General features: G+C 60.7%; 47 protein-coding genes, 1 tRNA gene and 2 pseudogenes (1 of these 50 running past the window's edge). 17 read left to right on the forward strand and 33 right to left on the reverse strand.

Going from position 1 to position 57,671, the window contains the following annotated elements; all coding sequences use genetic code 11:
* Positions 1–298: 298 nt before the first annotated feature.
* The 5 genes from J4E08_RS21785 to J4E08_RS21805 all read right to left on the reverse strand — a co-directional run bounded on the left by J4E08_RS21785 (position 299) and on the right by J4E08_RS21805 (position 6,212).
* Positions 299–715 (reverse strand): DUF1284 domain-containing protein, encoded by a 417-nt coding sequence (locus J4E08_RS21785; RefSeq protein WP_349540286.1) that lies wholly within the window; start codon positions 713–715, stop codon positions 299–301.
* Positions 712–1,302: a biotin transporter BioY gene (locus tag J4E08_RS21790; RefSeq protein ID WP_349540287.1), complete on the reverse strand. Its 591-nt coding sequence runs from the start codon at positions 1,300–1,302 to the stop codon at positions 712–714. The genes J4E08_RS21785 and J4E08_RS21790 overlap by 4 nt, the downstream gene beginning before the upstream one ends.
* 138 nt (positions 1,303–1,440) lie before the next feature.
* Positions 1,441–2,088, reverse strand: coding sequence for a GntR family transcriptional regulator (locus J4E08_RS21795; protein WP_349540288.1), 648 nt, complete (start codon positions 2,086–2,088; stop codon positions 1,441–1,443).
* 801 nt (positions 2,089–2,889) lie between these two features.
* Complete coding sequence (locus tag J4E08_RS21800; protein ID WP_349540289.1) at positions 2,890–5,241, reverse strand: thiamine pyrophosphate-binding protein; 2,352 nt, start codon at positions 5,239–5,241, stop codon at positions 2,890–2,892.
* Complete coding sequence (locus J4E08_RS21805) at positions 5,238–6,212, reverse strand: threonine dehydratase (protein ID WP_349540290.1); 975 nt, start codon at positions 6,210–6,212, stop codon at positions 5,238–5,240. The genes J4E08_RS21800 and J4E08_RS21805 overlap by 4 nt, the downstream gene beginning before the upstream one ends.
* A 131-nt stretch (positions 6,213–6,343) precedes the next feature.
* On the opposite strand from J4E08_RS21805, the gene J4E08_RS21810 reads away from it, so the two are divergent.
* Complete coding sequence (locus tag J4E08_RS21810; protein WP_349540291.1) at positions 6,344–6,796, forward strand: Lrp/AsnC family transcriptional regulator; 453 nt, start codon at positions 6,344–6,346, stop codon at positions 6,794–6,796.
* Between the two features lie 313 nt (positions 6,797–7,109).
* On the opposite strand, the gene J4E08_RS21815 is transcribed toward J4E08_RS21810, so the two are convergent.
* Positions 7,110–8,096 (reverse strand): chemotaxis protein CheB, encoded by a 987-nt coding sequence (locus J4E08_RS21815; RefSeq protein ID WP_349540292.1) that lies wholly within the window; start codon positions 8,094–8,096, stop codon positions 7,110–7,112.
* A 128-nt stretch (positions 8,097–8,224) separates the two neighbouring features.
* Here J4E08_RS21815 and J4E08_RS21820 point away from each other — a divergent pair, with 128 nt between their 5' ends.
* Both J4E08_RS21820 and J4E08_RS21825 read left to right on the forward strand, forming a co-directional pair.
* The gene (locus J4E08_RS21820; protein ID WP_349540293.1) at positions 8,225–11,743 is read left to right on the forward strand and encodes a chemotaxis protein CheB; all 3,519 of its coding nucleotides are present in this window, start codon (positions 8,225–8,227) and stop codon (positions 11,741–11,743) included.
* The gene (locus tag J4E08_RS21825) at positions 11,740–12,105 is read left to right on the forward strand and encodes a response regulator (protein ID WP_349540294.1); all 366 of its coding nucleotides are present in this window, start codon (positions 11,740–11,742) and stop codon (positions 12,103–12,105) included. The genes J4E08_RS21820 and J4E08_RS21825 overlap by 4 nt, the downstream gene beginning before the upstream one ends.
* Positions 12,106–12,777: 672 nt before the next feature.
* Here J4E08_RS21825 and J4E08_RS21830 read toward each other — a convergent pair.
* Positions 12,778–13,077 (reverse strand): hypothetical protein, encoded by a 300-nt coding sequence (locus tag J4E08_RS21830; protein WP_349540295.1) that lies wholly within the window; start codon positions 13,075–13,077, stop codon positions 12,778–12,780.
* Positions 13,078–13,452: 375 nt separating this feature from the next.
* On the opposite strand from J4E08_RS21830, the gene J4E08_RS21835 reads away from it, so the two are divergent.
* Positions 13,453–14,241 carry a Crp/Fnr family transcriptional regulator gene (locus tag J4E08_RS21835; protein ID WP_349540296.1) on the forward strand — a complete coding sequence of 263 codons (789 nt, stop codon included), beginning with the start codon at positions 13,453–13,455 and terminating at the stop codon, positions 14,239–14,241.
* Here the strand turns inward: J4E08_RS21835 and J4E08_RS21840 are convergent.
* The 11 genes from J4E08_RS21840 to J4E08_RS21890 form a co-directional block, all read right to left on the reverse strand.
* Complete coding sequence (locus tag J4E08_RS21840; RefSeq protein ID WP_349540297.1) at positions 14,223–14,813, reverse strand: class I SAM-dependent DNA methyltransferase; 591 nt, start codon at positions 14,811–14,813, stop codon at positions 14,223–14,225. The genes J4E08_RS21835 and J4E08_RS21840 overlap by 19 nt on opposite strands.
* Positions 14,810–15,532, reverse strand: a complete 723-nt coding sequence (locus J4E08_RS21845) for a PIG-L deacetylase family protein (protein ID WP_349540298.1) — start codon at positions 15,530–15,532, stop codon at positions 14,810–14,812. Before J4E08_RS21845 ends, J4E08_RS21840 begins: the two co-directional genes overlap by 4 nt.
* Positions 15,529–16,596, reverse strand: a complete 1,068-nt coding sequence (locus J4E08_RS21850) for an acyl-CoA dehydrogenase family protein (protein WP_349540299.1) — start codon at positions 16,594–16,596, stop codon at positions 15,529–15,531. The genes J4E08_RS21845 and J4E08_RS21850 overlap by 4 nt, the downstream gene beginning before the upstream one ends.
* Positions 16,597–16,616: 20 nt before the next feature.
* Positions 16,617–17,654, reverse strand: coding sequence for a glycosyltransferase family 2 protein (locus tag J4E08_RS21855; protein WP_349540300.1), 1,038 nt, complete (start codon positions 17,652–17,654; stop codon positions 16,617–16,619).
* A complete protein-coding gene (locus J4E08_RS21860) occupies positions 17,651–19,702 on the reverse strand; it encodes a catalase (RefSeq protein ID WP_349540301.1) in 2,052 nt (683 codons plus the stop codon). Before J4E08_RS21860 ends, J4E08_RS21855 begins: the two co-directional genes overlap by 4 nt.
* 17 nt (positions 19,703–19,719) lie before the next feature.
* A complete protein-coding gene (locus J4E08_RS21865) occupies positions 19,720–20,760 on the reverse strand; it encodes a glycosyltransferase family 4 protein (RefSeq protein WP_349540302.1) in 1,041 nt (346 codons plus the stop codon).
* Positions 20,757–21,668 (reverse strand): glycosyltransferase family 2 protein, encoded by a 912-nt coding sequence (locus tag J4E08_RS21870; RefSeq protein ID WP_349540303.1) that lies wholly within the window; start codon positions 21,666–21,668, stop codon positions 20,757–20,759. The genes J4E08_RS21865 and J4E08_RS21870 overlap by 4 nt, the downstream gene beginning before the upstream one ends.
* Positions 21,665–23,131, reverse strand: a complete 1,467-nt coding sequence (locus J4E08_RS21875; RefSeq protein ID WP_349540304.1) for a glycosyltransferase family 2 protein — start codon at positions 23,129–23,131, stop codon at positions 21,665–21,667. The genes J4E08_RS21870 and J4E08_RS21875 overlap by 4 nt, the downstream gene beginning before the upstream one ends.
* 134 nt (positions 23,132–23,265) lie before the next feature.
* Positions 23,266–23,553, reverse strand: a complete 288-nt coding sequence (locus tag J4E08_RS21880) for a hypothetical protein (protein WP_349540305.1) — start codon at positions 23,551–23,553, stop codon at positions 23,266–23,268.
* Between the two features lie 632 nt (positions 23,554–24,185).
* On the reverse strand, positions 24,186–24,710 hold the full coding sequence (locus tag J4E08_RS21885; RefSeq protein WP_349540306.1) for a hypothetical protein: 525 nt from the start codon (positions 24,708–24,710) through the stop codon (positions 24,186–24,188).
* Between the two features lie 400 nt (positions 24,711–25,110).
* Complete coding sequence (locus tag J4E08_RS21890) at positions 25,111–25,647, reverse strand: TetR/AcrR family transcriptional regulator (protein WP_349540307.1); 537 nt, start codon at positions 25,645–25,647, stop codon at positions 25,111–25,113.
* Between the two features lie 85 nt (positions 25,648–25,732).
* Between J4E08_RS21890 and J4E08_RS21895 the strand changes: the two genes are divergently transcribed.
* Both J4E08_RS21895 and J4E08_RS21900 read left to right on the forward strand, forming a co-directional pair.
* The gene (locus J4E08_RS21895) at positions 25,733–26,584 is read left to right on the forward strand and encodes an MFS transporter (protein WP_349540308.1); all 852 of its coding nucleotides are present in this window, start codon (positions 25,733–25,735) and stop codon (positions 26,582–26,584) included.
* The gene (locus tag J4E08_RS21900; RefSeq protein ID WP_349540309.1) at positions 26,548–27,252 is read left to right on the forward strand and encodes an MFS transporter; all 705 of its coding nucleotides are present in this window, start codon (positions 26,548–26,550) and stop codon (positions 27,250–27,252) included. Before J4E08_RS21895 ends, J4E08_RS21900 begins: the two co-directional genes overlap by 37 nt.
* Before the next feature lie 275 nt (positions 27,253–27,527).
* On the opposite strand, the gene J4E08_RS21905 is transcribed toward J4E08_RS21900, so the two are convergent.
* Together J4E08_RS21905 and J4E08_RS21910 are read right to left on the reverse strand one after the other, a co-directional pair.
* Positions 27,528–28,748: an AGE family epimerase/isomerase gene (locus tag J4E08_RS21905; RefSeq protein WP_349540310.1), complete on the reverse strand. Its 1,221-nt coding sequence runs from the start codon at positions 28,746–28,748 to the stop codon at positions 27,528–27,530.
* Positions 28,741–29,556, reverse strand: a complete 816-nt coding sequence (locus J4E08_RS21910) for an SDR family oxidoreductase (protein WP_349540311.1) — start codon at positions 29,554–29,556, stop codon at positions 28,741–28,743. The genes J4E08_RS21905 and J4E08_RS21910 overlap by 8 nt, the downstream gene beginning before the upstream one ends.
* A 502-nt stretch (positions 29,557–30,058) precedes the next feature.
* On the opposite strand from J4E08_RS21910, the pseudogene J4E08_RS21915 reads away from it, so the two are divergent.
* A pseudogene (locus J4E08_RS21915) lies at positions 30,059–30,340 on the forward strand (IS30 family transposase); the annotation flags it as partial.
* A 283-nt stretch (positions 30,341–30,623) separates the two neighbouring features.
* Here the strand turns inward: J4E08_RS21915 and J4E08_RS21925 are convergent.
* From J4E08_RS21925 to J4E08_RS21945, 5 genes are read right to left on the reverse strand one after another with little or no spacing between them, the layout of a single operon-like run.
* Entirely contained in the window at positions 30,624–31,124 is a 501-nt protein-coding gene (locus tag J4E08_RS21925) for a GAF domain-containing protein (protein WP_183966987.1), read from the reverse strand.
* On the reverse strand, positions 31,121–31,912 hold the full coding sequence (locus J4E08_RS21930; protein WP_349540312.1) for an ABC transporter ATP-binding protein: 792 nt from the start codon (positions 31,910–31,912) through the stop codon (positions 31,121–31,123). The genes J4E08_RS21925 and J4E08_RS21930 overlap by 4 nt, the downstream gene beginning before the upstream one ends.
* On the reverse strand, positions 31,909–32,751 hold the full coding sequence (locus J4E08_RS21935) for an ABC transporter ATP-binding protein (protein ID WP_349540313.1): 843 nt from the start codon (positions 32,749–32,751) through the stop codon (positions 31,909–31,911). Before J4E08_RS21935 ends, J4E08_RS21930 begins: the two co-directional genes overlap by 4 nt.
* The gene (nikC, locus tag J4E08_RS21940) at positions 32,748–33,650 is read right to left on the reverse strand and encodes a nickel transporter permease (protein ID WP_349540314.1); all 903 of its coding nucleotides are present in this window, start codon (positions 33,648–33,650) and stop codon (positions 32,748–32,750) included. The genes J4E08_RS21935 and nikC overlap by 4 nt, the downstream gene beginning before the upstream one ends.
* Positions 33,650–34,675 (reverse strand): ABC transporter permease, encoded by a 1,026-nt coding sequence (locus J4E08_RS21945; protein ID WP_349540332.1) that lies wholly within the window; start codon positions 34,673–34,675, stop codon positions 33,650–33,652. The genes nikC and J4E08_RS21945 overlap by 1 nt, the downstream gene beginning before the upstream one ends.
* Positions 34,676–34,811: 136 nt before the next feature.
* Here J4E08_RS21945 and J4E08_RS21950 point away from each other — a divergent pair, with 136 nt between their 5' ends.
* From J4E08_RS21950 to J4E08_RS21970, 5 genes and pseudogenes are all read left to right on the forward strand, one after another.
* On the forward strand, positions 34,812–35,423 hold the full coding sequence (locus J4E08_RS21950) for a helix-turn-helix domain-containing protein (RefSeq protein ID WP_349540315.1): 612 nt from the start codon (positions 34,812–34,814) through the stop codon (positions 35,421–35,423).
* 43 nt (positions 35,424–35,466) lie between these two features.
* A complete protein-coding gene (locus J4E08_RS21955) occupies positions 35,467–37,056 on the forward strand; it encodes an ABC transporter substrate-binding protein (protein WP_349540316.1) in 1,590 nt (529 codons plus the stop codon).
* A 70-nt stretch (positions 37,057–37,126) separates the two neighbouring features.
* Entirely contained in the window at positions 37,127–38,221 is a 1,095-nt protein-coding gene (locus tag J4E08_RS21960) for a M24 family metallopeptidase (protein ID WP_349540317.1), read from the forward strand.
* A 351-nt stretch (positions 38,222–38,572) separates the two neighbouring features.
* A complete protein-coding gene (locus J4E08_RS21965) occupies positions 38,573–38,929 on the forward strand; it encodes a hypothetical protein (RefSeq protein WP_349540318.1) in 357 nt (118 codons plus the stop codon).
* Positions 38,930–39,099: 170 nt separating this feature from the next.
* Positions 39,100–39,918 (forward strand): annotated as a pseudogene (locus J4E08_RS21970) (IS5 family transposase); the annotation flags it as partial.
* Between the two features lie 165 nt (positions 39,919–40,083).
* On the opposite strand, the gene J4E08_RS21975 reads toward J4E08_RS21970, so the two are convergent.
* Positions 40,084–40,563 (reverse strand): very short patch repair endonuclease, encoded by a 480-nt coding sequence (locus J4E08_RS21975; RefSeq protein WP_349540319.1) that lies wholly within the window; start codon positions 40,561–40,563, stop codon positions 40,084–40,086.
* A gap of 86 nt (positions 40,564–40,649) precedes the next feature.
* On the opposite strand from J4E08_RS21975, the gene J4E08_RS21980 reads away from it, so the two are divergent.
* Positions 40,650–42,143 carry a DNA cytosine methyltransferase gene (locus tag J4E08_RS21980; protein ID WP_349540320.1) on the forward strand — a complete coding sequence of 498 codons (1,494 nt, stop codon included), beginning with the start codon at positions 40,650–40,652 and terminating at the stop codon, positions 42,141–42,143.
* 21 nt (positions 42,144–42,164) lie between these two features.
* On the opposite strand, the gene J4E08_RS21985 is transcribed toward J4E08_RS21980, so the two are convergent.
* From J4E08_RS21985 to J4E08_RS22000, 4 genes are read right to left on the reverse strand one after another with little or no spacing between them, the layout of a single operon-like run.
* Complete coding sequence (locus J4E08_RS21985; protein WP_349540321.1) at positions 42,165–44,255, reverse strand: AIPR family protein; 2,091 nt, start codon at positions 44,253–44,255, stop codon at positions 42,165–42,167.
* Positions 44,242–45,225, reverse strand: a complete 984-nt coding sequence (locus J4E08_RS21990; RefSeq protein ID WP_349540322.1) for a PD-(D/E)XK motif protein — start codon at positions 45,223–45,225, stop codon at positions 44,242–44,244. The genes J4E08_RS21985 and J4E08_RS21990 overlap by 14 nt, the downstream gene beginning before the upstream one ends.
* Positions 45,197–47,953, reverse strand: coding sequence for a Z1 domain-containing protein (locus J4E08_RS21995; RefSeq protein ID WP_349540323.1), 2,757 nt, complete (start codon positions 47,951–47,953; stop codon positions 45,197–45,199). The genes J4E08_RS21990 and J4E08_RS21995 overlap by 29 nt, the downstream gene beginning before the upstream one ends.
* On the reverse strand, positions 47,950–49,440 hold the full coding sequence (locus J4E08_RS22000; protein WP_349540324.1) for an ATP-binding protein: 1,491 nt from the start codon (positions 49,438–49,440) through the stop codon (positions 47,950–47,952). Before J4E08_RS22000 ends, J4E08_RS21995 begins: the two co-directional genes overlap by 4 nt.
* Positions 49,441–50,463: 1,023 nt before the next feature.
* Here J4E08_RS22000 and J4E08_RS22005 point away from each other — a divergent pair.
* The 3 genes from J4E08_RS22005 (at position 50,464) to J4E08_RS24620 (ending at position 55,125) form a co-directional block, all read left to right on the forward strand.
* A complete protein-coding gene (locus J4E08_RS22005) occupies positions 50,464–51,561 on the forward strand; it encodes an AAA family ATPase (RefSeq protein WP_349540325.1) in 1,098 nt (365 codons plus the stop codon).
* A gap of 310 nt (positions 51,562–51,871) precedes the next feature.
* A complete protein-coding gene (locus J4E08_RS22010; RefSeq protein ID WP_349540326.1) occupies positions 51,872–52,780 on the forward strand; it encodes a hypothetical protein in 909 nt (302 codons plus the stop codon).
* Positions 52,781–53,610: 830 nt separating this feature from the next.
* Complete coding sequence (locus J4E08_RS24620; RefSeq protein ID WP_502949308.1) at positions 53,611–55,125, forward strand: TnsB C-terminal domain-containing protein; 1,515 nt, start codon at positions 53,611–53,613, stop codon at positions 55,123–55,125.
* Positions 55,126–55,385: 260 nt separating this feature from the next.
* On the opposite strand, the gene J4E08_RS22020 is transcribed toward J4E08_RS24620, so the two are convergent.
* On the reverse strand, positions 55,386–56,366 hold the full coding sequence (locus J4E08_RS22020) for a complex I NDUFA9 subunit family protein (RefSeq protein ID WP_349540327.1): 981 nt from the start codon (positions 56,364–56,366) through the stop codon (positions 55,386–55,388).
* Positions 56,367–56,556: 190 nt separating this feature from the next.
* Between J4E08_RS22020 and J4E08_RS22025 the strand changes: the two genes are divergently transcribed.
* Positions 56,557–56,643 (forward strand) — tRNA-Leu (locus tag J4E08_RS22025).
* 113 nt (positions 56,644–56,756) lie between these two features.
* On the opposite strand, the gene J4E08_RS22030 is transcribed toward J4E08_RS22025, so the two are convergent.
* Together J4E08_RS22030 and J4E08_RS22035 are read right to left on the reverse strand one after the other, a co-directional pair.
* Positions 56,757–57,119 (reverse strand): hypothetical protein, encoded by a 363-nt coding sequence (locus J4E08_RS22030; protein ID WP_349540328.1) that lies wholly within the window; start codon positions 57,117–57,119, stop codon positions 56,757–56,759.
* 271 nt (positions 57,120–57,390) lie between these two features.
* Positions 57,391–57,671 carry the 3' portion of a hypothetical protein gene (locus tag J4E08_RS22035; RefSeq protein ID WP_349540329.1) on the reverse strand. The gene runs 88 nt beyond the window's last position, so 281 of the gene's 369 nt are visible here — the last part of the coding sequence; the start codon falls outside the window, past its right edge; its stop codon occupies positions 57,391–57,393.

Genomic DNA, 57,671 nt, shown 5'->3' on the forward strand with positions numbered 1-57,671 from the left:
CAGCGATGTGTTGTACGAAGGCCAGTTCCTGGTCTTGTACTTCGTAGGGGCCCAACTGCTCATGTCGCCCAGCTATCATGCCGGATTCACACAGTGAATCCCTGAAGCGATTTGTGCAACAAAGCCCGCCGCAGGGTCAAGCACCTGGTCGCCCCTCGCGCGTCGTCGCTCCCGGCCCAGACCTGCCGTTCGAAGCGACCGTCGATGCGGCAACGCACCGTCACCGAAGCAGCCATTCGTGCATCGCGCAGCATTTTTCGTGGGTGAAGGTCGGCAGAGCGGACAAAGCAGTCTTTGCTTAGAGGCATGTGTTGGCATATTGCGCAGCGGCGACGGCGCTGCATAGGGAGGTCCACTCGCAGCCCTCGCAGGCCGATCTTACACTCATGGTGTCAAACGCGCGCCGCAGGGATCGGATCGACGCATCGTCCAGCACCAGACACGCTCCCGGCGTGGCCGCGCGCCCTAGCAGTTTCCCGATATCGTTGGACGCAGCCCGGTCCCGCGCGATCACGCTGTTACGACGGCAATGTGCGTCTTCGTCATGGAGCAGGGGCGCGCAGATATCGTCGGGACCATCGACGATCTTGATCTCTTCCCCCGCGGATATGCGCTCGATGATCGCTGCCATGTTGGTCGTGAAGGCAGGGGAATATCCCCTACCAACATGGGTCAGAATGCATAGAAGATGGTGGGGCCGAAGCAGCACCGTCATGCGTCGGCACGCTTCATCCTGCCGTGGATCAACTTGAGCACCATCGCGCCGAGCGCAGACTTCAGAACGGCACCTAGGAGGAACGGGACGACACCGGCCATGATAGCCTGCTCGGGGCCGATGAGCACTGCCAGCCACGTTGCGCCCAAAGCAAGGCAAACCGCATTGCTGACGAGCATGCCGACGAAGGCCAGTCCGACGCGCTGCCCGGTCCAGCCACGCTCCGCCAGCCAACCCATGATCATACCCGCGACAGGGAACGCGAAAAGGTACCCGCCCGTCGGCCCGATGAAGTGCTGCGCACCCGAAGCGCCCCCGGCCAGAACAGGCAGACCCAGAGCCCCCTCGACAAGCCAGGCCGTGATCGTGATGCCGCCAAGCCGCCACCCGTAGAGCGCGCCGATCAGGGCAACTGAAAAGGTCTGCAACGTCACAGGGACGGGCACCATCGGAACCTCGACATAGGACGAGAGCGCCAAGAACACGGTTCCCAAGATCACCGCGCCGAACTTCCAGGCGAGTGAGCGATTGCGAATGTCTAACGGGGTGCGTGCGGCACCGGCGGGCATGGCGGCTGAGGTAGTCATGCGAGCATCCTTTTCAAAATTATAGATAGAATCCCTATCCGATATCTAACTTTTGCCGAGAACGCAGATGCATAGCAAGAGCGCCGGGAAAACCAGCGGTCTTGCGGTTGGCCAAAGGCATGGAAAGGGGGCTTACCGCTACCTGCTGCTAAGCGACCCGTTCGGGGGCGCCTTCGATCCCATCCACGTGACGTGCCGCGACAGAAGCGAGGCGGCCAAGTCGATATTACCAGCTCGAAGCGCTAGCAAAATCGCGCGATGGTCGCGGTCAGTCGGGGTTTCCCACTCTGCGCTCCACCCTGAGAACAGGAAACGCGCACTCGCCACGTGCAGATCGTCGATCGACTGCGACAGGCGGGGCATCCCGCAGGGCGTCAGTATGGTGCGATGGAATCTGCGGTTCTCCTCCTCCCAGCCATAGACATCGCCGGCGCGATCCCCCGCGCGGGAGGCTTCTTCGGCTTCATCCAAGATGGCAGCCGTGAGGTGCGGAGCGGCGTTGCGAAGCGCCAGCACCTCAAGTGATCCACGCATCTGTGCGACCTCTCGGATCTCGTCGAACCCGAAAGCCGCGACCCGAACGCCGCGGCGAGGTTCGCTCTCGACAAGCCCCTGTGACTCAAGCCTGCGGAACGCTTCTCTCACGGGCACGTGGCTAGTGCTGAACTCCTCTGCAATGTGGTCTTGCCGCAGGCGCTCTCCCGCCGCGATCTGTCCAGTCACGATACGGTGGGCAAGCTCACGGTTAATCCGCGCGGCGTGGGATTCAGCTTTAGCTATCGTCATGGATTATAGATATTCCTGGCCAGGATGAACGTCTAGGTAGGGCTCCAAGCCGACCTTCGCTGCGTTGTAGGGACAAGCGCGTAGCCGTTCCTAGTTCGGCGTCGCTCCCGGCCCTGAGCCGACCTTCAGTCTTGGATTCTAATGCTGCAGCGCAGTCCGTCAAAGCTGCCGTTCGCCGAACGTTCGAACCTTGGCGGGTTCGTAAGGTCTGCTGAGTGGACGTTTTCTGCCGTTGGCGTCACTCCAGCATTTGTCATGTTGCGGTAATCGGCGCGGTTAAAAATAATCAGAGATGAAAGAGTTTTGATGAACGACCACTCTGAAGTTCTATATGTCCTCCATATCGCATTGATCGAAATCAGGGCTACAGAAAACATTAGAAAGGCACGCATTTTTGCCGATGTCGTTCATAATGTGCCGACCATGATAAGAGCTGGCAGGCCATAAGATGAAATTGCCGCCAAGGTGATGCTCAACGCAAAGCGACAAGGTGTAGATGATTACTTTTCAAAGCTTTTTGAGAAGGCAAAGAACGAGTAGGTATGGGATCACTGCCGACCTTCGCTGCGCGACAGGGCCAAGCGCCTGGTCGCCCATCGAGCGGCACCGCTCACGGCCCAGACCTGCCGTTCGAAGCGACCGTCGATGCGGCAACGCACCGTCACCGAAGCAGCCATTCGTGCATCGCGCAGCATTTTTCGTGGGTGAAGGTCGGCAGAGCGGGACAAAGCGCCATTTCGCTGCATTTGTTCGAACGTCCGCTATGCATCTGCCTGAAATCACTGATGTAGCCAAATACGGTCAGACTTTGGCGCCGGGGGTCAATTGTTTCACGGACTTCGCTATGGAGTCCCTATCGATGCGGAAATGCCTGTACAAATCATGGATAGTGCCAGTCTGCCCGAAGTGTTCGACACCATGCGCTATTGTCTTGTGTCCTTCGACAGCGCCCAGCCATGAGAGCGTTGCCGGATGGCCGTCAATGACCGTCACGATGCTGCACGTGTTTGGCAGCGGGGCGAGCAATGCCTCTATATGGCTCCATGCGTCGGGATTGCCGCGAGCCCGTTCGCGCTGTGCAGCCGTCCATCCGGCATTCAGTCGGTCCGCCGATGTTACCGCCAGAACGCCGACATCGCGCCGATGCTCGCCGAGCATGCCGGCCGCTGCGATGGCTTCGGGTGCGACGGCGCCTTGATAAGCAATGACCAGGGAACAGTTCGGCCCCGGCTTGCGTAACCAATAGGCCCCATCGATGGCACCTTGGCGGAAGTCATCGTCAACCCGTTTGCCGGGCTGTTCGATGGGGTTGGTCGATAGACGCAGATAAACCGACCCGCCGGTTTCATCGCGCAGCCGCGTGCGTTCATCCGGATCGCCTTCGCCGTCCTTTTGCAGATAAACAAAGGCCCACCCCATGATGACTGCCAGTTCGTCCGCGAAAGCGGGTTCAAACGCGGCCAGACCGTCCTGAGACATGCCAATCAACGGTGAGGCAATAGACTGATGCGCACCACCTTCGGGGGCCAGCGTTACCCCGGATGGCGTGCCAACAATCATGAACCGCGCATCTTGATAGCAGGCGTAGTTCAAGGCATCGAGGCCGCGTGAAACGAATGGGTCGTAGACCGTCCCGACGGGGATCAAGCGTTTGCCAAAGATGGAATCGGACAGTCCAGCGGCGGCAAGCAGCAGAAACAGGTTCATCTCGGCGATGCCCAGTTCGATATGCTGGCCGTCCGGTGTGAACTCCCATTTCGCGGTCGAGGGGATATTCTCGGCCCGGAAGGTATCTTCCTGATGGTCGCGTGCAAACAGTTTGCGCCGATTCACCCACGGGCCAAGATTGGTCGTGCCAGTCACATCCGGTGATGTTGTGACGATCCGGTCGGCCAGCACAGAGTCGCCCTTGGAAAGATCATCGAGGATTTTTCCAAACGCCATCTGGGTCGCAATTACACGATCAGGCGACAGCGAGATTTCAGGGACGTCTATTTTGGTATCGCTATACCGTCGCTGCCCTTTGGCAAAGAACGTTGTGTTCTGCAGATCTGCTTCAAACGCTTCAGGGTCTTCGATCGTCGCGAATCTGTCCCATTCTTCGCCAACGGGGACGCCCATATGGGCTTGCCAGTCGGCCATCTGTGTTTTGGTCATCAAGCCGCCGTGGTTGTCTTTGTGACCCGCAATTGGCGTTCCCCAGCCTTTGATCGTGTAGGCTAGGAAGCAGACGGGGCGGTCGTGGTCGATGGCATCAAAAGATTTGGCCATCGTCTGGGCGCAGTTGCCGCCGAGGTTCTCCATCAGCGCGGCCAGTTCATCGTCGCTGCGCGCTTCGATCAGGGCCGTCACATCGCCCTGATCACCCAAGGCGTCCATCAGCCGTTCGCGCCAGACCGCCCCACCCATGAACGTCAGCGCGGAATAAAGCTGATTGGGGCAATCATCAATCCACTGGCGCAACTTGTCACCGCCCGGCTCCGCGAAGGCGGCATTCTGGAGCACCCCATATTTGACCCGCACGACATCCCAACCGAAGGCGTCGAAAATCTGTTCAATCCTCTGGAACAGCCCTTCGCGCACCACACCATCGAGTGATTGGCGATTGTAATCGATGATCCACCAACAATTGCGAAGGTCGTTCTTCCAGCCCTCCTGCAGGGCCTCGTAGATGTTACCCTCGTCCAGTTCCGCGTCACCGACAAGCGCGATCATACGCCCCATGTCCACATCACCGCCCCAGGATTTCGCGGTGATGTAATCCTGAACAATGGACGCGAACGACGTAATCGCGACGCCAAGCCCTACAGAGCCGGTCGAAAAATCCACATCATCGATATCCTTGGTGCGCGACGGATAGCTTTGGACGCCACCATAGTCGCGAAAGCTCTCCATCTTCTCGCGAGTCTGGTTGCCCATCAGATACTGTATGGCATGAAACACCGGCGAGGCGTGGGGTTTGACAGCCACGCGGTCCTGCGGTCGCAAGGTGTGGAAATAAAGCGCCGTCATGATCGACACCATCGAGGCGGACGACGCCTGATGCCCGCCCACTTTGATGCCGTCAGCTTTGAGCCGAATGTGATTGGCGTGGTGGATCATCCAGTGGGACAACCACAGCACGCGCTGTTCGATTGTCGCGAGGTCGATCATATTTGTGGCACTCCGCCCTTGAGGACAGTCACAAACTGATCGGTGTCAATATTACCGCCACAGTGGATCACGCCAACCCGTTTACCGCGCATCGCTGCGCGCTCCTGCATCAAAGCCGCGAGGGGTGCCGCGCCAGCCCCTTCGGCGACATTGTGCGTGCAGCGGTAATAGGCGCGAACCGCCTCAGCAACTTCCTGATCGGTTACCGCGACGATCCGGTCTGCCCCTTTCGAATAGATATCAAACGCGTCCTGCACCGGAATCCGCACGGCCATGCCATCCGCAAAAGTTTTTGCGGAGTTTGTCTCAATCAGCCGACCAGCCTCAAAAGAGAGTTTTGCCGCTTGAGCCTCTGTTGAAACAACACCGACAACTTTGGTGCTCAGTCCAAGCGCATCGCGGACAGTGATGACGGAACATATCCCCGAGCCGCAACCGATGGGTACATAGACCGTATCGAGATCGGGGGCAGCCGTAAAAAATTCCAGTGCGTAGGACGCCACACCGCGCACCAGTTCAGGATGAAAGGGCGGCACGGGGGCAAGGTTTTCCTCTTGGGCAACGCGCATCGCTTCTTGTCGCGCAACGTCAAAGTCAGCACCGTGAACAATGACGTCTCCACCAAAGGCGGCCATCGCGGCGTTCTTTTCGGTCGAGTTCCCTTCTGGCACATAGATCTTTGCGATCAAACCTGCCGCAGTCGCAGCGCGCGCTTGGCTTTGCCCGTGATTGCCGCGAGTTGCTGTGCAAATGCCCCTGACATCAGGCTGAGTCCGCTTGAGCCAGTCGGTATAGGTAATACCGCCGCGCACCTTGAACGCTCCGGTGGGTGTATGGTTTTCGTGTTTTACCCAAACCTCTGTGCCAACCGCTTCATTTAGCAAAGGCCACGTATACTGTGGCGTCGGCGACATATGCTTGTGAACGAGGGTCGCTGCCGTTTCCAGCGCCTCACGGTTGAAAAGTACCATGAACTGTTCCTTCTATTTTCACGAAACCTAAGGCTACTGTTGCGATAGTTGTGGCTAAACACACCTTGAATTATCCTAAAGTGCGCCGCTTTCGACTTTAAAATCCGAATTTGTTGGTCAATTATCGCGCAATGGACGAATTGGACAAGCGAATCCTGCGCCGACTGGCGACAGATGGGCGCACTAGCATGAGCGATCTGGGTGATGCTGTGGGGTTGAGCCCGACACCAACCGCGCGGCGTGTGCGCGCTTTGGAGGAAACTGGCGTCATCGCAGGCTACAGCGCGCGATTTGATGACGAAAAACTAGGATATCCAGTAACTGTCTTTGTATCTGTACAGCTGGACAAGCAGATCGATGAAGCTCTGGCCAATTTCGAACAGGCTATTAGCGCGTTTGAAGAGGTGGTCGATTGCTGGCTGATGACAGGCACGCGTGATTATCTAATGAGGGTCTCTACAGTTGATCTAAAAGAATTCGAACGCTTCCTTACCCACCGGCTGACAAAGGTGCGCGGCGTCGCATCAATCGAGTCCTCGATCCCGCTACGAAGGGTCAAAGCCAATGCGTCGCGTACGCCTTAGCTTGTTTTTCGACGTGTCACATAGCAAAGAGACCTCTCTATTGCCGCCATTCGTGCATCGCGCAGCATTGGTGAAGGTGGGCTCGTTCCCGACCTTCGCTGCGCGGGGCCAAGCGCTTGGTCGCCCCTCGCGCTGCAGACCATGGGTGCTCGGGCCGGCTGTCGCTCGCGGCCCAAACCTGCCATTGGGCAGGATCACCTTTGCCGCAGCGCGGCTTCCTTTTACCGGACCTTCACTGCACGGCGCGGCATTTTCGATTTGCGGATGACTGCTACGCGGACGAAGCGACGCTGAGTACGACACCGCATCGGGTCTATGGCTGGCCTGTATTTCTATTCTTGATGATCTGTTGCAACCGTTCCGTATCTTCTTCGTATCGCACCGCACGTTCCTCCAATCTCCGGCGGCTTTCCGTTCCCTCTGTCTTTCTGGCCATCTGGCGGATCAGGGCTGCGCGGCCCTTGTGGGCGCGTAGGGCGTTGAACAGACTTTCATCCAATGCCCTGTCCTGACTCGCGTTCAGACTTTCCATGGTATAGGCGTGTCCAGTGTGACAGCGGAAGCGGGTCATCGGCCCGTCCTCGATCTGCCACAGGACGCCGTTGCAGTGCGGGCAGTTGTACGGCGACAATTCGCCCAGCCGCTCTTCATTGGCCATTGTAGCTCCTTCCAACCCGGCAATTTTCAACTCAAGTCCCATTTCCCAAGGCACGCCACCCGGCGGCTTGCATGGCCTGTTGGTTAGCGCAGCTATTTCGGCAGCCAGTGTTTCCAGCGGAACCGGTTCCGCTTCGGGCACCGCCGCCAATGCTGCGCTTGGCATGTCAGGAAAATCGGCGCTGTCCGGTGACTGGACCAAAATATGCCCGCCTGTTCGGTGCAGCGCACGCGCGCCTGCTGCACCGTCGTCCATCATGCCCGACAAGATCACCCCGATCGCGCGCGGCCCCCGATAGACGGCGGCAGAGCGGAACAGCGGGTCGATGGCCGGGCGAAAGTTATTCTCATGCGCGCCGCGTCGCAGATGCAGGTGATCTTGACCAATCATCATGTGAACATCCGGTCGCGCAAATATGATCTGTCCCGCTTCGATCTCCATACCGTCTTCGGCCAGCGTTACCGGCATTTTTGAGTATCCACGCAGCAGATCGACCGCGTGCTTCTCTCCTAGAGACGAAAAATGCTGGCAGATCAAAACGGCGGCTGGCAGGTCTTCGGGAAGATCGGCAAGCAAGCGGCGCAGTGCCGTGAAGCACCCAGCGGAGCCTCCGATGACGACGGTATCTACATGATGCGACATGGGGTCATTCTCTCTGAGTTCGGCGGTCCACTTCGGTAGCCGAACCGAGGTGAATGCGGCTGGTCTATTACACTAATAGGTGTAGGATGAACTGAACTTAGTTCAACATTTTGATGAGAGGGCTTATTATGGCTACGAAACCTGTTATCCCAATCGTCGGAATAGGCGCTTCCGCTGGCGGGCTTGAGGCCCTCAAGACTATGATCGGCCGCACCTCCTCACATACGGGCGCTGCCTACGTTATCGTGCAACATCTCGCCCCCGATCAGAAGTCGATCCTGCACGAGCTATTGCAGGCGCAGACGGACATCCCGGTGGCGCAGATCTGCGATGGTGAACGGATCGAGGCAAACCATTTCTACGTGGTGCCGCCCGGACACGTAGCCAGCATCGAAGACGACCATCTGAAACTGACGGCTCGGGACACTGATGATGCGCAGCATCGACCCATCGACTCATTTTTCGCATCTCTGGCCATCGCACGGGGTCGTGACGCCTATTGCGTCGTGCTGTCAGGCACGGGAAGCGACGGTTCCGCTGGATTGAAGGAAATCAAGGCCGCCGGAGGTTTCGCGCTGGTGCAGGAGAGCAAGGGAGCACGCTTTCCCGGCATGCCCGACAGTGCAGTTGCAACAGGACTGGTCGATTTCATTTTGCCGGTGGGAAAGATCGCGGGCCGCCTGGACGAGATTATTCAGCACCGTTGGGAACTGAGTAAAGGCGACGAATTCGACACGCTCCAGCAGGAGATCAAAGCGGCCCTGCCGCGCTTCGCAGAGCGTCTTGCCGAAGTCGCCGGTAACGACTTCAGCGATTACAAGCCCGGGACGCTGGTGCGGCGGATAGAGAGACGCATGACCGTCCTGCGGCTGTCAGACGTGGAGGCTTTTCTTGCGATTCTTGACGACGAGAAAGAGGCCCAGCTTTTGGCCCAGGAGTTTCTGATCGGCGTGACACAGTTCTTCCGGGACCCTCAGGCCTTCGATGCACTGCGGGAATTGGTGGTAGGTCCCCTTTTGGATACAGCCGATGGCACCATCCGCATCTGGGTACCCGGTTGCTCAACAGGGGAAGAGGCCTATTCACTTGCCATGATGATGATCGAGGAGATGGAAGCTCGTAAGGATCAGCGTGTCGTTCAGGTTTTCGGCACAGACATCGACACACCAGCGCTGGTCGCCGCACGCTACGGACTGTTCTCCGCCAATGCTGTAGAGAAACTCAGTGACGAGCGCCGCGACAGGTTCTTCCATATCGAAAATGGCCAATACCGTGCCACTCCCAAGCTCCGAGAGATGTGCGTTTTCGCGCCGCACAATCTCTTGCAGGACCCGCCGTTTTCGCGGCTTGATCTGATTTCCTGTCGCAATCTGCTGATCTACCTTTCGGCCAGTCTGCAAAAACAGGTGATCCCGCGCTTCCATTTCTCATTGCGGGGCAAGGGCCATCTGTTTCTGGGGCCAACCGAGAGCCTTTCTGGTGAAGAGCGCTTGTTCGAGGTGGTGGACAAAACCCATCGAATTTTCGCCAAGGACCCGGACGCGCGGACCACCTACTCTGCCTTGCTGGACGCACCGCGACGCCCGCGCGCCTTGCCGAAGGAAAGATTGATAGAAGTGCCGCAAGCGGATGTCTCGCTCGACCTGTCGAGAGAAGCGTCGGTCCAGCGCGAATTTCTGCGAGGCTATGCTGCGCCTTTCGCGCTTTTGTCGCGCACCGGCGATGTGCTTTATCTTTCGGAGAAAATGACCGGCTTTGTCCGGCCGTCGCAAGGTGCGTCTTCGACAATGCTTGACGCATATCTTGTGGCGGAGTTGCGATTGCCCGTACGCACTGCGCTGGCCAAGGCCGAGGAAACCGGAGACGTACACAAGATCGAAAACGTGGTCGTCACAAGCGAACCACGGCCCCGTGTCTTTGATGTTGAGGTCGGCCCGAACGGGTCAGATTTTATTCTGGTTCTGACCGAAGCACGTGCTTTTGACGCATCTGATCTGGGCACCGCAGTGGGCGAGCGCGCGACGGCGGATCGTGACATTCTCGAAACCGAAAATGTACAGCTTCGCAAACAACTCACCACGACTTTGCAGGAATGCGAAACCTCCAGTCAGGAGCTGAAGAGCACCAACGAAGAACTGATGAGCATGAACGAGGAATTGCAATCCTCGAACGAAGAGCTCGAAACATCGCGCGAGGAATTGCAATCGATCAACGAGGAACTGGAGACGGTCAACGCCGAGCTTCAGGAGAACAACCGACTGCTGACCCGCGCCAATTCTGACCTGAAGAACCTGTTTGAATCGACCGACCTGGCGGTTCTGTTTCTCGACCGCGAATTCTGTGTCCGCAACTTTACGCCGTCGACCGCCACTCTGTTCGGTATCCGCCCGCGCGACATCGGAAGGCCGATTTCAGACCTGTCGTCGCGGATCGACTATCCCGATCTGGAAGAGGATGCGCACAAGGTTGACGAGACGCTCCAGTCTTTTGAGCGCGAAGTCGTAGTGAAGGCATCGGGCCAGACGTTCCTGCTGCGCATCAAACCCTACCGGACCACGGACAACAGACTCGATGGCTACGTGCTGTCCTTTGTCGATATTACACAGCGTAAGAAATACGAGGAAACGCTTAAACGAAATGAGCGAGACATGGCGCAGCAATACGCCGAGCTGGAAAATCTTTATGATACGACGCCGGTTGGTCTATCCTTGGTGGATCGCGACCTCCGCTATATCCGGATCAATGACAAACTTGCCAAAACCAACGGCTTTTCGCGAGAAGATCATATCGGTAAGACATTCAAAGAGCTGCTGCCGGACCTCGAAGATGATCTTCGCGAAACCTATGATCAGATCTTGGCGACTGGCGAGCCAGTGCTGAATGTAGATATTGAAGGTGAAACCCCCGCCTCACCGGGTGAGACACGGCATTGGATTGGCGATTTCTACCCTGTCCTTCAGGGTGATGAGGTTTTCGCCATTGGCACGTGCGTCCGCGAAGTGACCGATCAGACGCGGATGATGAACCGCATCCAATCGCAGAACGACCAGCAAAAGCTGTTGCTCGGAGAGTTGCAGCACCGCGTCAAAAACACCCTCGCCACAGTCGGCTCGATCTCCAAGATGCTTCTGAAGGGCGTAGATGATCCGGTGGTCTATCAATCCCGGCTGGAAGACAGGCTGGGCGCAATTTCCAGAACGCATGACGTGTTGACCGATAGCAACTGGACGACCGCGACCTTCTCCGAGATCGTCGAAAACGAAGCTGCCCCTTACCAGCGTGAAGACCTGGAACGCGTCCGGCAAACTGGGCCGGAGCTGAACCTAAGTGCGAAACAAGCATTGGCACTTGGCATGGCGGTTCACGAATTGATGACCAATGCGGCCAAATATGGGGCGCTGTCTGTTGAGGGGGGCCACGTTGTCATCGAAACCTCGCATGACGCTGTCGATGGTAGCGATCACGTTCGCATCGTCTGGAAGGAATACAACGGCCCCAAGATCGAGACCCCTCCCGCACGCACCGGTTTCGGGAGCCTGATTCTGGAACGTGTGCTCAAGAGTGATCTTTCGGGCGAAGTCATCATTGAATATTGTGAAGACGGCCTATGTTTTCAGGTAGATTTCAACTTGGGCGGGGCCAAATGAAACATTGCGATATTCTAATTCTGGAAGACGAAGCTATCATTGCCATGGACATTGAAACGACTCTGGAAGCAGCGGGTCATGACAATATAGCTGTTTGCAGCACAGTTGATGAAGCAATGGCACAAATTGAAAAGAGCACACCGAAACTGGCGCTGCTGGATTTCAATCTTGGAAATGGAGGGACGAGCGTTCCCGTTGCCGAGCGGCTCAGCAAATGCAGCGTCCCATTCATCTTTCTGAGTGGCTACACCGAGTCCACAGTGGCGATACCCGAAGACATTTCTGCCGCAGCACGCCTCGCCAAGCCATTTCAAAGTGCAGAACTGATAACGCGGGTCCAGAGTGTCTTGAACGGATCATGAGCTTTTTAAAGTGATTTCCATAGTTTCTTACCGGGTAACAGCCAGATGATTGAAATGCGTCGCTGAGGGGTTAGCAATTAACTTGAATTATCGGCTTCAAAGGATCAGTGAAGACATCTATGGGCCACGCCGCGTAGGTCAATAGGGCACAGCGCCGCCGTGCGCAACGCAGAAAAATTCTGATTCTTGCATTTATTTGAATGTCGGCTCCTGCGGATGGCGCATTCTGAGCTAGCACGCGCAGCGAAGGCCGGCTGTCCGCCCTTGCTGTAGAGGATCACACCACCTACGCGAACGGCCCGAACCCGACATTCGCGCCATGGCAGAGAGCTGCGGTGCAGCTTCACGAGACCAGCCATTCCTTCGTCGTGCAGCATTTTCGGAGGGTGAACGGGACACTGTTGATTCCGCGCTGACAGGACTGAATAGGAACTATTTTTGCGAAGACCTGAGGTCTTCAAGGTAGCCACCAAGTTCGTCGCCATAGCCCCAGCCAGTATCCGCAACGCGTTGATATTCTTTCTCCATCCGGTCCAGCTAAGTTGCTGTCAATTCCGAGTCGGCTTGCATGGATAATTTCTTCACGCTCGAGCCAAACATGGACCCCATGCTGTTGTAGAACGTCTCATCCATATCGCCGAACTCCAGCGTGACGTCATTGCCGCATTTGACTTAGTAGAACATCAGCTCCAGCGTTTCGCCGAGCTGTCCCCTAGCCTTGTTGTAATCGGATATGGCGCGTCTGGCTTCTCGGTATTTGATGGGTGCGTCCCACCGGCTTGGATTGATGGCTGCTTTGATCCGCTTCTTGTAGGGCGAAAGGTCGGTGCCCCCATCCGAAGCTAGGAATCTTGCATGCAGGAAATCCTGGTTCCTCGGGTCGGCGCGATACATGTCTTGGACGAGGCCTAGGAGCTGCACCTTGGAAAACCCCGACAACGCCCCCTTTATCGCAGTCCAGTTCTTTGTCACGATTCGAGCCCCTTCCAGCTTCTACACGGCATCTTTTCTACCGGCATTGCGAGGAAGGTGAAATCTTCAAGCCTGTGTGCCGGGGACGGCCCTGAGCCGACCTTCGGCACCAATCATGTTTCGACCGCCGGCGCTCCAAAGCGCCCCCCCCCCCCTTAAACGGAGCGATTTTCGGGTAGCCGTGTGCCCTTTTGAAGGGAGTGCATCTCCAGTCTCCGGATAAGATGCACCTCTCGGTTCTTGGTTGTCCGAACCGCGAGGGAACCCTGTGAGAGTATGCACGTTCGATTAGCAGGTTGTCACCCATGGATCAGTGAGAAGCCATTATGGACCGCTGGTGCCATGAATGAACGAGTGCCGTGCAGGAGGCGATGTATGAAAGGCGAATGGGTTGGCGGGTCGAAATCTGCGAATGTTGCAACGGTCTCAAAAGCAGCTGAAAGCGTTTTAAAGGAAGAATTCCGACGAGGTGTTGTGCGGCGACTGGACCCGGAACTCTGGCAGCTATTACGAGCCGCCTGTTCCGAGATACGGTTGCTTGGCTCTCGCGAAATGCTGTCGCAAGCGGGCGATACGCTCGACATGAGTGCGCTGTTGCTGGACGGGTTAATGGCCCGCTATGTTCCCGGGTCGCATCGGGGCGATGCTAAGCGTGCGATCGTTTCCATCAGTGTGCCGGGGGATTTCGTCGACCTGCACGCCCTGCCGCTAAAACGTCTGGACCACGATATCGGAGCATTGACTGACGCGCGCGTCGCGCTTTTACCCCATGCTGCGCTGGACCAGATCATCGAACTATCCCCCCGATATGCACGTCAGCTATGGCAGTTGACCATGATCGATGCCTCGATCCATCGGCATTGGATTTTCCGCGCAAGCCGGTTGCGCGCGTTGGCGGCGGTGGCCGATTTCGTCAGCGAGATGGACCACCGCCTTTCGGAAGCGAGAGAGATCATAGGCGACCGCCTTCCCTTGCCGCTTCTGCAGACCGATCTGGCCGAGATCGCGGGGCTTTCCCCTGTCCATGTCAGCCGCGTCTGCCGTGAGCTTCGGGAGAGCGGAGCCTGCACGATCCGGGACGGACATGCCGAGATCCATGACAGGGCGCTCTTGCATCACCTGGCGCAGTTCAATGCATATTACCTTTACCCGCCTGAAGAGTGACCGCCGTTGCAGGCAAAGGCCGCCGCGATCCAGGTGGTCTCTGCATCGCGGCGGATGCAATAATCCGGGCGGTCGGCCGAAAGCGCGGCCAGCAGACGGAATTCGACCTCGCGCGCGCTCAGCGTTGTTTCGGTCGGGCCTAGGTAGCCCGCGACGAGACACAGGCCATCGGGCGCGAGGCTGTCGACAACCCGGCAGATGACCTCGTCCAGCGCGGCGGGGGACAGGTAGTACAGAACTTCTGACAACACGATCAGGTCCCAATGCCCGTCGGGCCAGCCCTCGGGCACTGCGGCCACCTCGAACTTAGCGCCCGGGATATCCCGTGCGCGGGCCTTTTCGATCGCCGTGGGCGCAAAATCGAGCGCAAGAAGGCTGTCGCAGCGACGCGCGATCGCTTCGCTCATCACCCCTATAGAGCAGCCGACTTCAAGGGCGTGGGCGAAGCGGCGCGGCGGCAAAAGGGCAAGGCAGCGGGCGTATTTCTCTGCCTCGTAGGTGCTGGTCTCATAGTCCCAGGGGTCGGCAGTCTCGCGGTAGAGACGATCAAAGGAGGCGGCGTCGCGGGTCATGCGGGGATGAAGATCTCATCCGCCGCAGCAAAATGCGCGGCGAGGTCCTGCGGCATCCGGAAGCCCTCCGGGTCGTCGTCGATGAGCCCGGTCATCTGGGAAACATGGGCGGCAACGGCGCGCGCCTTGAGGTCGTGGAAGGCTGTCGTCGGAAAGCGCCTGAGGCCGACGCTGGATGCCCCGTCCACGGGCGTTTGCACCCGGCCCCAGACCGGGCAGGCGAACATCGCACACTCCAGCCGGTCCGCCATCCAGCGGGCAAGCCGCCAAACGCACTGGTGGTCACTGTGCGGATCGCCGTTCCAGGTGGTCCAGATCGCCGTGACACCCCCAAGATGGCGAAGCAGCCGCGTTTCGACATCGGAAAAGGACACGGGATCATCCGGCGCGCCTTGATCGGGATACCCCAGCCAAATCGGGGTCTCGCGACCGGCAGTGAGGATTCGGACCGCCGTCTCGACCTCCGTCCTTCGCAAGGCCGACAGCGCAGTGGCGGGATAAGCCCTGGACCTCGGATGGGACAACGCTCCGTCCGTGACGACCGCTATGTGAACGCGGCGGCCGGCTGCAGAGGCTGCCGCAATGGCCCCTCCCATGGCGAGCGATTCATCGTCGGGGTGTGGTGCCAGAACCAGCACGGCACCGAGACCGGTCAGGTCCGCGAGCTGGGCACAGGGCGCGTTTTCGGCCTGAGCAACTATTCTGGTGAAGGTCCTCATACTCCCCAGACCTCTCCAATCGGGGCCTTGGCCGCGCACAGCGCCGTGCCGACCTGCCGCAGCTTGCCGTCGAGGTCTGCCTGCCGCAGAAAAAACCCGAGGTCGCGGCGGATCAGCTCGGCCCGCTGACCCCTGGCGAAGGACTGGGTGCCGAGAGCGCGGTCGGCCAGGGCGATACCTTCAAGGCAGGCCACTTCGACCTCTTCCCGCGCAGCGAGGCTGAGCGCGACGGCCTCTGGCCCCGCGGCGGGCGCCTCGACCCGGGCCGCGGCGTCCTCGACCATCAGCCGGGCGCGATGGGCCAGGCCGGCGATCCGGGCCAAGCGGTGCAGTTGAGCTTCGCCCGGCGCTTCCACTGAGCTGACGGCGCGACGAACCTCCGCGGCCAGGGCCTCAAGCCCGCCGGTCTGCACGGCGGCATAGCGCCAGACGCCGCCCTGGAAATGCGGCTCCCGCAGATAGTCACCCGCAGCCCCTAGAACTTCTGCTGTGGCACCGTTGAAATCGTAACTGCCCGAGGCCGTCGCACGCATGCCGGAGGTGTCCCAGGCGGCGGCATCTGAACGGTCAGGGTGCGCCACCTCGGCGATAGCAAGGCGCAGTCCATCTGGAGACTGCGCCGTCACCACGGCATGGCTGACAGTCCCAAGGCCCGAGGCAAAGCGCTTGCCCCCGGCTAGGCGGAAGTGCCCGTCGAGTTCCGCCATGACGCTCACCGGCGGGTCGACGTCGGCGCCCCAGACACCGTAGACCGCCCCATTGCGTGCAAACGTCCTGTGGCGCCGCACCTGCCCGGGCGTGCCGTACAGGGTAACGAGTTTGAGGGCGTTCATGTGCCCCTCGGCCAGGCGTCCAACCGACAGGCTGGCGCGGCCAATCCGGCGCAGCACGGTGGCCTGCGCCCTTGCCGCCTGTGGATCTGCCTCAAATGTACTGAGCCGAGCGAGGATGCCGGATGACGCCAGGCGCCGCATGTCGCCTGACAGGTCACGACCCCCTGCATCGGCCTTCAGCGCACCATCCGCGACGGCCCTGAGGGCGTCGGCTTCGCTGAGCGTGGGCATTGCCCGTGCGGGAGCTTCTCTCATGCCGACAGCCTTTCTGTATCCGCGCGCGCGGCGCGGACTGCCGCCGCCAGAAGGGGCAATTCGCGCGCCACGTCCGACAGCCGCATTCGGGTGTGTTCCAGTCTGGCCAGTTGCCTGTCGACCTGCGCCACCTGCATCGACTCCGGGCCGAACTGAACCACGCCCTCCCGTCGCGCCTGCCGGAGACGCGCACGCTGCACTGTCCGGTCGGCCGTTTCGAGCGCGCTGTCCACCAGGGGATCGGGATCGGAAATACGTTGCGCCAGTGCCTCGGCCATGCCACCCGGCGCGCGCCCGTCCAGCCGACACGAGGTCGAGACGCGGGCCTTCTGGCTGTGCCGCACCCGCCAGCCACGGTCTTCTGCCATCGCGGCAAAGGCGCGGTCCTCGTTTGCAGGCATCGCCGGGATGCCTCCGGTGTCGGTATAAAGCGGTATCCGGAACGCAAGGCTGGCGCCCGCGGCACCCAGCCCGCACGGAACGGGGTCGTGCGCCAGAGGGTCGATGAGCGCACGCAGCGCGAGGGTCAGTGCGACGTACTCGCCCTCGGCTGCGCCGCGCTGCGAGATGATCCGAGGCAATTGCGCGAACTCGTCGCCATCCGGCAGGATGGTGCCGCAAATCAGGTCGGCCTGCGTCAGCTCCGCGAGATTGGCGTCAAGCCAGTCGGGGAACACCCGGCTGTCGGCATCGGTCGTTAGAACTATCCCACGAGGGGCGAGCCGAGAGACCGCGGCGGCGACGGCCTGCTGCCGCACGCCGCCGACACCCCCCTGCGGTGTGTCACCCAGATCCAGTAGCAGCCCCGCTGCGCCGGTCGCCGTGAACCAGTCGCGCGCACGGTCGTGGGTCGCGTCGTTCGACCCATTGACGACCAGAACTATACCGCCCCGCCCCCGCAGGGCGGTCTGCGCGGCATCCAGACAGGGCACGATCCGCTCCTCCTCGTTTCGGGCCGGGATGGTGATGGCCGCGGGCCACTGCATGTCCGACCCGAAAGCGAGGATGCTCCGCGCAAGGGGGGCGCGGGTCATACCGCCCGCTCCCAAAAGCGCAGGTTCTTGCAGGCGGCGATGAAGTCCTCCGGCCCGCCGTCCAGCACGAAGACGCCGTCATCGGCCTCGTCCGGCACCGCCGCCGGCCAGAAGACGGATTTGGCCTCTGCCGACAGCGCGATGAACTTCATGTGTGCAAAAGCATCGCCCAAGAAACTGCGCGCGCCGTGCATTGCCGCAAGCCTGGCCGCGCCATCCTCGGAGGCGAGGATGGCCACCGTGTCGAACAGGACAGATGGCGCCCCGTCCAGCTTTTCATCCGCCGCAATAGTCTTGCCGCGGGCCGTCGTCACGCCACCGACCTTTTCGGCAACGACCGTGACCTGCGCTCCGGCGCTTTCGGCGGCAGATTTGAGCGCTTCAAAAACGCCTCCGTCGATCCCGTCGGTCAGTAGCACGCCCAGCTTGCGCCCCGCGAAGCTTTCGGGCGGGTTGGCGAGGATGCTGAGCGCGGGCGAGAGTTCGGTCTCGACCACCTTTCGGGCGGGTTCGGCGGGTGCCGGCAGCTTAGCAAGACCCAGCCCGTCGGCGACCGTCCGGGCGAGATCCTCGTCCACGACCATCAGGTGACCCACCATCCGTTGGCGGATCGCAAGGCGTTCCACCTTGGACAGCTCGAAGACGAAGGCGTCGGCGATATGCCCTTTCTCGACATCCGTCTGGCTGATGTAGAACTGGCGCGCCTGGCTGTAGTGGTCGGCAAAGGTCTCCGAGCGGACGCGCTGTTTCGGCCCGGACTCCTCGGCTGGGAAGGACGTAAATCCGCGCTCGGGGTCCTCGCGCGGGCCTTCTCCAAAGCTGTTGGGCTCGTAGTTCACCCGACCCTTGGGATTGTGCATGGCCATGTGCCCGTCCTGCTGCAGGTGGGCAAACGGGCATTTCGGCGCATTGATCGGGATATGGTTGAAGTTCGGGCTGCCGAGCCGCTTGAGCTGCGTGTCGAGGTAGGAGAAGTTCCGCCCCTGCAGCAGGGGGTCGTTGGAATGGTCGATCCCGGGCACGATGTTGCCGGTCTGGAAGGCGACCTGTTCGGTCTCGGCAAAGAAGTTGTCGACCATGCGGTTCAGCGTCAGTGTGCCGACGCGGCGCACCGGGACGAGCTCCTCCGGGATCAGCTTGGTGGCGTCCAGCACGTCGAAATCGAAGCTGTCGGCGAAGGCGTCGTCAAAGACCTGGAGACCGAGATCCCACTGGGGATAGTCTCCCTTCTCGATCGCGTCCCAAAGGTCGCGGCGGTGGAAGTCGGGGTCCGCGCCGTTGATCTTGACGGCTTCGTCCCAGAGAACGGATTGCATGCCCAGCCGGGGTTTCCAGTGAAACTTCACGAAACTGGACTTTCCTTCAGAGTTGACCAGCCGGAAGGTATGCACGCCAAACCCTTCCATGAAGCGGAACGAGCGCGGGATGGTCCGGTCCGACATGATCCAGAGCGCCATGTGCATGGCTTCCGGCATCAACGAGATGAAGTCCCAGAAATTGTCATGCGCCGTCTGTGCCTGCGGAAAACCGCGGTCGGGCTCCTGCTTGGCGGCATGGATCAGGTCCGGAAACTTCATCGCGTCCTGAATGAAAAACACGGGGATGTTGTTCCCGACGAGGTCCCAGTTGCCTTCCTTGGTGTAGAATTTCACTGCAAAGCCGCGCACGTCGCGGGCAAGGTCCGGGGAGCCCTTGTTGCCGGCGACGGTGGAAAAGCGCACGAAGACATCTGTCTTCTCGCCCATCTCGGTGAGCACTTTGGCGCGGGTGAGGTCCGACAGGTCCTCGGCCAGTTCGAAAGTGCCGTGGGCGCCATAGCCCCGGGCGTGAACGACACGCTCCGGAATGCGTTCGTGGTCGAAATGAAAGATCTTCTCGCGAAAAACCTGGTCCTCGATCAGGTGCGGACCGCGCGCCCCGACCTTGAGCGTGTTCTGGTCGTCCGAAATCGGCATGCCGACCTGTGTGGTCATGGTCTCGTGGCTGTCGCCGGCGACCTGGTGGGTCTCGCCGCCGGTGCCTTTGCGTATATCACTATCGTCTTTCATGCTCAGTCCTTTCGAGTTCAGTCTTGCATTGCGTGGCCTTGGGGCGGGCGGGCTGCCGGGGTTTGCAAAAGAGCCGCCCATCGGCCGGTCACTCGGGACAGCCGGAACTCCGGCCGTGAAGTGGCGAGAGGGCGCCGCCCGATGTCACAGCGCCAGTCGGCGATCCGGGCGGCGACGGCATCGGGGTTGCCGGTGTCGATGCACTGGCCGGGATCAGAGGCGACCTCGTCATTCGCGCCAAGGCCGCGCTGCAGGAGCGCCGGGCAGCCGACCGCATTGGCCTCGGCGATCACCAGCCCGAAGGTCTCGGCGAATTGGTCCTGGGGGTAGAACAAGCACAGCGCCCGACGCATCCAGCGGATGAGTTCCGGCTGTTCGAGCCGTCCGAGAGGAATGACGCCATCCGGAACCGGACCGGTGGGCCAGGCGAGGTAGCCGGGATCCGCCACGAGCAGGCGCAGCGACGGCACACGTTCCTTCAGCGCCTCGTAACGGCGAAAGACTTGTCCAAGCCCCTTGTGCGGTGAGGAGGCGAACAGCACCAGGTCGGGATCTCGGGGCGAGTCGTCCGGATAAAGATCGTCGGAAATCGGGTTGTGTATAGTGCCGATGGCGGGCGCATCGGCGCCAAGGAAGCCGCGCATCCAGTTGGCATGGGCGACGGATACGCAAAGCAACTCCACCCCGGCTGCGCGCAGCGCGGGGGCCAGAGCGCGATTGTGGCGGCCGGGGAAAACATGCTGCCAGACGATGACCCGTGCCCCGGGATGCAGTCGCGCCAGCCGCATTGCGACCTTCCAGGAATTGACCACGACAATGGTTCCCGGTGCCTCGAGGAGCGGGCCTTTGACGTTGAACCCACCATACCGGACGCCGCCGGACTGGGCGTCCGGCCCCTGCCGCGACGACTGGCGGACGGTGACGCGAAAGCGGCGGGCAAGGCTTTCGGCGATGCGGACCAAGGTCGCCTCGGTCCCGCCAAGGCCGGTCAGCTGTCCCGGCGCCCCGCTGTAAGCACGGGGCGCGAGCACATCGACGAAGGTGATCCCGCCGCTCATGCCACGCTGTCCCGAAGGGCGGTCATCCTTGAAAGCGCTTCCCGCTCGCAGAGGTCCGGGTTGGTGCAGGACCGGATGCCGACGCCAGTCAAGTCAATCGGCACCGGATCGACTTCGCGGGTGGCGAACCAGCGGCCGACCGCGTCCCAGACCCGACCCCGATCCGCAATGCGCTGAGGGCTGTCGTAATCAGTCGCGCCCGCCTGCGTCAGGCTGTCGGCTGTTTCGATTTTCGTCATCAGAATCTCGGGAATGACCCAGAGCACTTCGCCCGCCATGATCAGCCGGTTGCGGAACTCCCGATCCTCTTCGATGCAATCCGAGAATCCGCCCAGCCGGTCGAAGACCGAGCGGTGGAACAGACCGGAATTCACATGCGTCCAGTCCCCCGGCACCCCGGCGGCCATCTGCAGGTTCGGGAAGAAATCGTCGACAAGGCTGAGGGTGCGGCGGATCTCGACCCGCTCGCCATCTGGCAGAATCAGCTCGTGATGGGTCAGAACAGCGCCCACCTGAACGGGCGTCCCGGGTTCGCGGCCCGACAGGCGCCAATTGAGGCAGGGATGCGCGCCGATGGTCTCTTTCCCGAGCACCCGTGCCTGCCGCATGACCTTGTCACGGTGCGGCAGGTCGTCGGAATCGTGGAAGGTGACGGCGTCCGCTGTGCTGAGCGCGATACCCACGTTCTTGGCATGTGCTGTGCCGACGTTCTCTTCAAGGCTGATGCCGACGAAACGCGGATGCTCCGCGTAGCGCGCGATGACCGATCCGGTGCCGTCGGTCGAGCCGTCATCGACGACGATCACGGTGGTTTGGGGATGCGACTGCCCGAGCGCTGCGTCGATGGCCTGCGGCAGGGTGTCGGCGCGATTGTAGGTCGGGATGACGACGCTTACGCTGGGTATCATCGGGTCTCTCCTTGGGCAGGGTGAAGTGCGGTACGGTAGGCGATCAGGCGGCGCCGCGTGGCAAGGGCCAGCGGATAGGGCAGCGCCATCAGGACTGCGCCCAAGGCGGCCGCGTGCGGCAAATGCGGCACGGCCAGCAGGGCAACGCCGCAAAGGGCGAGCACTGGCAGCATCGGCCCGACGGTATCGGTTGTCTGAGTCACATCCTTCGTGGTTCGCAGGAAACTGCCTGACCGTCCCAGCAGGGCGTCTATTGTTCCAAGGGCCGACGGCAGGATCATCGCTATCCGCGACGACAAAGCCGCAAGACATGCAGTCAGCGGCGGGTGTCCACGGACGATCATGCCGATGACCATGGGCAAGCAGACCGACATGTAGACCAGTGCCAGTCCGATGCCTGACAGCGTCACCAGAAGGCGGCTCGGTTCAGGCTGGTGGCCGAGGGCAAGCGCGACCCCGCCACCGATCAGCCCGGCGGCACAGGGAAGCGCAAGGTTCGCCCAAGCAGTGAGCTGCGCAAACACCTGAAGCGTGGCGCGCGCCGGCAGTCCGCCCAAGCCCTCGCGGGCCGTGTCTATGTTGCCGGCAGCCCAGCGGTACCGCTGCAAGCTGAGACCGCGAAGGTCGAGAGGCAGCAGGCCGCGTCCGACGACCCGATCCACGAACCGCCCGCGAAAGCCCATCCGTTGCAGGCGCAACCCAAGATCCGCATCCTCGGTAATGGTCCGGACGCTCCAGCCGCCCGCAGCCTCAAGCGCCTCCCGGCTGATGACGCTGAGCGTCCCGGTCAGCAGCATGGCCCCCGCCACATCCGCATGGCGCGCGTGGCGCAGGAAGTAATCCGCCAGCTCAAGCGACAACCCCTGCGCCGGACCCGCGTCGCCATGGTAGGCCTGCGGAAACTGGACGAAATCGTCACCGCTGCGCTGCAGTTCCTGAACAGCGATGGCGAGGAAATCCGGCGTGACCTCGTAGTCCGCATCGACGATGACGACATGAGTGGCTGCGGGATCTGTGCGCGCGAGGGCGATATTGAGCGCGCCGGCCTTGGCGCCTGTGACACCCTCTTCGTGGTAGAAGCGGAATGCGGAACCAAGTTCTTCGCAGAGCGCCTCAATCGGGTGCCATAGCGCCTGATCAGCGGTATTGTTGTCGAGCACGATGACCTCGTACTCGGGAGCGTCGACCTGCAAGGCGAGGGCGCGCAACGTGCGCGCGACAAGGGCGGGAGGTTCGTCGTGAGCCGCCAGATGGATGGAAAAGCGCAGCCGCTGTGGCGGCATTGATTGCATCGTCACTTCGGCACGTCGGCGCTTCAGGGCAAGCCCGGCATGAAGGTTGAGCACCCCGAATATGGCTTGGAACACCACGGCCAACGCCACCACCGGAGCAGCCAGTGCTGGCAGCAGCATGGCAGATGTCATCAGCGTGACAAACGCGCTTCGCCCATCGGGTCGTAACATGCTTGGGTTCCTTATGAAGTGGAGCGGCACTGTCAGATAAACAGCGGGCGCGGTGCAATGTTCCGACAACATTTGTTAAGTCGCGCGGCTCTGCTGGCAAGTTTTCGAGATCGGTGGAGTTGCTTTAGCGTTGCTCAAGCATCCGCTGTCTGTGTCATGAGACGCAGGTAAAAATTTCTCTCTTTGCCATACTCATAGCGCCAATAATGCCCTGAACCCGGGTGTCGGGTAGGTCTCTGCAATTCCTGATCTGCGCCAACATGAGCTGTCCGAAAACTCTTGGGCAGGACCGTGGGTGCCATCGACTGACAGGTCAGCGTCTGAAACACGATGACATGGTGTTGTCGCTGAAAATCCAAAGGGGAGAGGCTCAACAGGTTTAAATTCAAGGTAATGCCCACACCAGCCGTGAAGAAGGCCATCCCCTCAAGGGCCGAAGTTTCCTGTCCGCTGCCATATGCGACGCTCGACAGGGTCCACCGCACAGATCCCTGACCTTGGCAAAGGTTCTGCGCGTGACACGAGTCCGCGCCCACGGCCTGCATCGGATCGAGACAGAACGCTTCCAGGATGCGCGCAGCGCGCCTTGGCTAATGTTCCAGTGATGACGCGCGCTCCGCGCTGCGCATGAACACTCTTGAAAAGCGGAACGTCGGGTCCGAACGTGAAACAGCTTTGCGCAAGAATCGGAGACAAATTCTTGGTTGTCGTTTGGATGTATGTTTTAGCCGGCGGTACCTCAGGATTGGGCGCTTGGCTTGAATGCCCGCGTGCCCCCGAGCTGCTGACCAAGCGGGCGCCGGCCTAATGTCGGCTTCCACATTAGGTCGAGGCTTTCCTCGTCCCCGCAGCGAACTTCCGGTTTCCGCCCTGGTGTTGATCACCGAACCGGCTCGGTGCCGTCATGCGGCGCTGCGGCGACGCCTCGCTTTAACGAGGCGACGGATCAACGTGTTCGGCGCAGACCTGCCGTTCGCTTACAGCTGCATGCTGCGGCGCGGCTTCTGTGAAGCAGCCGTGGGCAGTAGTCATGATCCCGTCAAACGAGACGGTATCAGTATTTCGCTTTTATACGGGCCTGCTCCGCGCGACATGTGGAGACGATCTTTCGACACATTTCTTGCAACTTCAAGATATCGCCATGTGGCACCTCCCGCACCTGGAATTGGATAATATCCGAGTGATGATCGGATGCCCAAGGCCTCAAAGGATAGTGTACAGAATCCGAATGAGCATAGAGCTGATTTCGATCATCCATCAGGCGACCGTGCAGGCTGACTTCTTCAGCGTCAAAGGACGCATGCATAGCTTTTGGTAGGTATCCCCAGCCATTGCTTTTTGAGAACGCCCGCCCATAGGATACAATCATGCTTGTAACAAAGGCCGACTGCTGCAGATAGGTCGAACCACGACTCCATGGCTTTGCTTTCCAGCCCTTCTTCAGGATGAAGGACCCATAGGAAATAGCGTCGTGCAAGTCCCTGCAGGCGATATCAAGGCGACTATACAGCCTCGCATCCTCTTCATTGAATAACAGCTCGCCGTACCCTCCCATCACATTCCCCGGATTGAGCCTCACAACAGCATTTCCTTGGCTCGATCCCTTTTTCAAGGCTGAAAAGAGATCTGAACGATAAAAAATCGTAAGCAGCCTACAGGCAGGCTAGGGCTCCGAACAGCATGCTGTCGTAGCTCAACGACCCCTATCCTTCTGGCAGGATTGCCAAGCCGCGCCTCACTCAGCGACAGGCAAGGTCGTCCCAAACCTGCCGTTCATCGCCGGACCCGACGCTGCGCCGCGGCTTCTCCAGACCAGTCGTTCATGCACTGCGTAGCAATTTAGGACGCCTAAGGTCTGCGGAGCGGACCTTCATGCCGTTCGCCGCACCTGCATCGAGACAGCGAATCCTCCGTCAGCCTCCGCCAGATCAACCTGCACTTGCCAGTCAAGTAGGCTAAGTCAGTGCCCTGGGTGACGCTCAATTGGTCAACCGTTCCAGAACGCATTCGACGTCATCGAGGAAGGCCGTCCACTCGCCGTCTTCGTCGATACCGTTCATATGCATGAGAAAGAGCCCTTCCACAGCCAGAAACGCGACACGCGCCGCCCGCGCTGTATCCGTGTCACCGCCAAGCCGTTCGAAGATGGCACGGTACCAGTCACGCGTTTCGCGCCGATTGGCCGGGCTCTCCAGATAGCTGACGAGCAGGCCCGCCATCTTGGCATTCATCGCCTGTTGCGAGGCCCGGGTTGCCGCGATGTAGCGCCTGACGAAGGCAACGGGGTCGCCCTCTGAGTGCTCTCCCAGCATGGCGTCGAACTGCCCCGTCCAGCGGTCGACAAGGGCGCGCACAAGGTCGTCCTTGCTGGCAAAAGAGTATTGCACCCCACCCTTCGAAGTCCCCGCGGCCTGCGCGAGCGAACCGATGGTCAGCGCCGCTCCGCCGCCTGCGCGCACGATCTCTTCGGCTTCGTTCAGCAAACCCTCGCGTGAAATGCTCGGCTTTCTTCCCATGCGCCCTCCTGACACCGGCGTATGGACATTGAATTCCATACGTATGTATTTATATCGGCAATAGCTCCTGAAGCCAAGGTAAAGCATGTCTGTCCATCAACCTGATCCGAAGCGCTGGCTGGGACTGGTCGCCGTGATGCTGGCGTTTCTGCCGGTGGTGCTGGACATGACGATCCTGCACGTGGCAGTGCCGACCCTGACTCAGGCTCTTGGCGCGTCGAACACCCAGGTGCTGTGGATCATCGACATCTACCCTTTGCTGATGGCTGGACTTCTGGTGCCGATGGGCACCTTGGCCGACCGGGTCGGCAACCGGCGTATCCTTCTGGCCGGGCTCACGATCTTCGGTCTCGCCTCGGCCATGGCCGCCTTCGCGCCCAACGCGCCCCTGCTGATTGCGACCCGTATGCTGCTGGCGGTTGGGGGCGCGATGATCATGCCCTGCGTGCTTGGCATCATCCGCCGCACCTTCGAGGACGAGACCGAGCGCGGCCTCGCGCTCGGTCTCTGGGGAACGGTCGGCGCGGCCGGTGCCGCGGTGGGCCCGCTGATCGGTGGCGCCCTTCTGGGGCATTTCTGGTGGGGGTCGGTCTTTCTGATCAACGTTCCCGTGATGGCGGTGGTCCTGCCAGCCTGCTGGTGCCTGCTGTCGCGGCGGGAAAAGATCACCCACGGGCACTGGCCCATCGGGCAGGCGATGCTGCTGATCCTTGGAATGATCGCGACCGTCTACGCGATCAAGGCCGGATTCGCCGCGCGGCAGCCGCTGGCGCTCGTCCTGCTGGCCTGGCCACCGGCGTCGCCCTTCTGTGGCTCTTTATCCGAATGCAGCTGCGCAGCGCCACGCCGATGCTGGACCTGTCGCTCTTTGCGCGCCCGGCCATCGTCGCAGGGATCGTCATGGCCATCGTGGCCAGTGGATCGCTGGCCGGGGTAGAACTGACGCTGGCGCAGGAACTGCAATACGTGCTGGACAAGACCCCGCTTCAGGCCGGGCTCTTCATGGTTCCGATCATGGCGGCTGCGGCCCTCGGCGGCCCGGTCGCGGGCTGGCTCTCCGGCCGCTTCGGTCTGAGGCCGGTGGCCTGCCTGTCTCTGGCCATCTCGGCGGTGGCACTCGCGATGCTTGCCATCACGGACTTCCACGATCCCGGCCTGATTGTGCCCCTGCTGCTGGCAGTCCTCGGTCTTGCGCTGAGCATCGGGCTTACCGCGTCTTCCATTGCGATCATGGGCGCTGCCGATGCGAGCGAAGCGGGCGCGGCAGGCTCGCTCGAGGCGACCGGCTACGAGCTGGGCAGCGGTCTGGGCATCACCCTGTTCGGCGTCTTCATGTCGGTGGTTTTCGGACACAACCTCGTTCTGCCCGAAGGCCTGCCCGACAGTCTGGCCGAACGGGCGTCACATTCGATGGGCGATGTCTACATCACCGCCCAGCAGCTTGAAGCCGACGATGGGGCAGCAATGATCGCCGCCGGGAAGGCCGCGTTTTCCGCGACCCATTCGGTTCTACTGACCACCGCAGCAGTGCTGATGGCAATGCTGACCATCCTCGTCAACGTCCTGCTGCGTCAGACGCGCTCAGTCAGCGTTGGCCATCACTGAAGGCATCCAGTCGGAGTCCGCACGCGTTCAAAGCACCCGGTACAGACACCGCCCTTAGCCGGCCGCACACCATTGGTACCGGCTTAGGTTCTCACTAACGTCGCTATTGCGTCGCGTCTGTTACTGCACTTGCGAAGTCGACCTCTTCCAAGGCGAGAAGTTAGGGCCCCAAGCCGACCTGCGGAGGCGCAGCGAACGGGTTGGACAAAGGATACCGGCACAAAATTCGGGGCGAGCACGATCATCCGCTGTGCCCTCGCAAGGCCCTACGGCCTTCACTTCAAAAGCCCTCCTGCAACGGAGGCAGACACCGGAATTAGTGGCGTCACAGTCGCCTGGAAATCGTGGTACAGGTCTTCGCGATTTGGGTAGACTACCCGGCTTGGTTGCCCATCCGCATCGACCTCGTGCCGCCAGCCTCCGGCCTCCCGGTCGATCAACGTTGCCGCGATGTAGTCCCAGGCCAAGCGATAGGTCTCCTCGAACCGGACCTTGCCTGTTCGTCGGTGCAGCATAAGCGCGGTATTCGCCGTTTCGGCCTGGACCCAGTACGCCCGGACCGGCACCGAAATCTCGCCGCTCCAGCCGACCGTATAGACCATGCCCGGCTTGCCGTCAGGCGACCAGCCCTGCTCCATTGCCTTGTCGAGCAACACGACGGCCTGCCGAAGCAACCAGTCCGGCACAGGACGGCCACGCGCCAGAAGGGCCGCTTCGACCTTGACGAGCAGGCCACCCCATTCCGCGAAATGCCCCGGTGTCAGCCCGTAGGGCCGGGTATCGTCCGCAGGATGCTCGGAGCCGTAGTCTGGCAGCAGCGTCCACTCCGCATCGAAATGTTCGGGCAGCCGGTCGTCATGGGCTGCGGGGATGTCATGACCGAAGCGACGCGCCATAGACAGCGCTCGGTCCAGCCAGCGATCTTCGCCCGTCGCGTCGGCCAAAGCGAGGCAAGCTTCCGTGCCATGCATGCAGCAATTGGCACCGCGATACGCTTCGGGGTCCGACCAGTCGACCGCGAAGCTTGGTTGCAACACCTCTTCGCCCGCGATCCAGAAGTGATCGTCGATCACGTCCGTGGCGGCGCGCATCAATTCCTGACCGCGAGGGCGATCTGCTATGGCAGCAGAGGCACCGGCCAGCGCGACGAAGGCATGAAGATACGCCTGCTTCCGAGAGGACCCGCTGGAATCCGCGAACCATCCACCATGCTCAGCATCGCGCAGGGGGCCGTCAAGCAGCGCATCGATCCCGTGGTCGGCCAGTGGAGTCGCTCCGGGCACACCCATGATGGCGGCCAGCGAGTAGCAATGCACCATGCGCGCAGTGATGATGGCCTTCGCGGTGTGGTCCACCATGGTGCCGTCGTTGCCGAGCGTGGCAAACCCCGCCGGCACCCGCGCGGAGCGGTAGTGGTCAAGAAGGCGCCGGCCCTCGGCGCGCAACCAGGCGCGGTGACCCTCGCGATCCGCCCAGGAGGCCCCAATGTCAGCCATTGGTGATCATCCCGCCATTTACGTGGATCGTCTGGCCTGTGATGAAGCTGCTGTCTTGGCAGGCGAGAAAGACATAGGTGGGGCCCAGTTCGCGCGGCTGGCCCATCCGGCCCATGGGCGACGACATGCTCTTGAGCATTTCCGAGTCGTAATCCTTGAAGACCAATTGTATCTCGGTGACCACGGGCCCGGGGGCGACTTGATTCACCCGGATGTCACGGTCGAGCAGTTCCAGCGCCAGCGCCCTTGTGTAACTGACGATGGCGCCCTTGGTGGCAGTATAGGGCACAAGCGCATCATTGCCGACATACGCATTGACGGAGGTGGTGTTGATGATGCTCCCGCCTTCGGCCATGTGCTCGAGCGCTGCGCGCGTGGTATAAAAGATGCCGTGAATATTGACGTCAAAATGCTTCTGCCAGTCCGCGTCGCTGATGTCCGCTTGCGTCTCGTATGGCTTTTGCATGCCCGCGTTGTTCACCAACACATCAATGCCGCCCCACCTTTCCACAACGGCCTCCACCGCCGCGGTGCAGCTGGCGCTGTCGGCGGTGTCCCCTTGCAGAACGAGCGCCTCCGCGCCTTCATTTTCAATGCCCTCACGGGTTTCGCCTGCGCTTTTCTCGTCAATGTGATAGAGAATGGCGACCTTGGCGCCTTCGCGGGCCATGTGCAGGGCGACGGCACGACCGATGCCGCTGTCGCCGCCGGAGATCAGGACGCGCTTGCCCTTGAGTTTTTCGGCGCCCCTGTAGGCATCGGTGATGTACTCTGCGGGTGGCATCAGGTCGTCGATCTGGTCTGTCATTTGAGGGGTCCTTTCAAACTTATGGCCGCTTCGCAGCTGACGTGGTTGATTGGGTTTTTGGGCGCTTGGAGAAGGGCCCGCCCCGCCCGGCTTGGCCGTTCGTTCCCCAAACGCCGTCCGCGAGCCATGAGTTCCTCGGAATGCCCAAGATGGCCCATGATAGCTCGGAGCGGACATGCGGCGGCGCAACGAACGAAGGCCTCCCCAGCGAAGGTTAGATGAATTTCCGCTTCGTCCGACTTGGTATTGGAAGGGCGCGCCCGCAGCTAAGGTCGGCTTTCCGCCCGTCTTGCACCCTCGAGATTGGCGTTGTTGACGAAACCTCGCCGGGATGAAGCATCATGATGAAGATGACGAAGAAGTCTTGCCGGAAGCGCGCGAGCGAGCGGTGCGTCTGGTTCTCGACAATGAGGGTGAGCATGGATCGCGCCGGCAGGCAGTCATGTCGGTTCCTGCAAAGTTCGGATGTGTGCCCCAGACCCTGAACGTATGCATCAAGAAGGCCCAACACGCTCAGCTGCAGATCGATACCGGTCACGAGATTTACTTCTGCGATCCACAGAGCCCGTGGCAGCGCGGCAGCAACGAGAATACCAACGGACTGCTCCGCCAATACTTCCCTAAGGGGACAGATCTCAGCAAACACGGCGTCGACGAGCTGAACGCTATTGCCCATCCTTTGAATACGCGACCACATAAACCTCTAGGGTGGAAAACACCAGCTGAAGCTATCGACCAGCTGATTAAACTGCACATGATCGAAGGTGTTGCGACGACCGGTTGAATCCGCCAAATACCTGAGAAAGCGCCCCTGCTGTACCAACGGATGAGCCTGACCATCAAAGACGCCACGGTGAAACGTTTCCGTCACGACAATCGCGCGCAGCGCAATCGCTGCCTCGCCATGTTCGTCTGCGCCTACAACACCGCGCGGCGCGAGAAAACGCTCAAGGGACCAACGCCGGTGCAATTCATCCGGCGAGAATGGCAGACCGATCCCGGCCTCATCCACCGATCTCCGTGTTTCTTGACCTCGGCGCCATACACTTGGCAGTTGGCGCCCTTGGTCAGGCTCGCAGCACCATCGCCACGGCGCAGGCAGCCGTTGCCGGCAGGCTCAGCATGTCGTGGATCTGGGCCACCCGTTCGGGCGTGTAGTAGCCCTCTTCATGCAGGATGTTCATCGTCGCTATGACCTTGCCGCCGATGATCAGCGGCAGGTTCACGACAGAGCCGCAGCCGAGCTTGCCGATCAACTCGGCATCCGGGAACACCGTGTCGATATCGGCCAGCGTGTTGGACACAAAGGCCTCCTGCCGGGTCAGCACCTGTTCGAACCAGCGGTTCAGCACGATCGGCTTTTCGCCCGAGGTCGGATAGTTCTCGGCGTCGTCCGTATAGGCGCGGCGCGCCACCATGGCATCGGTGTCCGAGGTCATCACGGTGAACAACTTGGCGCCCACTGTCGCCTTTGTCAGCGCGCAGAGCGCGTCGAAAGCCGCCTCGTCCGTCGTCGCGGCGGCCAGGGCGGTGGTGAAATCGGCAAGCGCCTTTTTGGTATCGGTCATGCGGGGTCCTTGCTTTCGGATGCCGCCGCAACCACGGGATCGGCATCGGGATTGCCGCCCGAGGCGGCATAGAGGTCGCGCGTATAGGGATCGGCGAAGCTGCCGTCATAGAGCGCGGTCTTGGGGGCGATCTCGACGATGCGGCCCTTGTTCATCACCGCCATGCGATCGCACATGAAGCTGACCACCGGCAGGTTGTGGGTGACCATCAGGTAGGTCAGCCCCTGTTCACCGCGCAGCCGCTTCAGCAGGTTCAGGATCTCGGCCTGCACCGAGACGTCGAGCGCGCTGGTCGGTTCGTCCAGCAGCATCACCTTGGGTTCCAGCATCAGGGCACGCGCGATGGCGACACGCTGGCGTTGCCCGCCCGACAGCTGGTGCGGAAAGCGGAAGCGGAAGCGCTGGTCGAGGCCAACGGCGCCCAACATCTCGACAACCTTCTCGCTGCGCTTGCCGATGCCGTGGATCGCCAGCGGCTCGGACAGCACCGTGTCGATGGTCTTGCGGGGATGCAGCGAGGCGTAGGGGTCCTGGAAAACCATCTGGCAAGTTTCGGAGAAAGCCCGGTCGGTACCATGGCCGCGCGGCTTGCCCAGCACGGAAACCTCTCCCGTCCAGTCCGGCGCAAGCCCGGCGATGGCCTTCAGCACAGTCGACTTGCCCGAACCGCTCTCGCCAACCAGCGCGAAACTTTCGCCCGTCGCCACGTCGAAGGTCACGTCGCGCACCACCTTGGTGTCGCCGTAGGAGATATCCAGGTCCTTGAGGGAAATTGCGGCGCTGCTCATGTGCCTGCTCCTCCGCTGCGGTCCAGGACCGGCAGCTCGTCTCGGGTTTCCTGCATCCGCGGCTGTGCCGCCAGCAGACCCTTGGTGTAGGGATGGCTGGCCTTGTGCAGATCGGCGGCCGCGCAGGCCTCGACCACCTCGCCACCGTTCATCACCAGGATGCGGTCGCAGTAGCGCGCCACCAGGTTAAGGTCGTGGCTGATCAGGATCAGGCCCATGCCGTTGCCGGTCACCAGCTCTTCGATCAGGTCCAGCACCTGCGCCTGAACCGAGACATCCAAGGCCGAGGTCGGCTCATCCGCGATCAGCAGCTGCGGGCGCGGGATCAGCATCATGGCGATCATCACCCGCTGCCCCATGCCGCCCGAAACCTCGTGCGGATACATCTTCGCCACCCGCTCGGGCTCGTTGATACGGACCGAGTTCAGCATCTCGATCACCCGGGCGTTCAGGTCTCGGCGGGGCAGGTTTTCATGCACCTGCAGCGCCTCGGCGATCTGGTGACCAATGGTCATCACGGGGTTCAGAGAGAACTTCGGGTCCTGCATGATCATCGAAATCCGCGCGCCGCGGATCTGGCGCATCTGGCGGCTGCTCTGCGCCATCAGGTCCAGACCGTCAAAGCGCAGGGTCTTCGCGGTCTGCCTGCCCGGCGAACGGATCAGCCGAAGGATCGACCGGCCCGTCATCGACTTGCCCGAGCCGCTTTCGCCGACAATGCCCAGGCGCTCTTCGCGGCCCAGGGTCAGGTTCAGGCCCTTCACGACCTCCACAGGCCCCTTGGGGGTGGCAAAGCTGACCCGCAGGTCCTCGATTTCCAGAAGCGGTGCGTCGGTCATTTCTCGCCCCCCTGTTTCGGGTCCAGCACGTCACGCAGCCCGTCGCCCAGGAAGCAGAAGCCGAGCGAAACCAGGATGATGGCGAAGCCCGGCATCGTGGCGACCCACCACTGGTCCAGGATGAAGGTCCGCCCGCGCGAGATCATGGCGCCCCATTCCGGCAGCGGCGGCTGTGCGCCAAGACCCAGGAAGCCCAGGCCGGCGGCGGTCAGGATGATGCCCGCCATGTCCAGCGTCACCCGCACGATCATCGACGAGGTGCAGAGCGGCAGCACGTGGCGGAAGATGATCCGCGAATGCGAGCCGCCGACCAGCCGCACCGCCTGGATGTACTCGGCATTGCGGAAGGTCAGGGTTTCGGCCCGCGCGATGCGCGCATAGGCGGGCCAGGCGGTGATCGCGATGGCGATGATCGCGTTCTCGATGCCCGGCCCCAGGGCGGCGACGAAGGCCAGCGCCAGGATCAGCTTGGGCAGCGACAGGAAGACGTCCGTGAGGCCCATCAGGATACGGTCGACCCAGCCGCCGAAGTAGCCTGCGACGGCGCCGATGATCAGGCCGAGGGGGGCCGAAATCACGGCCACGAGCGCCACGATCATCAGCGTGATGCGCGAGCCGTAGACGACGCGGCTGAAGATGTCGCGGCCCAGCTCATCAGTGCCCATCCAATGCTCGGCCGTGGGCGGCAGCAGGCGGCGTTGCAGGTTCTGCCCCACGGGGCTTTCCGGCGCGATCCAGGGCGCAAACAGCGCGGTGGCCAGCAGCAGCAGAATGATCAGCAAGCCCGCCACCGCAAGCGGATTGCGCATCAGCGCGGTGAACATGCGCCAGGCGCGGCCCAGGTTGGCCTGGGTCAGCGTGGCGGGACTGTCGTCCAGAAGCCAGTCACGGGTGCTCATCAGTGGCTCCTCGGGTCGAGGACGCGGTAGAGCACGTCCGAGATCTTGTTGATCAGGATGAAGACCGAGCCGATCACCAGCGTCGCGCCCAGCACGGCGTTCATGTCGGCGTTCAGCAGCGCAGTGGTCAGGTAGTTGCCGATGCCGGGCCAGCTGAAGACGGTCTCGATCATCACCGAGCCTTCCAGCAGCGCGGCGTAGCTGAGGCCGATGACGGTGATCAGCGGCACGCGGATCGGCTTGAAGCCATGCACCCAGATCACCCGCCACTCGGGCACGCCCTTGACGCGGGCGGTGGTGATGAACTCCTGCCCCAGCTGGTCCAGCATGAAGCTGCGGGTCATCCGGGCGATAAAGGCCAGCGAGAAGAAGCCAAGGATCGAGGCCGGCAGAAGGAGGTGCGAGAGCGCGTTCCAGAAGACATCCCAGTCACCCGCCAGCGCGGCGTCGATTAGCATGACATTGGTGCGCGCGGGCACGAGCCCTTCGTAGAAGATGTCCAGCCGCCCCGGTCCGGCGACCCAGCCGAGGCCGGCATAGAATACTGCCAAGCCGACGAGGCCCAGCCAGAAGGCGGGCACCGAATAACCCAGCAGGGCAAAGACCCGCATCACCTGGTCGACCCACTCGCCGCGCCGCGTGGCGGCCCAGACCCCGGCGGGCACGCCAAGGACGACTCCGATGAAGATACCCAGCGTGGCCATCTCCAGCGTCGCAGGGAAGACCCGCAGCAGATCGTCGGCCACGGGGCGGTTGGTCGAAATCGAGCGGCCAAGGTCGCCCTGCATCACCGACCAGACGTAGTCGAAGAACTGCACCAGCAGCGGCCGGTCCAGCCCCATGGCGATCCGCGCCGCATCGTATTGCTCTTGCGTCGCGCGGTCCCCGACCACCGAAAGCACGGGGTCGATGGGCACCACGCGTCCGATGAAGAATGTGATTGCCAGCAGGCCCAGGAAGGTCAGCGCAGTGACGACGACAAAGCCGCCGATCCCCCGCGCACCGCGTCCCGCCCTGACGGCCATTGATGCTTCTGTCGCCAAGGTCTCCGCCTCCTTTGGCATCGGTCGAGTGAATTCTCGCCCCCAGTGTTGCAAAAAATTTTTGCCATAGCAAAAAATATTTTGTACCGTAACGGAAATAATCTCGGAGGAACGTGCCATGGCACGGGAAAAGCAGAAAGCTGAGCCGCAGCTCGGACCGCTTATTCGCAAGCGCCGAAAGCAGCTTGGGCTGACTCTTCAGGCATTGTGCGACAGGGCAGGTGTCTCTGTCGGCTATCTCAGCCAGGTGGAACGCGACAACGCCACGCCCTCGCTGGGGACGCTGGCGCAGATCGCGGCGGCCCTGGATGTGACGCTGGAATATTTCATCGCCGCCCCCCGCCCCACTGACAGCCTGACGCGCGCCGAAACCCGGCCCCAGTTCTCGCTGAATGGCTCCTCCATCGGGTATGAGAACCTGGCCACCGATTTCCCCGGCGCGGAACTGTCCAGCTACATCCTGCATGTGCCTGCGGGCTATGTCTCGGAAGTGGTCAGCCACGAGGGAGAAGAGATCATCTACATCCTAGACGGCGAGATCGAGCAGACCCTCGACGGCCAGGTCATCCGGATGAAGGCCGGTGACAGCCTGCATTACAGCGGGCTGCGCCCCCATTCCTGGACCAATCCCACCGACAAGCCCGTTCGGATCCTCTGGACGGGAACCCTGGCCGTGCTGAACCGCAAGGGCGGGATCAAACTACCGGAGATGGTGCAGCTGGAGAGCTGATCAACGCCGTCCCACTCAACTCAACCCCAACAAGGAGAGCCACATGAGCATGCTGAAATCCGCGCTGTTTGCCTCGGCGCTCGCGCTGCCACTGGCAGGCACCGCAGCCCTGGCCGACACGCCTGATGACATCCTGGTCATCGCCCAGAACATCGACGACATCGTCGCAATCGACCCGGCGCAGGCCTATGAATTCACCTCTGGTGAGCTCGTGACCAACCTCTATGACCGCCTGGTCCAGTACGATGCGGAAGATCCCACCGTCCTGGCCCCCGGCATCGCGACCGAATGGGAGGTCGACGCCGAGGCCAAGACCATCACCTTCACCCTGCGTGACGATGCGGTCTTCAACTCCGGCAACCCGGTCACGGCCGAGGACGTGCTGTTCTCGCTGACCCGCGTCATCAAGCTGAACCTGACGCCCGCCTTCATCCTCGCCCAGCTCGGCTGGACCCCGGAGAACGTGGACGACATGGTCACCGCCGACGGCAACGTCGTCACGGTGAAATACGAGGGCGACTTCTCGCCCGCCTTCGTGCTGAACGTGCTGGCCGCGCGCCCCGCCTCCATCGTCGACAAGGCGCTGGTGATGGAGCACGAGGAAGACGGCGACATGGGCAATGCCTGGCTGAACGCCAACTCGGCAGGCTCCGGTCCCTTCGAACTGACCGCCTACACCCCCGGTCAGATGGTGCGCATGGCCGCCAACGAGGACTACTTCAAGGGCGCGCCCGAGATGTCCCAGGTGATCATCCGCCACGTGGCCGAAGCCGCGACCCAGCAGCTGCTGCTGGAACAGGGCGACATCGACATGGCCCGCAACCTGACCCCCGACCAGATCACCTCGCTCTCCAGCGAGGACATCAAGGTCGAGACCTTCCCCCAGGCCGCCGTCCACTTCCTGTCCTTCAACCAGAAGACCGAAAGCCTGACCGATCCCGCCGTCTGGGAAGCCGCGCGCTACCTGGTCGACTACACCGGCATGTCCGACACGATCATCAAGGGCCAGATGGAGGTCCACCAGGCCTTCTGGCCGAAGGGTTTCCCCGGCTCCTACGACGAGACGCCCTTCACCTATGATCCGGAGAAGGCCAAGCAGATCCTGGCCGACGCCGGCATCGAGACCCCCATCGAAGTGACGCTGGACGTGATCAACTCCGCCCCCTTCACCGACATGGCGCAATCGCTGCAGGCCAGCTTCGCCGACGCGGGAATCGAGTTCGAGATCCTGCCCGGCACCGGCGCCCAGGTGATCACCAAGTACCGTGAGCGGACCCACCAGGCGATGCTGCTGTACTGGGGCCCGGACTTCATGGACCCGCATTCCAACGCCAAGGCCTTCGCCTACAACGCGGACAACTCGGACGAAAACTACCAGGCCACCACCACCTGGCGGAACGCCTGGGCCGTGCCGGACGAGATCAACGAAGAGACCATGGCCGCCCTGTCGGAAGCCGATCCCGACAAGCGTCTGGACATGTACCATGACTTGCAGGCCAAGGTGCAGGAGGATTCTCCGATCGTGATCATGTTCCAGGCCTCCTACGAGGTCGGCATGGGCGCGGATGTCTCGGGGTACGTCAATGGCGCGACCTCCGATTTCGTCTACTACCGGCTGGTCGAGAAGGAGTAATCCTTCGACCGCCCGCAAGATCACAGGGTCGCTGGTTCGCCGGCGGCCCGTTTCATTTCAGGAGTAAAGAATGTCCTATCTGATTCAGGCCGAAGAGCGCCTCTCGCGGCTGCGCGCCCGGATGGCGGAAACCAAAACCGACCTGGTGGTGCTGGGCCCCTCCAGCCACATGGCCTGGCTGACCGGGCTCAACCCCCATGGCGACGAACGCCCCGTGATGCTGCTGGTCAGCGCCGATCACGCCGGCTTCCTGATGCCCGCGCTGAATGCCGCCATGGCGAAAGAGGTCACCCCGCTTCCTCTGTTCACCTGGACCGACGATGATGGCCCGATGGCGGCCCTCGGGGCCCTGCTGGACGCCAGCGACGCTCGCCGCTCCGGCCTGTCGGTGGTCCTGGACGAGACCATGCGCGCTGATTTCGCCCTGCTGCTGCTCGACAACCTCGACAGCCCCCGCCGCCGCTTCACCGACGATACCGTCGGCCTGCTGCGCACCATGAAGGACAAGGACGAAGCCGCCCGCATCAAGGCCGCGCATCTGCTGAACGATGCCGCGGTCGAGGCCGCCTTCTCCGCCCTGAAGCCCGGCATGACAGAGGCCGAGGTGGTCGAGCTGATCGAGGCGCATTACAAGGCCAATGGCGCCGCCACGGCCTTCTGCTCTGTCTGCTTCGGCGGCAACGGAGCCTTTCCGCACCACCACCCCGGTGCCACAACCCTGGGCGAGAACATGGCCGTGCTGATCGACACCGGCTGTGCGCTGGATGGCTATCCCTCTGACATGACCCGCTGCCGTTGGTTCGGCCCCGATCCCGACGCCGAGTTCCTGAAGGTCCGCGACCTGGTCGAGGCCGCCGTGCAGGCCGCGCTGGCGGCCGCGAAACCCGGCGCCCCCGCCAGCGCGGTGGATGCCGCCGCGCGCGCTGTCATCACCGAAGGCGGCTACGGCGACCGCTTCCTGCACCGGACTGGCCACGGCCTGGGCATCGACATCCACGAGCCGCCGTATATCACCGGCACCTCCGAGACGCCCCTGGCCATCGGGAATGTCTTCTCGATCGAGCCGGGCATCTACCTGGAGGGCAAGTTCGGCCTGCGCCTGGAAGAGATCGTGATCCTGCGCGAGGACGGCCCCGAGATATTCTCGGAACTACCCCGGGTCTGAGGCCCTCCGGCCCCGACTATCGAACCCGTCGCATTAGCCGAAAGAACGCGGCCCACCCAAGACCCGCTCTTGTCTTGTCGCACCGGAACGCGCGGGGGGGGGTGCCCCCCCGTCGCTTGTCGCAACATCAAGTGCTGCAAGAACATTACCGTCTGTCTGCGGTGGCTGGGGAAATCTGAACATCCCAGCCAGGACGATTTCGCGCTCCTGACCCGGCAGCCTTGCCGGGACGAAGGTTCGAAGGTGACAAGACGGCCGAAATGGAGCCAGAGCCCTGTCTTCAAGGCGAAGGTCGCGCAGGCAGCCCTGAACGGTGACCGGACGATGAGCGAGCTGACGACATAGTTCGACTTGTACCCTCACCAGATCAAGCTGGGGAAGGATCAGCATCACGAGGGCGTTGCGAACGTGTTCGACGACACGCCCGGGAACAAGGAGCCTGAGACCGAGGTCGCATCGCTGCTCGAGAAGATCGGCCAGCTCACGCTGGAGGGTCGTTCTTTGTCCGGAGCGATGGAAAAGGCCGGCCTGTTGCCTGGCGGAAAGAAGTGGCGGTCGAGGCCACCAGCTGAGCCTCACGCGGCAGGCCGTGTTGCTGGGGATCAGCCGAGCCAGCTTTTCCTGAGCGCCGCGTCCAACCGCAAACACGGCGCCTCGAAGCGCGGCCGTCAGCCGAATTGCGCAACCGCGCCGCTCCCGACCACCTAGTCCAGCCCGGCCACGCGGATCGCGTCGCACCTTCACCTTTCTGCGCGCCAAAGCCGTTACCGCAGGGACGCCGCGGTTGGCAGTGACTAGTGTCAGGATGCATTGATTGTGGTCGTGCAGCGTGATTCACGGCTCTGAAAACGGAGCTGTGACATGAGCTATATTTCTGGCTGACCGACGCGCAGATGGCACGTTTGGCGCCTTTCTTCCCCAAGCCTCATGGCAAGCCTCAGGTCGATGACAGGCGCGTATTGAGCGGGATTATCTTAATGAATCGCAATGGCTTGCGCTGGCGCGATGCCCCTTCAGCCTATGGTCCGCACAAGACGCTAAATCGTCGGTGGAAGCGTTGGTGCGAAAAAGGAATCTTCGCGCGGATGATGTCAGGTCTGGCCGCTGAGCATGGCGAAGAGAAGACCGTGATGATCGACGCGACATACCTCAAGGCCCATCGAGCGGCGACCAGCATGGCCGCAAAAAAGGGGGCGCGGTCGTCTGATCCCGTGCCCGGCAGCGCATTGCGCAGCAATGTCCCGAGAGGGGTCGAACCAAGGGCGTCATGAACCACTGCTCGGCAGGGCATTTCCGTAGGAAATGTCCCGAGAGGGGCCAAGCTGCACGCAATCTGTGACAGCCAGGGACGACCGATTGACCTGTTCGTAACCGCCGGACAGGTCAGCGATTACATCGGCGCACGCGCATTGCTCTGCGGCCTGCCAAACGTCAAATGGCTACTCGGGGATCGCGGCTATGATGCCGACTGGTTCAGAGAAGCGTTGCAGGACAAGGAGATTCGTGCCTGTATCCTTGGCCGAAAAAAACGCTAGACACCGGTCAAATACGACAAGCGCAGATACAAGCGATGCAACCGCATCGAGATCATGTTCGGCACGCTCAAGGACTGGCGACGCGTCGCGACCCGCTATGACCGCTGCCCAAAGGTGTTCCTCTCGGCCATCGCACTCGCGGCTCTCGTCATCTACTGGTTATGCATCCTGACCCTAGAATGCTCGTCACGTGCTTTTTGCCGAGTCGATCACCAATCCCACGGAAAAGGTTTACGGGCAAGGATTTATCGTATCGAAATACCTTGGCGCACGGTCATCCCATTGCATCGCCGTGTTCCCAGTGCGCGGCCAAGGTCGGCGGCGACTTTACGCCTCGACGACTGCAACATCTGGCTTCCCCACTTCAGCGAAGCGGACAGGATGATTGGGACCAAGCTTGATGAAATCCTCTATCATATCAATTGCCTTTGCCAGTCCGGCCTTGTCGAGACAGCACTCCCAGACCACGAGGATGCGCCACCCCTCCTCCAAGAGCCTCTCGACCGCAGCAGCGTCTCTTTCAACATTGGCCCGAAACTTCTCCGCCCAAAAGGAGGCATTGCTAGACGGATTGGTGGCCTTGGAACAACCGGAGTGACGATGCCAGAAGCAGCCATGAACCTGTATCGCAATCTTCCATTTCGGCAACACGATATCTGGTCGCCCAGGAAGTCGTTTGTCATGAATGCGAAATCGGAAGCCTCGCGCATGCAATGCCCGGCGGACAAGCATCTCCGGCTTCGTGTTCGTTGCCCTGATCCCCGCCATCATTCGTGATCGCGTTTTCTTGTCCACCACATCGGTCATGAGGGAAATGTAGCCATTTGGACCCCATTTTCCACCTGCCATTGATAGCAAAACCTTGTAGACATGCGCGTCCAGGAAGGATTGCCATGACCCGGAAATTTGCCATCATTGATCTATTTGCGGGACCCGGTGGCCTCGGTGAGGGCTTCTCGCGGGCTGGTCGCGCATCCGATGCAGGGATGAAGATCCATCTGTCCATCGAAATGGATGACCACGCCATCCAGACGCTGCGATTGCGCGCTTTCCTGCGGTCCTTCGACGAGTTTCCTCAGGAATACTACAATGCGCTGAACAAGGGCGCACCTTTTCCTGACTGGTCGGAACTCTATCCATCGAACTGGAAGTTGGCGGAACAGGAGGTCAGGCAGCGAGTTCTGGGTGGGGACGGCGTGTTCGAAGAGTTGGCTGTCGAACTCGACCACGCCCGCGAAGCGCACAGAGGAAACACGATCCTGATCGGGGGGCCGCCCTGCCAAGCCTATTCCCTCGCGGGTCGTTCAAGGAACAAGGGCAAGGCTGATTACGTGCCGGAGCAGGATGAGCGGCACTACCTGTATCGAGAATACGTGCGAATTCTGGATCGCCTGAATCCGGCGGCCTTTGTCATGGAGAATGTCAAAGGCATGCTATCGAGCAAGGTCGATGGCGGGGGCATCTTCAGCAGGGTTCTGGATGATCTCGAGGCTTCGGGGGACGGGTACCGACTGCTCCCCCTGGCTCAACCGACACCCGAAGATGGCAGCCGGGCTGAGGCGCGCAGCTTCCTTATCCGGGCCGAAGACCATGGTGTTCCTCAGGCTCGCCATCGTGTCATCATCCTCGGGATACGCAAGGACATCGCGGCAGGTCTGGATTTGAATGGCCCGATCCTGGGGGAACCCCAGCCGCCGGTCACGGTCGGTGAGGCCATCACCGGCATGTGGCAATTGAGAAGCGGTTTGAGCCGACAGGACAGCGTTGAAAGTTGGCACCACGCTGTCCGTGAGCAGGCCCTCGCCATCGCGAATGCCAGTGGAATCCCCGATGATGTACAAGCAATCGCGCGCGCGATCGCCTCGGCCAACGATCTGCCTCACCATCGCAGCAGTGGTTGGAAGGGTGAGAAGTCAACAATGCCGGATTATCTCCAAGCTTGGTTTTCTGACGACCGGTTGCGCACAACACTCCAGCACGAGACCCGCGGCCACATTCCGGAAGACCTCGGGCGGTACATGTATTCGGCCGCCTACACTCATGCATTCAAGAAAGCCCCGAAGCTGATCGAGTTCCCTGAGTTTCTGCAGCCGAAACACAAAAATCGCAGCTCCGGAGACTTCGCCGACCGTTTCCGGACGCAGGCAGCAGGCAGGCCGTCAACGACCGTGACCAGCCACATCTCGAAGGACGGACACTACTTCATCCATCCGGATCCGAAGCAATGCCGCGCGCTGACTGTGCGCGAGGCAGCACGTTTGCAGACGTTCCCGGACAACTACTGGTTCTGCGGCCCACGCACGAAGCAGTATCATCAGGTCGGCAACGCGGTTCCACCCTACCTTGCACATCAAATCGCAACGGCCGTCATGCGGTTGCTGTCGTGAAAACGATGCGACGAAGGCCGATCACTCGGCCGCTGTCGCCTCTTCAGTGATACCGAAGCCGTTGCGCTCCAGCTTGGCAAGCGCCTTGATTGCAACTGCGGTCTGGTTCTCGGTGGGGATACGGTCAGGAATTTTTGCGCAGATTCCCAAGACCTGATATTCCATGGGAGTCAAAAGCTTGCGGCTCCGCCCCCAGTTTCGCGCTTCGTCCCAGAACTTCGACCCGAGTTCGAACACCCGAGTTTGATCCTCGACGCTCTTGTTCAATTCGACGTCATCCTTGATCGCGTCGTCCTCACTGCGCGCTTCCTCGGGAGCTATCAGCATTCCCTTGAAGTCTTCCGGGTAATCCAGCTTCGTTTTCCTGAAACGCTCCCAGCAGGCCTGCTTCTTGGCCCATTCGCTCATGTTCCGGATGCCTTCCGGCGGGCTGGTGATCAAGCTCTGTGCTTCGGCGGCGGCGACCAGCAGCGCCTCTTCCAAGGCGGGTGGTACGGTCTGCATGCGCCAGACCCGTTGGAGATCGACTTGCTTCTCTGCGGCTTCGGCGTCGTGCGCGACCTTTGCTATGGCATAGGTGACGATGTTCGCCCGGTAGCCACCTTCATACCATTCCTGTGCCGAGACCAGTTTTTCCAGCCTGCGGAAGATGATGGCCTTCGCAATCAATTGACGATACCAGACTTCGTCCACCCGGGCACCACTCTTGCCCCAGACTTTCTGGATCACCTTGGCGAACTCCGCGAAGTTCTTCTGAGCCCCCTTTGAGACTTCTTCAGGACGCCCGCTCCATGAGTTCTCGAACTTGGCCAGGTCGGTCTTGGTGAAGAACTGCGACTTCGGGAATTCGGCATCCCATTTGTTTCTCTGAGCGGAGGTCTTCTTGGCGCGTTCGTCTGCGAACTGACCGCGTGCCCGTTCGTAGAACCATTTGGTCTCCCGGTATCCATCTGCTCCAGCCGGCGCGAGGATCCTCCGAGATAGTTCTTCAATGCGAATGTGAAACGGGTGGTTGGCAAAGAAGTCCGCGGCGTTGACCTTGTTCTGGCTGTTGGCGAATTCCGAGATCTGCGGGACCACCGTCGGTGCCAGTGTCGGAGGAACGACATTCAGTTTCATCTGGACATAGATGTCTTTCAGACCTTCGCCAGCCAGCTTGCGGGCAGCATGGATCGAGGCTGTAGTCTGACCTCCATTTACGATCTGAAGGTTTTCGGCGCGAGTAATCACCAGACCGTCTTCGGCCTTCTCGCAGATGACGTTTTCGGCTGTGGCGGATAGGCCGTTGTTATAGGCAAAAAACATCTGGGGATCATCCTTGATGGTGTCCCTGATGCCTCTGTTCACCTTGCCGCGCGCCTGAAGGAAGCTCCTCACGTTGGCTTCCAGCAGACGGGCACCCCATCGATCGTAAATCTGGGCAAGCTGCGCACCCGGAATGACCGCGAGATAGCTTTCGAGTGCCGTATCCGCCCCGGACGCCCGGAGAACCGGCACTGCACCACCGAATTCTCCGGCGAAATCAATCGTCAGATCTTCGCGGGCTCTGCCCTGTTCGAAGTATGCCTGAAGGCGTTTCAGGTCCCACGAACTGTAAGTGACGGGCTTGCCGCCAATTTCACCTGCAGGTTTGGCGTCCGCCTTCGCCCGGTTGTCCGAATTTGTGACATAGATCAGTTTGATCTTTTCGATGAGCGGCCACCGGGTCTGGATGAGCTCGACCAGTTGCGCGGCATTGCTGGTTTCTTCCAGATCATCGAGGAATTGCTCCGTCCTCGAGTGTCTCAGGAACTCCACCAATTTCGAAAACTGCGTTTGCAGGTGCTTGCCATCAGTTTTTCGAACCTTCGGCGTAATCTGGAAGTCTGTCAGGATCAGTGCAAGCTCACCGTTGGTGTCACGTGGATCGCCGCTGTAACCGCTGACCTGCAACGTGACCCTCCCCCGCTTGCCAGCGAAATGGCAGTAGTCGGCTTCCTCGATCTCGCCGGCTTCGCTGAGGATCTCTCCAACCTTTTCGAAGAAGGCTTCCTGGACGTAGGCCCCCATCGCATCGGCGTCACCTTGGACATCCGCGATGAGACTCTGATGGAATTCCTCAAGCTCCGACATCCCGTGTCTCCCCCAATAGCAATGTCTTCAAATCTGTTGTCGTCTCGAAGCCGGCGCAGGCATCAAGGCGTATTGAATAAGCCAGTTCTTCGGTCCCTGCCGGCAGCGGCGGGACGATCCTCGGGAAGCCCTCGACGACCTGAAACAGCCGTGCCGCTCCGAGGTGCCAGCGACGTTCCGGTTCGACGGCGTCTTCCGCATAGGGGCTTTCGGCGATGCGCTGCTCCCACACGTCCAGCGCTGCAACATCATCTTCGAGCAGCTTCGCCGTTCTGTCCACATGATCCTTCAGGTTGTCACCCACGGCATCCAGTGCGGTGTCCACATCCTGGACGCGAAGGAACAGCTGTGCTCCGACGATGTCCATCAGTTGGACCTCGGACGAAATCCGGATCTTCGGATGGGCCGCGCTCCTCCGCGCCTTGACTTCGAAGAACATGCCGGGAAGCTCGAAGTCCTTCGCGCTGTCATCCGGCCCCTTCCAAGCTTCCACCGCCTTGCTCGGACCGATGACAGCGACGAGCTCGCGCAGGAATGCAAGTTCGCCGACCAGGCCACGTTGCACTTCCAGCGGCATTCCCTGCTTGCCGCCCCGCAGAAGATGGTGCCAGCGCATGGCCCGCCGAACGGCGCGGCCGAGTGCCCCTTGGAGATCGGCGGCCTCTTCACCCGCTGAAACCACGTCCCGACAAAGTGTTTCGAAAAGGTCGATATGGGCGAATTCGGACAGCGTGATGCAAAGGTGGTTGGCGCCCTCGACGACCCGGTAGAAAACGCCGACATGCTTGAGCTTCGGCAATGGGCGCACCTCGTCGAAGCCAGCCGAGAGGCGCAGCACCAAACCCGGCGCCCCGTCAGGCATCCTCACCCAGAAGAAATCGAACCGCCCCTTGCTGTCGACACGCCGCGCCTCGTTCTCGGCGAGGCTGGCCCACGGTCTCTCAATCGTCCTCATATGCGCCATCGTCATCCTCTTCGGAGCCGTAGATTTCGCGGAACTTCACCATGTTGATGATGTATTCCACCCGATCATTCGGTGTGGCGGATGGTGGAAGGCTGATGCTCCAGCCGATCACGGGACGCTCGGGCAGTCGGTCGAGCACGGTCTTGTCGCGCAACTGATCGATGTCGCGTTGCTCTGGTCTCTTAACCTGCACGACATGAAGCACGAACAATGGCTTGTCGCGGACCTGGCGATAGATCCGGTCTGGGAACGACGGGCGCTTTTCCTCGTCCGTTCCATCGAGTTTCTCAGCGGCCAGATATGCTGCTTCAGCTTGCTTGGCCTTTTCCTCATCGACCCCAATACGCTCTACGCCACGGGAAGCAATGCGGGCGCGCTTGCCACTCATGGACAGAAGATGATCGCCGAGGTCGGCGTAACCGATACGGCGCATCTGCGGTCCGACGGTCCAGCCGCCCATATCAAAGTTGTCGGCTTCGCTCTTCACGTCGGTGACAAGAACGTCCCACTCTTTCAGTTCGTCATCTTGCCGATCGCGTATGTAGCCGCGAACCGGCCCGGGTTGGGTCAGGAAGGCTTGTTCATGGTTGCGCCAGGCGAGCAGAAACTGGTCGATCAGTTCGACCGGCACGTCCTTCAGAAGATGCCCACCGTTCACCTTGTCAGCTGCCGCCGGTCCAAGTCCTCGCGCGGCCATGCCCTCCAGCAGGCGCACAGCGGCTTCATGGTTCGCTGCAAGTTCCTTTGGCTTGGCCGTGATCTTTGCGGTCTCAACCCAGGCGTTGGACAGGCCGATCAGGATGTGTTTCTGGCCTGACCCCATTTTGTTGCGGGCAGTCACCAAGAGCGATGCCGGGTGGCTGCGCACGGCCAAGCCGAAGTCGGAAGGCGTCGCCTTGGCCTTCTCCATCTTCTTCAACTCGAGATGCAGTTCCTCGCTCGCTTCGGCGATGTGAGCATACCAGTCGATCGCATCGGAGGGCATCCAGATGCGGCACAGATCCTCGTAGCCGCCACGATAGCCGAACCATCGGCCCATCTGCATCAGCGTGTCATACATCATGGTGTTGCGGAGGAACCAGGTGACCGTCAGGCCTTCGAGCGTGAGGCCCCGCGAGAGCGAGAAGCCGCCAACGGCAATGACTGTCTGGCCAACGTTGGACTCGCCGGTATAGTCGAGGCCGTTGGCGCGGCTGTTCACCTCAACGACCTTCGCCGCCGCGACCGCTTCAAGCATGGCCGCAAGCACCTTGGACCAGTCCGGCTCGGCGTCGAAATACTCCCACTCCCAAGTCTCATGCAGATCCGCAATCATCGCGTCACGCAATGCAGCTTCACCGCGCGCACCGTTGACACGCAGCGTGTCCTGAATGCCGCCGACGTATTGGTGTAAGCGGTTCCGCAGCAGCCCCTGCACCTTCGTGAAGCGGCTCGTATTCACCAGCATCGAGCAGTGTTTCGAGGCCTGGCCGCGCAGATTCCGGATTGTCCGCGCGATCAGAAACGCTCGCACAGCCTCCTTCAGGCTTTCAGGCAATTCATCGACCGTCTGGTCGATGCGGTGCTTCATCGGCAGAACGTCTTCGTTGTCAGTGATGTAGCGCAGCCAGACAGGGTCGCCATCATCGGGAATTCCGTCTATGAAAATCTTCTTCGCGCCGAAGTAGTTCGACGGTGCATCCAGCCCCACGATGAAGTGCTTCGGGAAGAGATCTTCCTTGAGCGCTTCGTCATACTGGTCCGGGTCGACGAAAATGTTGGCGAAGGGCGTCGCGGTGTAGCCGACGTAACAGCTGCGGTGAAACATGTTCAGTAGATCCCGGATCTGCCCGTTAATCTTGGTAATCTCGTCCTTCGAGTACTTCGTGTTGATCGAAGCGTTGTCGGCCTCGTCATCGATCAGCAGCATCGGCTGGTCGATCATCTGATCGTCGCCCCTGGCACTGTTCTCGCGCAGCCAGTCCAGCAGGTTGCGGAGCGTGTTGTGGTTCTTCTTGATGACCAGAACCACCGGCACCTTGTAGGAATCGATCTGGCTTGTGTTGGTGGACGCCGTGTCCTTGCGGAAGTCGGCGAGTGTATTCGTCAAGCCAACCGGGACATGGCGGTCATCGAACAGCCCGACACCGATGGCACGGTTGCCCTTCTTGCCCTGCGTTGCCAGCCGCCCGGTATCACGACCGATGAAGCCTTCGTCGATCCGTTCCTGGGTTTGGTTGCGCAGATTGTTGTGGATGCCCGCGATCACGACGATCAAGCGGTAACCTGCGTCCGCCGCCTTGCAGATCAAGCCGGTGTAGTTCGCCGTCTTGCCGCTCTGGACGTGGCCGACAACCATCCCCCGGCGATCCCATTTCTCGTCGAGTCCCGGATTGCCCAAGCGACCGAGAATGCGGTCAGTCAGTTCGTCAGTGGTGGTGATGACGTCTTGTGGCAGGCCGTTCTTGTGCAGCAGCTTTTTGTAACGGTCCCAGTAGAACGGGTCGATGGACGCCTTGGCCTCGTCCAACCAAGGTCGAAAGCTCTCGTCATCGACCATCGCCCCGAGCCCCATGGTGATGCCGAAACGCTCCTCAATGTCACGTGCGAGCTGCTCAAGGGCATCCGGCGCGGCATTCACGTGCAACGCCACATTCATCGTCGCTATGAAGGTCCGCAGTTCGGTGCCGCTTTTGCGCTGATGCGCCAGTGATTGCGAAACGACATCATCAAGGTGCTTGAGATTTGCGGTCACGAGGGTTCTCCCTGTATTTCTTCGACAAGCCGTCGAATCGCGTCCTTGTGGTGGATGAACGGCTCGGTCGAGCATAAAGCTCGCACCACGTCATTTCCTGTCATGTTCGAATGCAGCAAAGCCCTGATGGCGATCTCGGCCGAGTCGGCGAAATCCGCGAAATCTGCCGCGTCTTGCGTCACATCCTCGGCGCCGCCCAGCATGTCTGCATGCAATGCAGCAATGGGCAAGCCGCTGCCCAGAAGACTGATGCAGGTCCTGAACCCATGCCGAAAATCTTCAGGCAGCGCGGCGGCGAAACCGGTGATCGAGGGGTGCTCGACATTGGGGCGGTAGACGATGCCACCATCCTTCTGGACGCGGTTCCAGAGCGGGAGATACTCATCGGACACGAGCTTTCGCCCCCGGCGCTGGTAGGTTCGCTTCGAAGTTCCTTGAAGCCGTTCAACGATTTTTCGCAGACGTTCGCGAACAACTGGCGGCATCTGGGCCGACGCCTTGCGGACGTCGATCTTCCAGTCCGAGTCCATGGTGTTCGGGATGTCGACACGCACCCTTGCCAGTTTCGTCAGTTCTGTCTGCCGTGCGAGGCCCAGCCAACTGCCGGCGATGATGAGACGGCGCTCACGATAAATGTAGAAGCCTTGGGACCTTAGATGGCCTTCGGGGCCACCGAGGTCTTCCCAAGCCGTCTTCGACATCTTTTTGTGATGGGGAAGCGTGAAGCACTGGGTAACCACTTCGCCGTTGAGCAGCGGCAAGAAATCTTCGGGATCCGTCTGCGTTGCCGGGTGATCCGTCGCAAAGGGGTCTATCGGCAAGAGCTTTCGGTCGTTCAGCAGTATCCGCAGAGCGGGTTTGCTGCCCTCCATGTAGCGATGGAAGCAGAGCCGCAAGTGGCGCTCCGCACCCGAAATGGCCTTGTTGATTTCAGCTGAGCGCTTTGCAACATCATTGCGAAAGTTCGTCGAGAGCCGATCCAGCTTGCGCCAAAGCACAATGGTCCCGGCATTCGGCAGCCTATCCGCAGCGGGTATATCTGTCAGGTCATCCTCGAGGTCTACGCGCCAGTCATTGCTCTCCGCAACCTTGTCGAGATCCCATGTGGCGCCAGATGTATGACCATCTTTCTTGGAGATCACGGTCAACTGGCGGCATTGCGAAAAGCTCGCGCTCTTCAAGCCCAACCCGAACCGTCCGAGATCATGACCTTCGCGTTCCTGAAGCGGATTTTTCGTCCCAGGCCGCATTGCTTCAATCAACTCGGGTTCGGTCATGCCTGTCCCGTTGTCGACGATTGCGATCCACGGTTCATCTGTCGCCGTTTCTGCGAGAATTTCGACCTTGGTCGCCTTGGCAGTCACCGAATTGTCGATGACATCTGCCATTGCAGTTTCCAACGTATACCCGAAATCCCTCATACCTTCGATCAGTGATGCCGCGTACGGAGTCGCGTCTGCCTGTCGTTTTGTTGTACGCACGACCATTGTTCTCTACGTTTGAGCAACACATTTTCGCTATGCCCCCCTCTCGCGAGCCATTGCATTTCAATGTGAACACACGGCACACGTAAGTTGAAGATGGAAAAGCATTTTCTTTTGTACGTTGCGATGGCCGTGAGCCCTTTGGAATGTGAGCCTCAGCCAGACTCACACGAACGGTGCGAGCTTGACCCTGCCCCGTGCTGCCGCGAGTATTTTTCCTAAGGCATGCTCTCAGTAAGACGGCATCCTCAGTCAGAAAGGGAAGCGCATGATCGGTCCGTTGATCTGCATAGCTGGCATGGCGATCAGCTTCGTAGGGTCCATCCATTGCTGGCTCGTCTACCGGGATTGTGTCCGTCGGGCCCATGTCGACCCTGAACGGGTCAAGAGGTTTGTGGAAAGTGCGCCACTGCATCTCCTCGAGGAGCTGAAGGCGAGGCGCCCGGTCTGTCAGTCCTGCGGTGCGCCACTCAGGCTGCAAGGCGAGCAATCGTGAAGGTTATTCCTACCTGGCCAGGCGAGGTATCAATGGCATCGCTGATCAATCATTCATGGGCGGCATGCCGAACGGCCCATACGGGACCTACAGCCTCGGTCAAGTTTGCAGCAGCGCGGCAATAAAAAATAGTGGGCCGCATGGCTCATGCTCTTGGCGAAGGCGGGCGCCGCCCAGGACACCCGCCAGTCAGTCGGCCTCGCTTTTGCGAAAAACCAAATCTACTTTTTAGCACTAATATCAGAATCTTAGAATCATTTGCGATGACTTGATCGTTATGGCATTGGCTCGCCGAATAATCGTCCACTCCCGATGGAATGGTGCGTCCCTCCCATGTCTGTCCTCTGCGAGTGCCCGATGATACCTGCGCTACATACCCTTAGCTGACGCTGAATTCTTCCTGGCCGGCCAGCCTCCGGCTCAGAGAAATGTTCGACGCACAGCGAACTCAGCCTTCCCTCCAATCCGAAGCTCTGCCCGCATGACCGCCATCATGGCGGCTGGCGGAGCCATGACGAAAGCCCCCATCCATGCCCAAAATCCGCTTCATCCTGAGCAAGCAGCCCGATCCGGCACTCGACGAGGCCGCCATCATCAAGCGCCTCAAGGAATTCTACACCGCCTTGCTGGACAAGCGGCAGATTTCCGACGGCATCCCTCAGGAAGAGCGCGCGGCGCACGATGAATTATGGCGTTGCCCGCAGAATGAGCTCCCGAAAGCGCTCGAGATCCGGATCCGGCGGTGGGCGCAGAAGATCCACCGCCACTATCTGAAGGAGGTCGAGCCAACGCGCCTGTCGCGAGAAGACCGTGCCATGCTCGAGGGCTGTCGCGATGGCGCTGAAATCTTCGACCTGCGCTCTGCGCATCATATCGACGAGATCGCCGCTGCGCTTCATGCGGAGTTCCCATGGGTCGCAGAGGCGACGACACATGTATGGCGCAGCCTCCACCATCATCGCGCAAGTGGCAGGCCCGGTGCTCAATTTACGCCGATTCTTCTAGATGGCCCGCCGGGCATTGGCAAAAGCGCATGGGCACGTCGTCTTGCGCAGCTGCTGGAAACGCCGGACATGACCCTCGACGCCACAGGCGAGAATGCCAGTTTCGGACTGATAGGAAGTCAACGCGGCTGGTCAAATGCCGGCCCCGGCAGGCTCGTGAGCTTGATGCTGATGCGGCAGATTGCAAATCCGCTCGTCATCATCGACGAGATAGAGAAATCTGGCTCGGTCATGTCCGACAAGGGCCGGTCTTTCAGTTTGCCGAATGCGCTTCTCCCGCTGCTCGAAGACCTGACTGCAAGCCGGTGGAGCTGTCCATATTTCCAGAACCAGTTCGACATGTCGTTCATCAACTGGGTTTTTACCTCGAATAGCCTGCGCGGCCTGCCGGAACCGCTTCTGTCGCGGATCCGCGTCGTCAGCGTGCCCTCTCCCACGGAGGGGCAGATCAATGATCTCGTCCTGCGCGAGGCCGCGAAGCGGCAGCTTTCCCCGCTCATCACCGCGGCCATCACGACCGCGCTGGCTGAGGCGTTCGAGGCTGGCCATCAGATCAACATCCGGACCGTCAAACGGATGCTGGAGCTGGGCTCGGACCAACAGGGCCGGCCGATGCTCCATTGACTGGATCTGCCTGGAATATCCATTCTAAATCAGATGGTTAACTGAGTTTTTCCACATTCATGAAGGCTTGGCGACCCGTTTTCAATTGGGATTTTCGCCAACTTCGCGGAAAATGAGCCTGCCCACCCAAGCACTACCGGGTGGGGCAGGACGGAATTTCGCCCAGGACGGGCACCAGAAGCAGAGGTACTGCCGCATCATCACATCTGTCACGCTACCTACAGCGGTTGAGCGTGGCAAGAGTGGCATGTCCTCTTGAAAAGAAACAAAAATGCACCCGGCGCAACGCTGTTCCGGGAACGGAGAAGTTATGTCTGCCGATCAGACTATTGATCATGACAGCTGGAACTATTCGCCGGCGAAGCTGCCCAGGCAGTCCAAGGTCACGCTCGGGCAGATCCACGGTGTCCTGCCCTTCACCGGCGTTCGCAATCCCGGCTTCCGGAGCTCGAGCTCTCATCGTGTGTGGCTGACGTATAAGACTGCCGCGGACGATTTCATGCCCAAAGTCGGCATTGCAGAAAGTGCCGCTGAAGCGGCAGTAGCTCATGAATTTCTGCTGTCGCCCAATCTGTATGACTTGCGGTTTCAGCCATTGACTGTGCAGTTCAGGGGGATTGGCAGCAAGCCGCGGAGCTATACCCACGACTTGCTCGCGACATTTGTTGACGGTCGGCGCGTACTCGTCTTTGTCCGCAATTCCGACAGCTTGGAAAAGCCCAAGACATGGCGCGATATCGAAGCGATCCAAGCGGCGACCCCCTCGAGCGCTGCAGATAGCATGATCATCGTCGATGCTGGCCGCTATTCGCGGCAGCGACGGGAGAACCTGTTCCGGCTGCATGAAGCCATCCAAACACCCAATCCGGAATTCGACGACATCGTGCTCTGGAGGGCCTGCAACCATCGTTCACTCTGGCTGATGCGTGATCTTTTTTCGCTGCTCGACTTGCCGCAGAAGACGGTCTTTAAATCCTGCCACCGCCTGATCGCGCGTGGCGCCCTGCGTGCGAACCTCGATCATGTGATCGCGGAATGGTCGCGCATCGAGGTTGCGTCATGGCGATCGCGCCTCGCTACAACTTCGAAGCCGGAACCGAAATCGTGGTCCAGGGGCGCGACCTCCTGCTCCGCAAGGTCGGTTCGCAAGGCTATGAGCTGGCGGACCCGATGGGCGGCCAGACGAGTATCCTTGGGTTTTCGTCCTTCGTCGAATTGATGAAATCCGGCGCAGTGACGTTCGCCCCTTCGCAGCTGTTGCCGGAGGGAAGTGCCAAGCTCAGGCTGGGTGGTCTGAGCGTTGCAGCCCAACTCTCCGATGAGCAACAGATTTATGGCCGCTTCCACTTCGCAGTATGCAGGGCGATCGACGAACTCCACCGGCACCGGACCATTGTCGAGGGCAATGAGGACTTCCGGATTTCGATCGGCACCCTGAACGACCCCGCGAACAGGAAGTTCTTGCGTCCGCTCGTCGAAGCCCTTTTTGGCGAGCGCGTGCATCTTGGAGCAGCCACGTTGAAAGGCGGCCAGCAGAAGAGCTGGTTTCTCTACAAAGGGCGGACGCTGAAGAAATACTACGGGATTTATCAGGGTCTGCAGGACGGTGATGATATCATTGCCGGGTTGGCGAAACTTGATCACCTCAAAGGCAACGAGACACCGCGTCTGCCCCTGCGTCTGAAAGAACTCATGACAGAGGCTTGGGAAGAGATCGGCCTGGATCTCAAGGGACCGTCGGTGGCGAACGTGCATGGCTACCTTGCAGCACTGATCAACAGGGAAAACCGGCAGCGGGCGCTCAACGACCTCCCCGCGCTCCCGGTCCCATCCCATCAATCCGTTCTTCGTCACCGCAAGGAGCTGCTCACGCCGACCGAATACATGGTCGCGACCAAGGGCGAGCGCCACGCGCGCAACAAGCGGGGCCGCGGCAGTTCTGACGTGCGGGCGCTCATGATCGGCGAATTCTGCGAGATGGACGAATGTCGGGCGCCCCTGATTACCTCGGCCAAGGCCAAAGGCTATTGGCATACGCTCTCTGAAGACATGAAGAAGGCTATAGAATGGGCGGATGAGGAGATCCGCAGCCGCCTCAGCATCCTTGTCATGATCGATGTCGCAACACGCATGCCGCTGGCCTGGGTTGTCAGCGACCAGCCAAAAGCGGAAGCCACGATGCAGCTGCTGCGGATGGCAACGCGCGACAAGACCCGCGAAATGCGCATCTACGGTTGCGAGGGCGAGGCTATGCCGGCCATGGGGCTCGGCATGGCGCGCAACGACAACGGTACCGGTCTGCGGAACGCCGAGGTCAAGTCCGCGCTCATGGGGATCGCATCGGCGAATACCGATGTTCGCACCTACGCGTTGGCAGACAAGCCGTATGTCGAGCGCATGTTCGGGACCACCGAATCCGTCTTGTTCAAACTGCTTCACGGCTACACGGGTCGCAAAGCAGGAGAGCTGCCTAGATATGACGCCAAGAAATCAGGCGTCCTGGATATCGACCTCTACGCCAGCAATACCAGCCAGGGCATCGAAGCCGAAGTCGACGAAACCGTCGTCGGAGCCCCCTGTTCGGCTCGGCCGCCCCGCCCAGAAGGGCGAGCTCTTGTGACCAGCACCACCTCAACGACGTCCAGCAATTCAAGGATACCCATGAGTTTCATCGACCAGAACCGCGTCAACGCATCGGTTGCTCTGCAGCGTGGCCACTATACCTTCCCGCGCGCGGCAAAGCTCCGCGAAGCTTTCGAAAACTGCCTGCACGACTACTACGTCAAAGCCGCCATCGGCGGGCATTTCGAAGCGCGCGGCTTGCTGGTGACGGGGGAGTCTCGGGTCGGCAAGACCTCCGAGACCGTCCGGCTCATAGAGGAATTCAACGCCAGCATGACGGAAATGCCCGATGGGAAGCCGGGTAAGATCATTTACTGCAAGCTGGATGGGTCGATCAGCTGGAAGGTTCTGGGTCACAAGACGCTCGAAGTTCTCGGTTACCCCGCGCACCCTCGGCGCACCCAGGGTGAACTCTGGAGCATGGTTCGCCATCAATGCCACGAACAGGGCGTCATCGGACTCTACTATGACGAATGCCAACACGCCTTTACGTCGGGCCCAAAGTCTAACGAAAAGCTCCTCGACCGTTTCAAGGCGCTGATGAAGGAACCGGAATGGCCGTTGATGCTCATCCTGTCAGGCGTTCCGGTTCTGGCCAGTTATGTGAACTCTGAAGAGCAGATCGCCCGCCTCCTCTCCCACATTCATTTCGATGAGATCCACCTGGGCAGGTTCGCTGATCCGACAACGGATCCGGACATGATCGAACTAAACAAGCTCGTCTATGCCTATGCCGAACGCGCCGATATCGATGTCGACGACCTTCTTGATGTGAATTGTCTGCAGCGCTTCGATTTTGCCCGCGCCTCCAGATGGGGCCTCGTCATCGAACTGCTGATCCGCGCCTTCGGCTTGTGCAGACGTCAGGGCCAGAAGACCGCTACGGTCGAGATGTTCTCCGAGGCCTATGCCCAGAAATCCCGGCGATCAGTTGGTGACTAAGCTTCCCGCGAAGCATCGCTCGGCCTGGGTCACTGTCCCGAACAATTGGAAAACGCTTGCACCAGATCGGCCCCAACCGTGACACTCCACGACAGGACCGACCTCTTTTGCGGATCAGTGCAGATCAACCTTGGCGCATCAGCGCCGTCGATGGCGGCTCCTGCAATCAAGTCCACCCGCAGATTCCAACACACGAACCGGACTCCATCACACGAAAAAGCGGGCCAATGGCCCGCTTTTCAATACAGTAATAAATGAACTCAGTGCGCGCGCAGGTTCTTGGCCGATTCCTTGATTGCGTCGTACTGACCGGAGGGACGAAAGCGCCACAGGTAATCGGGCAACACCGCCTCCGTGGCTGTGGGCCGGATGCCGAGATCGGAGAAGCCCTTGTGGTCGCCACTGACCACATTGTCCTGCCGCAACTGCTTTACCTGATCGCCACTGATCTGTTGCGGCACCAACCCAAGGCTCAGCGTATCGACAACCCCCATAACCCAGGCCATGGGACGCGCCACGAAAAAGGGAATATTCAGCATCAGCTTGCGCCGGTGAATGACGCCCAGCATTTCCTTCATCAACTCACGGAAGCTTTGCACGTCAGGGCCACCAAGCTCATAAATGCCCGAGGCCTCGCCCTTGATGCCCATGCAGGCGGCATGGGCCACATCGTCGACATAGACCGGCTGAAACTTCGTCTCCGCACCAACAATCGGCAGCACGGGGCTGAAGCGCGTCATGGTGGCAAACCGGTTGAAGAATTCATCCTCCTGCCCGAACACCACAGAGGGACGCAGGATCATGGCAGTCGGCATGTGCTCGAGCACGCCTGCCTCGCCCTTACCCTTCGAGGCCGCGTAGCCGCTCTCTGCCTCCGCATCTGCGCCAATCGCAGAGAGGTGAACCATCGCGCCCACGCCCTGCTCAGAGGCGATGCGCGCGATGCGAGTCGCTCCCGCGTCTTGCACGGCGTCGAAATTGTTCTTGCCGCCGGCATCAAATGTGCCAACGCAATTCACAACCGCATCCGCGCCCATCATGGCCGCGCGAACCGATCCATCGTCGCGAATATTGCAGAACACCGGTTCGACCTGCCCCACGACACCGTAGGGCTTGACGAACAGCGCCTCGTTCGGACGACGGACGGCAACACGCACGCGCCAGCCATCTTTGGCCATGCGACGCGCGATATAACGACCGACGAAACCGGAGCCGCCGTAGATCGTGACGAGCTTGGACATGCGCCTCTCCTTTGCACCTTTGTTGTAGGGTTTAGGCCCATGAGGGTTTCGTGGCAAGGTGCCCGTTTGACGCGATTTTCATTGAGTTCGGCAGGGTATTGAAACGATTTTCGCAGGGCTGCATTTTTTTGAAAAAACCGCGTTGACAGTGCGGCAGACTAACCGTAGAAACCGCTCCACCAACTCCAGTGCCCAGATGGCGGAATTGGTAGACGCGCTGGCTTCAGGTGCCAGTGGCCGCAAGGCCGTGGAGGTTCGAGTCCTCTTCTGGGCACCATTCGTCAACCCTGAAAACCAAGTATACTTGGTTTTCAGGGGTTTTCGACGAAGATCCTCCGAAAACTGCCCCACAATCCGCCCCACACGTGGGCCGCAGGACAGCCTGTTGCTTCACATGCTGCGAGCAGCGCGAGCGAGGTCGTGCAGCCGCGCAGCATACCAGCGAAGCCCAGCGTCGATCTGGAGCCGCCGACCGTCGTCAACCGGCAGCGGGTGACAGTTCTGGCCTTGAAGCGAAAGCAGCGTATCGACGGCCTCGTCGAGCGCCATCGCGAGTTCCAAGGCCGTTTCCGATGGAGCGAAGCAGGCCTCGATCGCACGGCGGAAGGTCAGACCGTGAAGGCTTGGAAATCGCCTCAGAAGATCATCGAGCCCGCTGCCATGTCGATGCAGAAATGCCTGCGTCAGTCGAACTGCGGTGTCCTTCGGGACGCCGGTCCCGGGAGTCATGGTGATAGTTTGAAGTTTACCCATAGGGTCCTCCTTGGCTGGGGACGGGCAGCACCATGCTGCCTCGCTCAATCCTCCGGCCGTCTTGTCAAGAACCGCAGCGCAGGAGGTCGCTGCGGCTTGGATGTGTGACGGTGGGAAACCGCCGCGCATCCGCTTCGACATGTTCGGGCGTTCCAGTCCGTTGCCGACATGCCGAATTCTAAGTCTTTTTCGTTCTGGCAGCTTTACACTGCTCTCGGGAACGACCTCACCCCAAAGGTCGCTCACGAGAGCAGTGTAAAGCTGCCAAAAGCTATTCGAGCCCCGGTAGGTCGCGGCCTCGGAAGCATTTGATCGCCGCGAGACGCGCATGCGCTGAAAGGGAAGCCTCGAACACGATGGTGCCAGGTGAGGATCGCGACCATCCACTCAACGATGTCCGATACCCGAGAAACTCAAGAGCCGATGTGGCCGTCTGGAGGATGGGACCCTCGTCGAAGTCGAGTTCCCGCTCGGCAAGATCGGGCAAGAGCACGACCGCTTGTCCGTCGACCAGGTAAGCCACTGCGACAAGCGTGTATGCAGGCGTGCAGC

It is taken from the genome of Sagittula sp. NFXS13, from assembly GCF_040148795.1.
GTDB classification, from domain to species: domain Bacteria; phylum Pseudomonadota; class Alphaproteobacteria; order Rhodobacterales; family Rhodobacteraceae; genus Sagittula; species Sagittula marina.

Bases quoted from the DNA above. Each gene is read 5' to 3' on its own strand.
- J4E08_RS21910 (WP_349540311.1), bottom strand. From the start codon at position 29,556: ATGACAGACCAGATCGACGACCTGATGCCACCCGCAGAGTACATCACC.
- J4E08_RS22000 (WP_349540324.1), bottom strand. From the start codon at position 49,440: ATGGTCGTGCGTACAACAAAACGACAGGCAGACGCGACTCCGTACGCG.
- J4E08_RS21805 (WP_349540290.1), bottom strand. From the start codon at position 6,212: ATGGTACTTTTCAACCGTGAGGCGCTGGAAACGGCAGCGACCCTCGTT.
- J4E08_RS21895 (WP_349540308.1), top strand. From the start codon at position 25,733: ATGTCTGTCCATCAACCTGATCCGAAGCGCTGGCTGGGACTGGTCGCC.
- J4E08_RS21785 (WP_349540286.1), bottom strand. From the start codon at position 715: ATGACGGTGCTGCTTCGGCCCCACCATCTTCTATGCATTCTGACCCAT.
- J4E08_RS21975 (WP_349540319.1), bottom strand. From the start codon at position 40,563: ATGACCGATGTGGTGGACAAGAAAACGCGATCACGAATGATGGCGGGG.
- J4E08_RS21795 (WP_349540288.1), bottom strand. From the start codon at position 2,088: ATGACGATAGCTAAAGCTGAATCCCACGCCGCGCGGATTAACCGTGAG.
- J4E08_RS21980 (WP_349540320.1), top strand. From the start codon at position 40,650: ATGACCCGGAAATTTGCCATCATTGATCTATTTGCGGGACCCGGTGGC.
- J4E08_RS21840 (WP_349540297.1), bottom strand. From the start codon at position 14,813: ATGACCCGCGACGCCGCCTCCTTTGATCGTCTCTACCGCGAGACTGCC.
- J4E08_RS21925 (WP_183966987.1), bottom strand. From the start codon at position 31,124: ATGACCGATACCAAAAAGGCGCTTGCCGATTTCACCACCGCCCTGGCC.
- J4E08_RS21990 (WP_349540322.1), bottom strand. From the start codon at position 45,225: ATGACGATGGCGCATATGAGGACGATTGAGAGACCGTGGGCCAGCCTC.
- J4E08_RS21820 (WP_349540293.1), top strand. From the start codon at position 8,225: ATGGCTACGAAACCTGTTATCCCAATCGTCGGAATAGGCGCTTCCGCT.
- J4E08_RS21790 (WP_349540287.1), bottom strand. From the start codon at position 1,302: ATGACTACCTCAGCCGCCATGCCCGCCGGTGCCGCACGCACCCCGTTA.
- J4E08_RS21900 (WP_349540309.1), top strand. From the start codon at position 26,548: ATGGCCATCGTGGCCAGTGGATCGCTGGCCGGGGTAGAACTGACGCTG.
- J4E08_RS21825 (WP_349540294.1), top strand. From the start codon at position 11,740: ATGAAACATTGCGATATTCTAATTCTGGAAGACGAAGCTATCATTGCC.
- J4E08_RS21930 (WP_349540312.1), bottom strand. From the start codon at position 31,912: ATGAGCAGCGCCGCAATTTCCCTCAAGGACCTGGATATCTCCTACGGC.
- J4E08_RS21855 (WP_349540300.1), bottom strand. From the start codon at position 17,654: ATGACCCGCGCCCCCCTTGCGCGGAGCATCCTCGCTTTCGGGTCGGAC.
- J4E08_RS21985 (WP_349540321.1), bottom strand. From the start codon at position 44,255: ATGTCGGAGCTTGAGGAATTCCATCAGAGTCTCATCGCGGATGTCCAA.
- J4E08_RS21935 (WP_349540313.1), bottom strand. From the start codon at position 32,751: ATGACCGACGCACCGCTTCTGGAAATCGAGGACCTGCGGGTCAGCTTT.
- J4E08_RS21890 (WP_349540307.1), bottom strand. From the start codon at position 25,647: ATGGGAAGAAAGCCGAGCATTTCACGCGAGGGTTTGCTGAACGAAGCC.
- J4E08_RS22010 (WP_349540326.1), top strand. From the start codon at position 51,872: ATGTCTGCCGATCAGACTATTGATCATGACAGCTGGAACTATTCGCCG.
- J4E08_RS21850 (WP_349540299.1), bottom strand. From the start codon at position 16,596: ATGCCCACGCTCAGCGAAGCCGACGCCCTCAGGGCCGTCGCGGATGGT.
- J4E08_RS21835 (WP_349540296.1), top strand. From the start codon at position 13,453: ATGAAAGGCGAATGGGTTGGCGGGTCGAAATCTGCGAATGTTGCAACG.
- J4E08_RS22020 (WP_349540327.1), bottom strand. From the start codon at position 56,366: ATGTCCAAGCTCGTCACGATCTACGGCGGCTCCGGTTTCGTCGGTCGT.
- J4E08_RS21875 (WP_349540304.1), bottom strand. From the start codon at position 23,131: ATGTTACGACCCGATGGGCGAAGCGCGTTTGTCACGCTGATGACATCT.
- J4E08_RS21815 (WP_349540292.1), bottom strand. From the start codon at position 8,096: ATGTCGCATCATGTAGATACCGTCGTCATCGGAGGCTCCGCTGGGTGC.
- J4E08_RS21845 (WP_349540298.1), bottom strand. From the start codon at position 15,532: ATGAGGACCTTCACCAGAATAGTTGCTCAGGCCGAAAACGCGCCCTGT.
- J4E08_RS21955 (WP_349540316.1), top strand. From the start codon at position 35,467: ATGAGCATGCTGAAATCCGCGCTGTTTGCCTCGGCGCTCGCGCTGCCA.
- J4E08_RS21870 (WP_349540303.1), bottom strand. From the start codon at position 21,668: ATGATACCCAGCGTAAGCGTCGTCATCCCGACCTACAATCGCGCCGAC.
- J4E08_RS21810 (WP_349540291.1), top strand. From the start codon at position 6,344: ATGGACGAATTGGACAAGCGAATCCTGCGCCGACTGGCGACAGATGGG.
- J4E08_RS22005 (WP_349540325.1), top strand. From the start codon at position 50,464: ATGCCCAAAATCCGCTTCATCCTGAGCAAGCAGCCCGATCCGGCACTC.
- J4E08_RS21800 (WP_349540289.1), bottom strand. From the start codon at position 5,241: ATGATCGACCTCGCGACAATCGAACAGCGCGTGCTGTGGTTGTCCCAC.
- J4E08_RS21905 (WP_349540310.1), bottom strand. From the start codon at position 28,748: ATGGCTGACATTGGGGCCTCCTGGGCGGATCGCGAGGGTCACCGCGCC.
- J4E08_RS21950 (WP_349540315.1), top strand. From the start codon at position 34,812: ATGGCACGGGAAAAGCAGAAAGCTGAGCCGCAGCTCGGACCGCTTATT.
- J4E08_RS21865 (WP_349540302.1), bottom strand. From the start codon at position 20,760: ATGAGCGGCGGGATCACCTTCGTCGATGTGCTCGCGCCCCGTGCTTAC.
- J4E08_RS22030 (WP_349540328.1), bottom strand. From the start codon at position 57,119: ATGGGTAAACTTCAAACTATCACCATGACTCCCGGGACCGGCGTCCCG.
- J4E08_RS21960 (WP_349540317.1), top strand. From the start codon at position 37,127: ATGTCCTATCTGATTCAGGCCGAAGAGCGCCTCTCGCGGCTGCGCGCC.
- J4E08_RS24620 (WP_502949308.1), top strand. From the start codon at position 53,611: ATGAAGAAGGCTATAGAATGGGCGGATGAGGAGATCCGCAGCCGCCTC.
- nikC (WP_349540314.1), bottom strand. From the start codon at position 33,650: ATGAGCACCCGTGACTGGCTTCTGGACGACAGTCCCGCCACGCTGACC.
- J4E08_RS21945 (WP_349540332.1), bottom strand. From the start codon at position 34,675: ATGGCCGTCAGGGCGGGACGCGGTGCGCGGGGGATCGGCGGCTTTGTC.
- J4E08_RS21860 (WP_349540301.1), bottom strand. From the start codon at position 19,702: ATGAAAGACGATAGTGATATACGCAAAGGCACCGGCGGCGAGACCCAC.
- J4E08_RS21880 (WP_349540305.1), bottom strand. From the start codon at position 23,553: ATGGCCTTCTTCACGGCTGGTGTGGGCATTACCTTGAATTTAAACCTG.